The 57671-nt window shown below is 53.0% G+C and carries 51 protein-coding genes and 1 pseudogene (2 of these 52 only partly in view); 31 read left to right on the top strand and 21 right to left on the bottom strand.

Annotation, left to right across the window (positions count from 1 at the left end):
- Together nhaA and nhaR are read left to right on the top strand one after the other, a co-directional pair.
- Positions 1-666, top strand: partial view of a Na+/H+ antiporter NhaA gene (gene nhaA / locus K8W53_RS19015; RefSeq protein WP_000681340.1) — the 3' portion only. It extends 501 nt beyond the left edge of the window; 666 of the gene's 1167 nt are visible here — the last part of the coding sequence; its start codon lies off the left edge, out of view; it ends in the stop codon at positions 664-666.
- 61 nt (positions 667-727) lie between these two features.
- The gene (gene nhaR / locus K8W53_RS19010) at positions 728-1627 is read left to right on the top strand and encodes a transcriptional activator NhaR (protein WP_000062872.1); all 900 of its coding nucleotides are present in this window, start codon (positions 728-730) and stop codon (positions 1625-1627) included.
- Between the two features lie 54 nt (positions 1628-1681).
- Here nhaR and K8W53_RS19005 read toward each other — a convergent pair whose 3' ends face one another.
- The 3 genes from K8W53_RS19005 to rpsT all read right to left on the bottom strand — a co-directional run bounded on the left by K8W53_RS19005 (position 1682) and on the right by rpsT (position 5844).
- The gene (locus K8W53_RS19005) at positions 1682-3721 is read right to left on the bottom strand and encodes a TIM-barrel domain-containing protein (protein WP_023224145.1); all 2040 of its coding nucleotides are present in this window, start codon (positions 3719-3721) and stop codon (positions 1682-1684) included.
- 39 nt (positions 3722-3760) lie between these two features.
- A complete protein-coding gene (locus tag K8W53_RS19000; protein ID WP_161399809.1) occupies positions 3761-5125 on the bottom strand; it encodes an MFS transporter in 1365 nt (454 codons plus the stop codon).
- Positions 5126-5580: 455 nt separating this feature from the next.
- The gene (rpsT, locus tag K8W53_RS18995; RefSeq protein ID WP_001518655.1) at positions 5581-5844 is read right to left on the bottom strand and encodes a 30S ribosomal protein S20; all 264 of its coding nucleotides are present in this window, start codon (positions 5842-5844) and stop codon (positions 5581-5583) included.
- Positions 5845-5949: 105 nt separating this feature from the next.
- Here rpsT and K8W53_RS18990 point away from each other — a divergent pair, with 105 nt between their 5' ends.
- From K8W53_RS18990 to rihC, 8 genes are all read left to right on the top strand, one after another.
- A complete protein-coding gene (locus K8W53_RS18990; protein WP_001726890.1) occupies positions 5950-6165 on the top strand; it encodes a DUF2575 family protein in 216 nt (71 codons plus the stop codon).
- A gap of 7 nt (positions 6166-6172) precedes the next feature.
- Positions 6173-7111, top strand: a complete 939-nt coding sequence (gene ribF, locus K8W53_RS18985) for a bifunctional riboflavin kinase/FAD synthetase (RefSeq protein ID WP_000767311.1) — start codon at positions 6173-6175, stop codon at positions 7109-7111.
- Between the two features lie 44 nt (positions 7112-7155).
- Positions 7156-10011, top strand: a complete 2856-nt coding sequence (ileS, locus tag K8W53_RS18980) for an isoleucine--tRNA ligase (RefSeq protein ID WP_023224146.1) — start codon at positions 7156-7158, stop codon at positions 10009-10011.
- Positions 10011-10511 (top strand): signal peptidase II, encoded by a 501-nt coding sequence (gene lspA, locus K8W53_RS18975; RefSeq protein WP_000042736.1) that lies wholly within the window; start codon positions 10011-10013, stop codon positions 10509-10511. The genes ileS and lspA overlap by 1 nt, the downstream gene beginning before the upstream one ends.
- 154 nt (positions 10512-10665) lie before the next feature.
- Positions 10666-11115 carry an FKBP-type peptidyl-prolyl cis-trans isomerase gene (gene fkpB / locus K8W53_RS18970; RefSeq protein ID WP_000047269.1) on the top strand — a complete coding sequence of 150 codons (450 nt, stop codon included), beginning with the start codon at positions 10666-10668 and terminating at the stop codon, positions 11113-11115.
- A gap of 2 nt (positions 11116-11117) precedes the next feature.
- On the top strand, positions 11118-12068 hold the full coding sequence (gene ispH, locus K8W53_RS18965) for a 4-hydroxy-3-methylbut-2-enyl diphosphate reductase (protein WP_001166428.1): 951 nt from the start codon (positions 11118-11120) through the stop codon (positions 12066-12068).
- Positions 12069-12267: 199 nt separating this feature from the next.
- Positions 12268-13470, top strand: coding sequence for an XAC2610-related protein (locus K8W53_RS18960; RefSeq protein ID WP_023224147.1), 1203 nt, complete (start codon positions 12268-12270; stop codon positions 13468-13470).
- A 15-nt stretch (positions 13471-13485) separates the two neighbouring features.
- The gene (gene rihC / locus K8W53_RS18955) at positions 13486-14406 is read left to right on the top strand and encodes a ribonucleoside hydrolase RihC (RefSeq protein WP_023224148.1); all 921 of its coding nucleotides are present in this window, start codon (positions 13486-13488) and stop codon (positions 14404-14406) included.
- A gap of 21 nt (positions 14407-14427) precedes the next feature.
- Here rihC and K8W53_RS18950 read toward each other — a convergent pair whose 3' ends face one another.
- The 6 genes from K8W53_RS18950 to citS all read right to left on the bottom strand — a co-directional run bounded on the left by K8W53_RS18950 (position 14428) and on the right by citS (position 21713).
- Positions 14428-15114, bottom strand: coding sequence for a response regulator (locus tag K8W53_RS18950; protein ID WP_000377411.1), 687 nt, complete (start codon positions 15112-15114; stop codon positions 14428-14430).
- Between the two features lies 1 nt (position 15115).
- Positions 15116-16735, bottom strand: coding sequence for a sensor histidine kinase (locus tag K8W53_RS18945; protein ID WP_023166950.1), 1620 nt, complete (start codon positions 16733-16735; stop codon positions 15116-15118).
- 134 nt (positions 16736-16869) lie between these two features.
- Positions 16870-18171 carry an oxalacetate decarboxylase subunit beta gene (locus tag K8W53_RS18940; RefSeq protein WP_023202944.1) on the bottom strand — a complete coding sequence of 434 codons (1302 nt, stop codon included), beginning with the start codon at positions 18169-18171 and terminating at the stop codon, positions 16870-16872.
- 12 nt (positions 18172-18183) lie between these two features.
- Complete coding sequence (gene oadA, locus K8W53_RS18935; protein ID WP_080220493.1) at positions 18184-19956, bottom strand: sodium-extruding oxaloacetate decarboxylase subunit alpha; 1773 nt, start codon at positions 19954-19956, stop codon at positions 18184-18186.
- 15 nt (positions 19957-19971) lie between these two features.
- Positions 19972-20214 carry an oxaloacetate decarboxylase subunit gamma gene (locus K8W53_RS18930; protein WP_001538909.1) on the bottom strand — a complete coding sequence of 81 codons (243 nt, stop codon included), beginning with the start codon at positions 20212-20214 and terminating at the stop codon, positions 19972-19974.
- 158 nt (positions 20215-20372) lie between these two features.
- Positions 20373-21713, bottom strand: a complete 1341-nt coding sequence (gene citS / locus K8W53_RS18925) for a citrate/sodium symporter CitS (protein WP_000183602.1) — start codon at positions 21711-21713, stop codon at positions 20373-20375.
- A gap of 244 nt (positions 21714-21957) precedes the next feature.
- Here citS and citC point away from each other — a divergent pair, with 244 nt between their 5' ends.
- The 10 genes from citC (at position 21958) to caiF (ending at position 34077) form a co-directional block, all read left to right on the top strand.
- Entirely contained in the window at positions 21958-23001 is a 1044-nt protein-coding gene (gene citC / locus K8W53_RS18920) for a [citrate (pro-3S)-lyase] ligase (protein ID WP_001181444.1), read from the top strand.
- Positions 23002-23030: 29 nt separating this feature from the next.
- Positions 23031-23324 (top strand): citrate lyase acyl carrier protein, encoded by a 294-nt coding sequence (citD, locus tag K8W53_RS18915; RefSeq protein ID WP_000691461.1) that lies wholly within the window; start codon positions 23031-23033, stop codon positions 23322-23324.
- Positions 23321-24190 carry a citrate (pro-3S)-lyase subunit beta gene (gene citE, locus K8W53_RS18910; RefSeq protein ID WP_001247809.1) on the top strand — a complete coding sequence of 290 codons (870 nt, stop codon included), beginning with the start codon at positions 23321-23323 and terminating at the stop codon, positions 24188-24190. The genes citD and citE overlap by 4 nt, the downstream gene beginning before the upstream one ends.
- Positions 24191-24200: 10 nt before the next feature.
- A complete protein-coding gene (gene citF / locus K8W53_RS18905) occupies positions 24201-25721 on the top strand; it encodes a citrate lyase subunit alpha (RefSeq protein WP_023224449.1) in 1521 nt (506 codons plus the stop codon).
- On the top strand, positions 25721-26272 hold the full coding sequence (citX, locus tag K8W53_RS18900) for a citrate lyase holo-[acyl-carrier protein] synthase (protein WP_000679050.1): 552 nt from the start codon (positions 25721-25723) through the stop codon (positions 26270-26272). Before citF ends, citX begins: the two co-directional genes overlap by 1 nt.
- A complete protein-coding gene (citG, locus tag K8W53_RS18895; RefSeq protein WP_001647583.1) occupies positions 26250-27158 on the top strand; it encodes a triphosphoribosyl-dephospho-CoA synthase CitG in 909 nt (302 codons plus the stop codon). Before citX ends, citG begins: the two co-directional genes overlap by 23 nt.
- 179 nt (positions 27159-27337) lie before the next feature.
- On the top strand, positions 27338-28159 hold the full coding sequence (dapB, locus tag K8W53_RS18890; protein WP_017441576.1) for a 4-hydroxy-tetrahydrodipicolinate reductase: 822 nt from the start codon (positions 27338-27340) through the stop codon (positions 28157-28159).
- Positions 28160-29013: 854 nt separating this feature from the next.
- Positions 29014-30162: a glutamine-hydrolyzing carbamoyl-phosphate synthase small subunit gene (gene carA / locus K8W53_RS18885; RefSeq protein WP_023224448.1), complete on the top strand. Its 1149-nt coding sequence runs from the start codon at positions 29014-29016 to the stop codon at positions 30160-30162.
- An 18-nt stretch (positions 30163-30180) separates the two neighbouring features.
- On the top strand, positions 30181-33408 hold the full coding sequence (carB, locus tag K8W53_RS18880; protein ID WP_001126310.1) for a carbamoyl-phosphate synthase large subunit: 3228 nt from the start codon (positions 30181-30183) through the stop codon (positions 33406-33408).
- Positions 33409-33681: 273 nt separating this feature from the next.
- Positions 33682-34077 carry a carnitine metabolism transcriptional regulator CaiF gene (caiF, locus tag K8W53_RS18875; RefSeq protein ID WP_000333324.1) on the top strand — a complete coding sequence of 132 codons (396 nt, stop codon included), beginning with the start codon at positions 33682-33684 and terminating at the stop codon, positions 34075-34077.
- 77 nt (positions 34078-34154) lie between these two features.
- Here caiF and caiE read toward each other — a convergent pair whose 3' ends face one another.
- From caiE to caiT, 6 genes are all read right to left on the bottom strand, one after another.
- On the bottom strand, positions 34155-34751 hold the full coding sequence (caiE, locus tag K8W53_RS18870; protein WP_058654854.1) for a carnitine operon protein CaiE: 597 nt from the start codon (positions 34749-34751) through the stop codon (positions 34155-34157).
- 109 nt (positions 34752-34860) lie between these two features.
- Positions 34861-35646, bottom strand: a complete 786-nt coding sequence (gene caiD / locus K8W53_RS18865) for a crotonobetainyl-CoA hydratase (protein ID WP_000004378.1) — start codon at positions 35644-35646, stop codon at positions 34861-34863.
- A 53-nt stretch (positions 35647-35699) separates the two neighbouring features.
- Positions 35700-37253 (bottom strand): crotonobetaine/carnitine-CoA ligase, encoded by a 1554-nt coding sequence (gene caiC / locus K8W53_RS18860; RefSeq protein ID WP_023211097.1) that lies wholly within the window; start codon positions 37251-37253, stop codon positions 35700-35702.
- Between the two features lie 62 nt (positions 37254-37315).
- Positions 37316-38533, bottom strand: a complete 1218-nt coding sequence (gene caiB / locus K8W53_RS18855) for an L-carnitine CoA-transferase (protein WP_001016212.1) — start codon at positions 38531-38533, stop codon at positions 37316-37318.
- Between the two features lie 111 nt (positions 38534-38644).
- On the bottom strand, positions 38645-39787 hold the full coding sequence (caiA, locus tag K8W53_RS18850; protein ID WP_000347134.1) for a crotonobetainyl-CoA dehydrogenase: 1143 nt from the start codon (positions 39785-39787) through the stop codon (positions 38645-38647).
- 34 nt (positions 39788-39821) lie between these two features.
- A complete protein-coding gene (gene caiT, locus K8W53_RS18845; RefSeq protein WP_000787073.1) occupies positions 39822-41339 on the bottom strand; it encodes an L-carnitine/gamma-butyrobetaine antiporter in 1518 nt (505 codons plus the stop codon).
- 480 nt (positions 41340-41819) lie between these two features.
- Between caiT and K8W53_RS18840 the strand changes: the two genes are divergently transcribed.
- The 7 genes from K8W53_RS18840 (at position 41820) to K8W53_RS18810 (ending at position 47690) form a co-directional block, all read left to right on the top strand.
- A complete protein-coding gene (locus tag K8W53_RS18840) occupies positions 41820-42590 on the top strand; it encodes an electron transfer flavoprotein FixA (protein ID WP_000692197.1) in 771 nt (256 codons plus the stop codon).
- A gap of 15 nt (positions 42591-42605) precedes the next feature.
- Positions 42606-43547 (top strand): electron transfer flavoprotein subunit alpha/FixB family protein, encoded by a 942-nt coding sequence (locus tag K8W53_RS18835; RefSeq protein WP_023224444.1) that lies wholly within the window; start codon positions 42606-42608, stop codon positions 43545-43547.
- A 49-nt stretch (positions 43548-43596) separates the two neighbouring features.
- Positions 43597-44883: an FAD-dependent oxidoreductase gene (locus tag K8W53_RS18830; protein WP_001287773.1), complete on the top strand. Its 1287-nt coding sequence runs from the start codon at positions 43597-43599 to the stop codon at positions 44881-44883.
- Positions 44880-45167: a ferredoxin-like protein FixX gene (fixX, locus tag K8W53_RS18825; protein WP_023224443.1), complete on the top strand. Its 288-nt coding sequence runs from the start codon at positions 44880-44882 to the stop codon at positions 45165-45167. The genes K8W53_RS18830 and fixX overlap by 4 nt, the downstream gene beginning before the upstream one ends.
- A 147-nt stretch (positions 45168-45314) precedes the next feature.
- A complete protein-coding gene (locus tag K8W53_RS18820) occupies positions 45315-46655 on the top strand; it encodes an MFS transporter (RefSeq protein WP_001136169.1) in 1341 nt (446 codons plus the stop codon).
- 88 nt (positions 46656-46743) lie between these two features.
- Positions 46744-46974, top strand: coding sequence for a YgdI/YgdR family lipoprotein (locus tag K8W53_RS18815; RefSeq protein ID WP_001172089.1), 231 nt, complete (start codon positions 46744-46746; stop codon positions 46972-46974).
- Positions 46975-47273: 299 nt separating this feature from the next.
- Positions 47274-47690 carry a hypothetical protein gene (locus K8W53_RS18810; protein ID WP_161397165.1) on the top strand — a complete coding sequence of 139 codons (417 nt, stop codon included), beginning with the start codon at positions 47274-47276 and terminating at the stop codon, positions 47688-47690.
- Positions 47691-47913: 223 nt separating this feature from the next.
- Here the strand turns inward: K8W53_RS18810 and srfN are convergent, their stop codons facing one another.
- A complete protein-coding gene (gene srfN / locus K8W53_RS18805) occupies positions 47914-48204 on the bottom strand; it encodes a DUF1471 family virulence protein SrfN (protein ID WP_000745957.1) in 291 nt (96 codons plus the stop codon).
- An 898-nt stretch (positions 48205-49102) separates the two neighbouring features.
- On the opposite strand from srfN, the gene K8W53_RS18800 reads away from it, so the two are divergent.
- The gene (locus K8W53_RS18800) at positions 49103-50992 is read left to right on the top strand and encodes a sulfatase-like hydrolase/transferase (RefSeq protein WP_000066316.1); all 1890 of its coding nucleotides are present in this window, start codon (positions 49103-49105) and stop codon (positions 50990-50992) included.
- Between the two features lie 351 nt (positions 50993-51343).
- Here the strand turns inward: K8W53_RS18800 and K8W53_RS24050 are convergent.
- Positions 51344-51424 (bottom strand): annotated as a pseudogene (locus tag K8W53_RS24050) (hypothetical protein); the annotation flags it as partial.
- A gap of 121 nt (positions 51425-51545) precedes the next feature.
- Here K8W53_RS24050 and kefF point away from each other — a divergent pair.
- The 3 genes from kefF to folA all read left to right on the top strand — a co-directional run bounded on the left by kefF (position 51546) and on the right by folA (position 54609).
- Complete coding sequence (gene kefF, locus K8W53_RS18795) at positions 51546-52076, top strand: glutathione-regulated potassium-efflux system oxidoreductase KefF (protein ID WP_000600706.1); 531 nt, start codon at positions 51546-51548, stop codon at positions 52074-52076.
- A complete protein-coding gene (kefC, locus tag K8W53_RS18790; RefSeq protein WP_023203001.1) occupies positions 52069-53931 on the top strand; it encodes a glutathione-regulated potassium-efflux system protein KefC in 1863 nt (620 codons plus the stop codon). Before kefF ends, kefC begins: the two co-directional genes overlap by 8 nt.
- A 198-nt stretch (positions 53932-54129) precedes the next feature.
- A complete protein-coding gene (gene folA, locus K8W53_RS18785) occupies positions 54130-54609 on the top strand; it encodes a type 3 dihydrofolate reductase (protein ID WP_000624379.1) in 480 nt (159 codons plus the stop codon).
- Positions 54610-54704: 95 nt separating this feature from the next.
- Here folA and apaH read toward each other — a convergent pair whose 3' ends face one another.
- The 4 genes in view from apaH to pdxA are tightly spaced (at most 10 nt apart) and all read right to left on the bottom strand, a layout consistent with a single transcriptional unit that may run on beyond the window.
- The gene (gene apaH / locus K8W53_RS18780) at positions 54705-55553 is read right to left on the bottom strand and encodes a bis(5'-nucleosyl)-tetraphosphatase (symmetrical) ApaH (protein ID WP_000257211.1); all 849 of its coding nucleotides are present in this window, start codon (positions 55551-55553) and stop codon (positions 54705-54707) included.
- 10 nt (positions 55554-55563) lie between these two features.
- The gene (gene apaG / locus K8W53_RS18775; RefSeq protein WP_023224441.1) at positions 55564-55941 is read right to left on the bottom strand and encodes a Co2+/Mg2+ efflux protein ApaG; all 378 of its coding nucleotides are present in this window, start codon (positions 55939-55941) and stop codon (positions 55564-55566) included.
- A gap of 2 nt (positions 55942-55943) precedes the next feature.
- Positions 55944-56765: a 16S rRNA (adenine(1518)-N(6)/adenine(1519)-N(6))-dimethyltransferase RsmA gene (rsmA, locus tag K8W53_RS18770; protein WP_001065397.1), complete on the bottom strand. Its 822-nt coding sequence runs from the start codon at positions 56763-56765 to the stop codon at positions 55944-55946.
- Positions 56762-57671, bottom strand: the 3' portion of a protein-coding gene (pdxA, locus tag K8W53_RS18765; protein ID WP_000093001.1) for a 4-hydroxythreonine-4-phosphate dehydrogenase PdxA. The gene runs 80 nt beyond the window's last position; only the last 910 of its 990 coding nucleotides appear in the window; the start codon falls outside the window, past its right edge — the gene reads right to left on this strand; it ends in the stop codon at positions 56762-56764. The genes rsmA and pdxA overlap by 4 nt, the downstream gene beginning before the upstream one ends.

Raw genomic sequence — 57671 nt, 5'->3', positions numbered from 1 at the left:
ATCGTTATTATCGCACTGTTTTATACCAGCGATCTTTCTATCGTCTCGCTGGGCGTGGCGGCGTTCGCGATTGCCGTGCTGGCGCTGCTGAACCTGTGCGGCGTCAGACGGACAGGGGTATATATTCTGGTCGGGGCAGTGCTGTGGACGGCGGTACTGAAGTCCGGCGTTCACGCGACGCTGGCAGGCGTCATTGTCGGTTTCTTTATTCCGCTGAAAGAAAAACACGGTCGCTCGCCGGCCAAGCGTCTGGAGCATGTTCTGCACCCGTGGGTCGCGTACCTGATCCTGCCGCTCTTCGCTTTTGCGAATGCCGGCGTTTCTCTTCAGGGCGTCACGATTGACGGTCTGACCTCCATGCTGCCGTTGGGAATTATTGCCGGTCTGCTGATTGGTAAGCCGCTGGGGATTAGCCTGTTTTGCTGGCTGGCGCTGCGTTTCAAGCTGGCGCATCTGCCGCAGGGGACCACTTATCAGCAAATCATGGCGGTCGGCATTTTGTGTGGCATTGGCTTTACGATGTCCATCTTTATCGCCAGCCTGGCATTTGGCAATGTCGATCCGGAACTTATTAACTGGGCGAAATTGGGCATTTTGATTGGTTCATTGCTCTCCGCAGTGGTGGGGTATAGCTGGTTGCGCGCGCGTTTGAACGCGCCGGCATAACCAGTACGAAGGAAAGGGGGAGCGATGTATCGCTCCCTTGCGACATTGAACAGGGAGAGGAATGAGCATGTCTCATATTAACTACAACCATCTTTATTACTTCTGGCATGTCTATAAAGAAGGTTCTGTCGTGGGTGCCGCAGAGGCGCTTTTTCTGACGCCGCAAACCATTACTGGTCAAATTAAAGCCCTGGAAGAGCGTTTACAGGGGAAGCTATTTAAACGTAAGGGACGCGGTCTTGAGCCCAGCGAACTGGGCGAGCTGGTTTTTCGCTATGCGGACAAAATGTTTACGCTAAGCCAGGAGATGCTGGATATCGTCAATTACCGCAAAGAATCAAACCTGTTGTTTGATGTCGGCGTCGCCGATGCTTTATCCAAGCGTCTGGTCAGCAGCGTTCTGGATGCGGCGGTGGTGGTAGACGAACCCATACATCTGCGTTGCTTCGAGTCGACGCACGAAATGTTGCTCGAACAGCTCAGCCAGCACAAGCTGGATATGATTATCTCCGACTGCCCGATAGATTCCACGCAGCAGGAGGGGCTATTCTCAGTCAAAATCGGCGAATGCAGCGTCAGTTTCTGGTGTACGAATCCGCTTCCTGAAAAAGCGTTCCCTGCCTGCCTGGAAGAGCGACGGTTGCTGGTGCCGGGACGGCGCTCAATGCTGGGGCGTAAGTTGTTGAACTGGTTTAATTCGCAGGGGTTGCAGGTTGAGATCCTCGGTGAATTTGATGACGCGGCCTTAATGAAGGCGTTTGGCGCGACGCACGATGCGATTTTTGTGGCGCCGAGCCTTTATTCGCTGGATTTTTATGCCGATGAGTCGGTAATAGAGATTGGACGCGTGGAGAATGTCATGGAAGAATATCATGCGATTTTTGCCGAGAGAATGATCCAGCATCCGGCGGTGCAGCGTATTTGCAATGCGGACTACTCGGCATTGTTTAAACTACAGTAGACGTACCTACCGTAATACTTCCGGCTGCGGTATTAACCCGCAGCCGGAATCATTCTACAAGTTCAGAAGGCTACGGTACTGCCCACCTTCGCGGATAAACACCGGAATTCTGTTCAGTGGCGTAGCGTAATGCAGCGTCTGCCCTCCTGAATAGCTTTCACCGGTCGCAAGATCCGTCCATGTTTCCCCTTCTGGTAGCCAGACATCACGCTCGCGCATACCTTCATGCATGACGGGGGCGATCAGCAGGTCAGGACCAAAACAATACTGGTCGGTGATTGCCCAACTTGTTTCCTGTTCGGGGAATTCAAAGAACAGGGGGCGCATCACTGGCGTATTGTGCTTATGGGTTTCCTCCATCAGCGCTTTGATATAGGGCTTGAGTTTTTCTCGCAACGCCAGGCAACCTGTCAGTACCTCGCATACTTCCTCACCGTAGCTCCAGACCTCGTTCGGCGCACCTGTAGGGCACTGGGCGATACCATCCCGATACGGTTGTGCGGGTAAAATCTGCGGATCGCGGTTGCCGTGCAGACGCATCACCGGGCTAAAGACGCCCCACTGGAACCAGCGAATCAGCAATTCATGGAATTTCGGGTCGTGAATATTACCGCCATGAAAACCGCCGATATCCGTCGTCCACCACGGTATCCCCGCGATTCCCATATTGAGTCCGGCGGCAAACTGGTTGCGTAGCGATCTAAACGAGGAGTGAATATCCCCTGACCAGACCAGTGCGCCGAACTTCTGACTGCCGGCCCAGGCGCAGCGTAGCAGGTTGATAACCTGGTCTTCGCCATCGGCTTTCATGCCGTCAAAAAAGGTTTTAGCGTACATACGTGGGTAGATATTGCCCACTTCCAGTACCGGCCCGGCATGGTAGCGATAGTTGTCGTAGTCGTAAACGCTGAACTCAGGTTCGGCTTCATCTAACCAGAATAACTTCACGCCTTTATCGTAATAGTTGCGTTTGGCTTTGCCCCAGACGTAGTCGCGCGCGCCCGGATGAGTCGCATCAAAGTAAGTGGTATTGCCGAGGAAATCCATATTGATCGGCAAGCCACGTTCCGTTTGTACCAGCCAGCCGTTTTCGCGCATCTCCCGATAGCTTTCGGTACGGTTATCCACCGTCGGCCAGACGGAGACCATCAGCTCAATTCCCAGCGATTTCAGCTCGGCAATCATGGCGTCAGGATCGGGCCAGTCGCGCGCATCGAACATCCAGTCACCCTGATTCGGCCAGTGAAAGAAGTCGATTACGATCACTGAGATAGGCAGATTGCGGCGCTTATATTCGCGGGCGACCTCCAGCAGCTCTTCCTGCGTACGATAACGGAGTTTGCACTGCCAGAAGCCCATGGCGTAGTCCGGCATCATCGGCGGTGTGCCGGTAGCCAGCGCGTAAGCCCGACTAATTTCTGCCGGGGTATCGCCAGCCGTGATCCAGTAGTCCAGCTGTTCGCTGACCTGCGCTTCCCATTCGGTAACGTTTTGGGCAAAGGTTACGCGTCCGACTGCCGGGTTGTTCCATAAAAATCCGTAGCCCAGACTGGAGAGCATAAACGGTACTGAGGCCTGGGAGTTACGTTGCGCCAGCTCAAGCACGCATCCTTTGAGATCCAGGTTGGCCTGTTGATACTGCCCCATGCCATAAATTTTTTCCCCTTCGGTGGCTTCGAAGCGGGCTTTCAGTGAATATTTCCCACCCTGAATAGGGCGGAACTCGCGTCCCTCAAGGTTGAGTGCGCTAACGTACTGGCCGTGAGATGATTCATCCTCGCCAATTTCGCCCCGCAGGCGCCAGAACTCCTGCAACAGGGGTTTGTGTGGATGGCGGTAAAAGGTAACTTGTCCTTTTTGATTGACGATAGCGATAATTTTGCCGTTGGTCAGCGTTGCCTGGTGGTGCTCATAATCAATGTGGCACTGGCTTTCTGCGACTGGCTCAGTCAATGCCCAGTCTTCATTTCTCATTACCGGCAGATGACGGCCGCTGCGTACGCGCAGGCTGTTCTCGCCCCAGGGTTCAATCCATAAATAGCGATCGTTTTGCTGCCAGACCAGACGACGCGGGTCTTGTTGCATAAATGGCATGGTGGTGCCTCCCATATTCGAGGGTGAAGGTAAAGAACGTTATGAGTTGATGGTTTCCAGATCGTGGCGAATCTTCTCTTCCATCGCTTCGTATTTGCGAAAGAAAAGTAGTGGGATCGCTGCGAGTGCGAAGAGTAGGGCGGGTGCCCAGATAAAGGCCCAGATAATTCCCTCCAGACCCGCAGCACTCTGGGCATGGTTGGGGACATAGCCAAAACTGTTCATGATCCAGGCGGCGAAAGCGGTGCCGAGGCCACTACCCATCTTGATGCAGAAGGTGCTGCCGAAGGCGATAAGAATGCCGGTAGCCTTAATACCGGTCTTCCAGGCGCCGAAATCGACGGCGAAGCCCAGCATGGCAAACGGCATTGAGCAGGCGATACCGCTGCCGATATTGCCGAGTATCCAGGCGGCGATGAGGAAAGTAATGTTGTCCGCTGCCAGCCACATCATGACGCCGCCAAACGTGGCGACCAGCAGACCGCCTACCCATATCCAGGTTTTAGCCAGGTATTTGCTAAAGAAGGGGATAGCGATGATAAACAGGATCTGAATCGTCGCCAGGCTGTTAATCAGCGGTACCAGATCTTTACGGTCGAGGTTGTAGGTCAGATAATAGACAATGGTCGTGTTGCGCTGCTGTAGGGCAATCCAGAAGATCAGATTAGCCAGCACCATCAGGATCCACGGCCAGTTACCTTTCATCGCCGCGAAACTTTTTTTCATCGGCAACTTAGGTTCATGCTGTATTTTATCCGTATCCATTTCACGAATGTTTTTAAACGCAAAGAGCGTTAGCGCGCAGGATATAATGGCAAACGTAATTGCCGTATAAATAAAACCAGCGTGATCATCACCGTTACCTAAAAAAGCGACTAACGGCAAGGCGGTCGCGTTCATTAATAAAACCCCAATTTGCCCACCGGTCATTCGCCAGGAATTTAAAACCAGTCTTTCCTTGGGAGATAAGGTCATCAGGGGTAATATTGCACTGAGTGGTGTATTAAGTCCGGTAAATAGAATGCTGGCAATCATATAAGATATTGCTGCATAGATGGCTTTTCCTGTCATACTGATATCAGGAGACCAAAATGACAGCGCGCTGAATACCGCAAAAGGCAGCGGTAACCATAAAAACCAGGGACGACATTTACCGTAGCGTGAACGCGTTTTATCGATGATGATCCCCCATATGGGGGCGTCTATGCCATCGATAATACGCGCCAGCAGCAGGATAACGCCTGCTACGGCAAGGCTAATGCCCGCAACGTCTGTGTAGAAATATAAAATGTACGTTGAGTACAGCAGATTACCCGCCACATCCAAAGAGCCGTAGCTAATACGCTGTAGTAAAGACAATGATGCTGACCCGGAAGGCTGGGTATCCTCAATGACAGAACTCATAATGATAACTCCGATATTGGTACGATACGCCCAGAAAAACAACCTCTACTTTCTAAGCAAGTTTTGAATATTATTTTTATGTCGTTTCTGAATTTAACCTCAGATTAAAATGAGTAAGTAAGGTGTACATGAAAAGTAGTTAACCCGACGGCATCAATCAATTATTAAATCTTACATCAGGATTGCGTTTATTAGTTTTTGAATGAGCGATGTTTTTATTTGCTAAGGTGGTCACAGTTTTTTCAGTAATGAAATAAGAAAAGGAAAACAGTGAAAGAAAATAACTTTCAAGTATTACGTGACTAAGGGAGGGGGAGCTGAAAAAATAGGCTGGTCAGGAAGAGCGTGAACGAGTGAGGTCAGCGCCAGCGGTTGACGAGCAAAACGGCAGATAGCAGCCATAAAAAAACCCGCTTTACGCGGGTTTTTCTACAAAGCTGATAACAAGCAGGCGATTAAGCCAGTTTGTTGATCTGTGCAGTCAGGTTAGCTTTATGACGTGCAGCTTTGTTTTTGTGGATCAGACCTTTAGCAGCCTGACGGTCCACGATCGGTTGCATTTCGTTAAATGCTTTCAGTGCAGCAGCTTTGTCGCCAGCTTCGATAGCTGCGTATACTTTCTTGATGAAAGTACGCATCATAGAGCGACGGCTTGCGTTGTGCTTACGAGCCTTTTCAGACTGAACGGCGCGCTTCTTAGCTGATTTGATATTAGCCAAGGTCCAACTCCCAAATGTGTTCTATATGGACAATTCAAAGGCCGAGGAATATGCCCTTTTAGCCTTCTTTTGTCAATGGATTTGTGCAAATAAGCGCCGTTTAAATTGCAGCACTCGTTGCGTAGTGATGGCGCAGGATTCTACCAGCTTGCGTGCTGTGAATACAGCCTTTCCATGAGAAAAATTGCATTAAGCGGCGGGTTTTGGGGCGGAGTTTGCCGCATGGCGATGAAAAGCATCTTCTTTATGTTTCATCAGGGCAATAGTCGGTTAACCTTGACCGCTGTACAAGGTATACTCTTGCGATTTTCACTGTTTTGAGTCAGACATGAAGCTGATACGCGGCATACATAATCTCAGTCAGGCCCCGCATGGGTGTGTGCTGACCATTGGTAATTTCGACGGCGTACATCGGGGGCATCGCGCTCTACTGCAGGGTTTGCAGGAAGAAGGACGCAGACGCGGTCTGCCGGTGGTGGTCATGATTTTCGAACCGCAGCCGCTGGAGCTGTTCGCGACGGATAAAGCGCCCGCCCGCCTGACGCGCCTGCGTGAAAAACTGCATTACCTTGCGCAGTGCGGCGTGGACTATGTGCTGTGCGTGAAATTCGATCGCCGCTTTGCCGCTTTGACGGCGCAAACGTTTATCAGCGAACTGCTGGTGGAGCGACTTGGCGTGCAATTTCTTGCCGTCGGCGATGATTTCCGCTTTGGTGCTAGCCGCGCGGGCGATTTCTTGTTATTACAGAAGGCGGGGGCGGAGTATGGTTTTGCGGTTTCCAGCACCCAAACCTTTTGTGAAGGCGGCGTGCGTATCAGTAGTACCGCAGTGAGACAGGCGCTGGCGGAGGATAACCTGGCGCTTGCCGAAAGCCTGCTGGGACATCCCTTTACTATTTCCGGGCGTGTCGTTCATGGCGACGAGCTGGGACGTACCATTGGCTTCCCGACGGCGAACTTACCGCTGCGCCGTCAGGTCTCCCCGGTCAAAGGGGTCTATGCGGTGGAAGTCACCGGGCTTGGCGATAAGCCGTTACCCGGCGTAGCGAACATTGGCACTCGTCCAACGGTGGCTGGCGTGCGTCAACAACTGGAAGTGCATCTGCTGGACGTTGTAATGGACCTCTACGGTCGCCATATAGATGTAATACTGCGTAAAAAGATACGTAATGAGCAGCGATTTGCGTCGCTTGATGAGCTAAAAGCGCAAATCGCACGCGATGAGTTAACGGCCCGCAAGTTTTTTGGGCTAGCCGGGCAGGTGTAACCCTGACGGTGTTTATCAAACCGAAATACGGAACCGAGAATCTGATGAGTGACTATAAATCGACCCTGAATTTGCCGGAAACAGGGTTCCCGATGCGCGGCGACCTCGCCAAGCGTGAACCGGGAATGCTGGCGCGTTGGACCGATGATGATCTGTACGGCATCATTCGTGCGGCCAAAAAAGGCAAAAAAACATTCATTCTGCATGATGGCCCTCCATATGCGAATGGCAGCATTCATATTGGTCACTCAGTTAACAAGATTCTGAAAGACATTATCGTGAAGTCCAAAGGACTGTCGGGATTTGACTCGCCTTACGTGCCGGGCTGGGACTGTCACGGTCTGCCTATCGAGCTGAAAGTCGAGCAGGAGTTCGGTAAGCCGGGCGAGAAATTTACTGCCGCTGAATTCCGCGCCAAGTGCCGCGAATATGCCGCTACGCAGGTTGACGGCCAGCGTAAAGACTTCATTCGTCTGGGCGTGTTGGGCGACTGGTCGCATCCGTACCTGACCATGGACTTCAAAACCGAAGCCAACATCATCCGCGCGCTGGGCAGAATTATCAAAAACGGTCATCTGCACAAAGGCGCTAAGCCGGTGCACTGGTGCGTTGACTGCCGTTCCGCGCTGGCGGAAGCGGAAGTTGAATATTACGACAAAACGTCACCGTCTATCGACGTGGCGTTCCGCGCCGTCGATCAGGATGCGGTGAAAGCGAAGTTTGGTTTGCCGGGCGTGAGCGGCCCGATCTCGTTGGTCATCTGGACCACCACGCCGTGGACTCTGCCGGCTAACCGCGCCATCTCCCTGGCGCCGGACTTTGATTATGCGCTGGTGCAGATTGACGGCCAGGCGGTGATTCTGGCGAAAGATCTGGTTGAAAGCGTCATGCAGCGTATTGGCGCGGCTGAATACACCATTCTCGGCACCGTTAAAGGCGCGGAGCTGGAACTGCTGCGCTTTACCCATCCGTTTATGGGCTTTGACGTGCCGGCGATCCTCGGCGATCACGTCACCCTGGACGCCGGTACCGGCGCGGTACATACCGCCCCTGGTCACGGCCCGGATGACTACGTGATCGGTCAAAAGTATGGCCTGGAAACCGCTAACCCGGTTGGCCCGGACGGCACTTACCTGCCAGGCACATATCCAACGCTTGACGGTGTTAACGTCTTCAAGGCGAACGATATCGTTATTGAACTGCTGAAAGAAAAAGGCGCGCTACTGCATGTCGAAAAAATGCAGCACAGCTATCCGTGCTGTTGGCGTCACAAAACGCCGATCATTTTCCGCGCGACCCCGCAGTGGTTCGTCAGCATGGATAAAGAAGGGCTTCGTCAACAGTCCCTGAAAGAGATCAAAGGCGTTCAGTGGATCCCGGACTGGGGTCAGGCGCGTATTGAATCAATGGTCGCTAACCGTCCTGACTGGTGTATCTCACGTCAGCGTACCTGGGGCGTACCGATGTCGCTGTTCGTGCATAAAGAAACGCAGGAGCTGCTGCCGATTGAGCGTACTCTGGCGGCGATGGAAGAGGTAGCGAAACGCGTCGAAGTTGACGGTATCCAGGCGTGGTGGGATCTCGACCCGAAAGAGATCCTCGGCGAAGATGCTGATCAATACGAGAAAGTTCCGGATACGTTGGACGTTTGGTTTGATTCCGGTTCCACCAGTTACTCCGTGGTTGATGCACGTCCGGAATTCGCCGGTCATGCGGCCGATATGTATCTGGAAGGCTCTGACCAGCATCGCGGCTGGTTTATGTCCTCCCTGATGATTAGCGTGGCGATGAAAGGCAAAGCGCCATACCGCCAGGTACTGACTCACGGCTTCACCGTCGATGGTCAGGGGCGCAAGATGTCCAAATCCATCGGTAACACCGTGTCGCCGCAGGATGTGATGAATAAACTGGGCGCGGATATCCTGCGTCTGTGGGTGGCGTCTACTGACTATACCGGCGAAATGGCGGTCTCTGACGAAATCCTCAAACGCGCTGCCGACAGCTATCGTCGTATCCGTAATACCGCGCGCTTCCTGCTGGCGAACCTCAATGGCTTCAATCCGGCCACCGATATGGTCAAACCGGAAGAGATGGTGGTGCTGGACAGGTGGGCGGTGGGCTGCGCGAAAACGGCGCAGCAAGAGATTCTGAAGGCATACGAAGCTTACGACTTCCATGAAGTGGTACAGCGCCTGATGCGCTTCTGCTCCGTTGAAATGGGTTCGTTCTACCTCGACATCATCAAAGACCGCCAGTACACCGCGAAGGCCGATAGCGTCGCGCGTCGTAGCTGCCAGACTGCGCTGTATCATATCGCAGAGGCGCTGGTTCGCTGGATGGCGCCGATCATGTCCTTCACGGCTGATGAAATCTGGGGCTACCTGCCGGGCGAGCGTGAAAAATATGTCTTCACCGGCGAATGGTACGACGGGTTGTTTGGCCTTAAGGATGAAGAGGTTCTTGATAACAGCTTCTGGGATAAAGTCCTTTTTGTTAAAGGAGCAGTAAATCGAGCGCTTGAAGCAGAAAAAGGTAATGGTATCCGTTCTTCTCTTGAAGCTAAGGTATTACTTGAATACGATGAAGATGCCGCTGACTTTATTGAAAAGCTGAGAACTCTCGAAAATGAGCTTCGTTTTATCTTTATTACGTCTCAATTTGAGATTGCCCCTCAGCCAGGAACCAGCAAACAGCTTGAGGAAGAAGAACTATTATCCGAGTTCAAAAAGGGTATGAATATTGTTCCTGTGAATCCGGTAGTTTCTAAAGCCGAGGGTGATAAGTGTCCGCGCTGCTGGCACTACACTACTGATGTCGGCAAGGTGGCGGAACATGCAGATATCTGCGGACGCTGTGTCAGCAACATCGCCGGTAATGGCGAACAACGTAAATTTGCCTGATGAGTAAACCACTCTGTTCAACAGGACTACGCTGGCTATGGCTGGTAGTAGTCGTGCTGATTATCGATTTGGGCAGCAAATACCTGATCCTCCAGAATTTCGCTCTGGGGGATACGGTAGGGCTGTTTCCGTCGCTTAATCTGCATTATGCGCGTAACTACGGCGCGGCTTTTAGCTTCCTGGCGGATAGCGGCGGCTGGCAGCGCTGGTTCTTTGCCGGGATTGCGATAGGGATCTGCGTAATTCTTTTGGTGATGATGTATCGCTCGAAAGCGACGCAGAAGCTGAATAACATCGCTTATGCGTTAATCATCGGCGGCGCGCTGGGTAACCTGTTCGACCGCCTGTGGCACGGCTTCGTTGTCGATATGATCGATTTTTACGTCGGCGACTGGCATTTCGCGACGTTCAACCTTGCCGATAGCGCGATCTGTATCGGCGCGGCGCTGATTGTACTGGAAGGCTTTTTGCCGAAGCCGACAGCGAAAGAACAGGCATAAGCGTAAATACCGGGTGGCGCTTATCCGGTTTTGTAGGCCTGATAAGCGCAGCGCCATCAGGCAAACGTGGTGCCGGATGGCGGTGAAAACGCCTTATCCGGCCTACGGTTTTATCGTTCTTTGTGCCTCCGGGCAAAACACGTGAGCAATTTGCATGTCTAAATCCGTACAGAGCAACAGCGCGATCCTCGTTCACTTCACCCTGAAACTGGATGATGGCTCAACGGCGGAATCTACCCGCAATAACGGCAAGCCAGCCCTGTTCCGTCTTGGCGATACCTCGCTTTCCGAAGGTCTGGAGCAGCAGCTTCTGGGGTTGAAAGAAGGGGAAAAGAAAGCGTTTTCGCTGGAGCCTGACGCCGCGTTTGGCGTCCCCAGTCCGGACTTGATCCAGTATTTCTCGCGCCGTGAGTTTATGGCGGCGGGCGAACCGGAAGTCGGGGCGATTATGCTTTTTACCGCAATGGATGGCAGCGAAATGCCAGGCGTGATTCGCGAAATCAACGGCGACTCGATTACCGTTGATTTTAACCATCCGCTGGCCGGGCATACCGTTCACTTTGATATTGAAGTGCTGGAAATCGATCCGGCGCTGGAGGCATAAACATGCAGATCCTGTTGGCCAACCCACGCGGTTTTTGCGCCGGGGTAGACCGCGCTATCAGCATTGTTGAAAATGCGCTCGCCATTTACGGCGCGCCAATTTACGTTCGGCACGAAGTCGTGCATAACCGCTATGTAGTGGACAGCCTGCGCCAGCGCGGGGCGATCTTTATAGAGCAAATTAGCGAAGTGCCGGATGGCGCCATTCTGATTTTCTCCGCTCATGGGGTTTCCCAGGCGGTGCGTAACGAGGCGAAAAGCCGCGATCTTACCGTTTTTGACGCCACCTGCCCGCTGGTGACGAAAGTCCATATGGAAGTGGCGCGCGCCAGCCGTCGCGGTGAAGAATCTATTCTCATCGGCCACGCCGGGCACCCGGAAGTGGAAGGCACCATGGGTCAGTACAGCAACCCGGAAGGGGGGATGTACCTGGTTGAGTCGCCAGAGGACGTCTGGACGCTGAATGTCAAAAATGAAGGCAAGCTCTCCTTCATGACGCAAACCACGCTTTCCGTGGACGATACGTCCGATGTGATTGATGCGCTGCGTAAACGCTTTCCGAAAATCGTCGGCCCGCGCAAAGACGATATTTGCTATGCCACTACTAATCGTCAGGAAGCGGTGCGGGCGCTGGCGGAGCAGGCTGACGTGGTGCTGGTGGTCGGCTCGAAAAACTCTTCTAACTCTAACCGATTGGCGGAACTGGCCCAACGGATGGGAAGAACCGCGTTTCTTATCGACGATGCGGCGGATATCCAGGAGGCGTGGGTGAAAGAAGCCGCCTGCGTCGGCGTCACCGCTGGCGCTTCCGCGCCGGATATTCTGGTGCAGAATGTTATTGCGCGTCTGCGCGAGTTTGGCGGCGGCGAAGCCGTCACGCTTGAGGGGCGCGAAGAAAATATTGTTTTCGAAGTGCCGAAAGAGCTGCGTGTGGATGTTCGTGAAGTCGAATAAGATTTCACAATTCAGAAATCTGCCCGATGACGCTACGCTGACCAGATCTTAAGGATTTCTTTTGATATTCAATGTGCGACAGGAAAAATAAGGCGTAGTCGTCATCCGGTGCTAATGCCCCACCTTTTTGCTATTCATCTGAAAAACCAGCACAATCGTTGCTGGTTTTTGGGTTGTAATGCCTACAGGGATAAGGGAAATGGGCAAAATAAAATATGGATTGGCAACGTTACTCGCCATCGGCTTTTGGATGGACGCAACAAGCGCCACGGTGCTGGAGCTACCCGCCTGGGAGCGAAACTATACCGGAACTATCGCGGGGAAACCGGTAAACGTTAATATCACGCGATTTGGTAACACGCTTTATGGGTATTACTGTTATGAACCTTGCAATCAGCACAAGGCAGCGATTGTTCTACGCGGCTCACTCCAGGATAAAGAGGTGCATCTTGAAGAACGCGTAAAGGCGCTTTCGGGTTACTGGAATGCGGAAATCTCCAGCAGTGAGATTAAAGGCGAATGGACGTCCGCAGATAAAAAACGACATTTTCCTGTTGCCCTTATCTACCTCAAACCTAAAAACTCCCCTGATATTGTGCTGGTCACGAACACGAATGATGCAGGGGGTTACGACCCTTCCAAAGAGGTTGATTGCGGCAATACGCCGGCCATTTCGGCGATAAAATTATACCGTGATGGTAAACTCATACAGACCTTAGATACCGCCTCGGTGGGCACTTGTAGCCCGTTTATGCCTCAATGGGGGGATGTCAATTTTGATGGCTACCCGGATCTGTCGATTGTCACAGAGCTACTTGCAGGGCCGGATGCTCCAGTACAAACATGGCTCTATGACCCCGCCAAACAGCGTTATGTTGATGCGCCAGCGTCTTATCAGGAAATCACTTCACCAGAGATCGATGCTGAACATAAACAGATTGTCAGCTATTGGCGCGGCGGTTGCTGCAGTCATGGCGTCAATGTGTATCGCTGGAAAGGAAAAACGATTGAACTGATCGATCGCGGTGAAAGCTACTTTCAGCCTGTGATCAGTAAAGGCAAAATGTATAACTGCTACATGATACCTTCCTACGCTGATGGGCGTATTATTTATCCGCTAGTACGTAAAAATGGTCATTTGACGCCGCCTCTTAGCCTTGATGGGACGTGTCAACCTTTTTGGCTAATCGGTAATGTTCGTACCGTGATTCAGGCAGAAAAACCCGGCGCTGAGCCCGAATCGCTTGAGATTCAGTGGCAGGAAAACAAAGCATCGCCAGGGCGTTTTTGCCCATTAGTTCCGTTTGTCGAAGGTAATAAGCTAAGTCCGCGTCTGGTGACGGATGACGATGTGCCTGATACCTGTATCAGTCGCGCTGAGTATGAAGATATAAAACAATAGGTCAGGAGAGCGTTAATGACAGCATCCCTACACATTATTCTTGATACCGATCCGGGCATTGATGACGCGGCTGCGATTGCCGCTGCGCTGTTCGCCCCCGAGCTGGATCTTCAACTGATGACCACCGTTGCCGGCAACGTTTCGGTCGAAAAAACCACCCGTAATGCGTTGCAGCTTCTGCATTTCTGGGACGCCGATGTGCCACTTGCACAAGGGGCCGCGACGCCGCTGCTGCGTCCGTTACGCGATGCGGCATACGTCCACGGCGAATCCGGTATGGAAGGCTATGATTTTGTCGACCATCAGCGCCAACCGTTGGCGAAGCCTGCGTTTATCGCTATCCGGGATGTGCTGATGAACGCCCCGGAGCCCATGACATTAGTGGCGATTGGGCCATTGACCAATATTGCGTTGCTACTGATGCACTATCCGGAGTGTGCGTGTAACATTCGCCGTCTGGTGTTGATGGGCGGTTCCGCAGGGCGCGGCAATTTTACGCCTAATGCTGAATTTAACATTGCTGTCGATCCGGAAGCCGCCGCCCACGTATTTCGTAGCGGCATTGAGATTGTGATGTGTGGGCTGGACGTCACGAATCAGGCAATGCTCTCGCCAGATTTTCTGAATAAACTGCCTGCGCTGAATCGCACCGGTAAGATGTTGCACAGCCTGTTCAACCATTATCGCAGTGGTAGTATGCGCACTGGCGTCCGGATGCACGATCTCTGCGCGATCGCCTGGCTGGTGCGTCCGGAGCTTTTTACCCTGCAATCCTGTTTTGTGGCCGTAGAAACGCAGGGGCAATATACCGCCGGTACCACGGTGGTAGATATTGAAGGGCGTCTTGGGCAGCCCGCCAACGCGCAGGTGGCGCTGGCGCTGGATGTGGACGGTTTTCGTCAGTGGGTGGCAGAGGTGTTTGCCTGTGCGCCGTAATTACATGTTGGCGCCATAATCTCATACTTTGCCGCGATAGAGTCTCTCCGGCCTGCCCACTTTCCCGTAGCTGATCTCCGCTTCGAGAAAGTTATTTTTCACGCCTTGTTCCAGATAGCGTCGGGCAGTGGTTTTACTGCTGCCCAGAATTTGCGCCAGAGTGTCTGCTGTATGTACTGCCTGCGGGTCGGCGAATATTTGTCGTACCCGGTTGAAGGTGTTTTCATCAATTCCCCGCAGTCCGCTATTCGGTTCTGCGGTTTGTTCTTTGGCCTGGATATTAAATAAGGCATCAACGTGCGTCTGGTTTGCCTGCTCACTGGAACGTAACGAACTGCGGTAACGGGTGAACCGCTCCAGGGTATGCTGCAGGCGCTGATAATGTACCGGCTTAATCAGATAATCGAATACGCCCATGCGTAAGGCATCGCTGATGGTATCCATATGATTGTCGGCGGTAATGAAAATAATTCGCCCCGTGTAGTTGGCGCTGATGGTATGACGAATTAAATCGATCCCTTTGCCATCGGGTAAAAAATTATCCAATAGAATTAACTGTGGTTGATAGAGGCGTATTTGCTTCTTTGCACTTTCCAGTTTGTCTGCGATGCCGATGATTGAAAACTGGGGAAAAAGCTTGATGGTGTCCACCAGGATTTCCGCTAGCATCGGTTCGTCTTCAACGATGAGTGTCGTAATGCTATCCATGTTATTCTTCTCTGGTAAAAGGGATATAGAGGGTAAAAATGGTGCCAAAAGGATTATTGTTATCGACGATAATGTCACCATTGGCCTGCTTGACGTAGCTGTGCACCAACCATAATCCAATTCCGTGATCGCCGTTGTTGTGGGTGGTCACTCCACGCTCGAAAATATGCTGGCGGATATTTTCGTCAATACCACATCCCTGATCGGCAACTTCAATAATGACTTCATTACCTTCGCTATTGATCAGGCACTCAATCTGTCGCGAGCCTTCACTATTGAGCAGGGTAGCGTTATAGGCGTTGTCCAATAAATTGCCAACAATCGAAATCCATTCATTATGCGAGAGCGATGACGGCAGGTGTTCAACAAAGCTTGAAGGATCGAAAATCAGCTCCAGCCCCAGCTCTTTTGCCCGATAATATTTACCGATTAATAGCCCCGCAAGGTGGTGGTCGCGGAAATTATGGGAAATAAAATCGAGTACTTTCTGGTGGCTTTCCGACTGCTGCTGAATCAGCGCCAGCGCATTATCGTAGCGCTTCAGGAACAGCAGTCCGGCAATGGTGGAAATAAGGTTGCGATGCTCATGCTGCACGGCGCGCAGGTTATCGGCGTATTGCCGCACCTGACTTAACTGCAGGCTGAGTGTATTGATATCGTCTTTGTTGCGAAAGCTAATAACCCAGCCCTGAGGCTGGTTGTCAATAATGACCGCCATGCGACTGGCGATGACTTTCATTTGGTTAAAGGTGACGATCTCATCTTTTTTGTTTTTTTGCGGCGCATCGTAAAAGAAGGCCTCCGGCAACACGATATGGTGGATTGCATAGCCAATGAGTTCAGACTCCGGTTGGCTCAGATTCAGTAAGCGGCGAGCCGTTTGGTTAATGGCGGTAATACGGTGATGGGAGTCAATGGCGATCAACCCTTCAAATACCGACTCAAACAACACGCTTTGCTGAATTAATAGTTGTGAAAGCTGCTGCGGCTCCATGTTAAGCATCTGCTTTTTAATATGCAGCGAGAAGCGGCGGGCGCAGTACAACAGCACCAGCAGCAGTAACGCCATCGGGAACAGCAACGAGCTGATTTGTAAGTTAAGCCAGCTATCCAACTGTTCCAGAGTATAGCCGACGGAAACAATACCAATGACTTTACCGGTACTGTCCTGAATCGGGGATTTACCACGTAGGGAAGAGCCTAATGAACCTTTGCGCACCGATACGTAGCTTTTAGCGTTATACAGCGCGTCGTCGCTATCGCCGCCCTCCATATATTTGCCGATCTCATCCGGGTTGACGTGATACAGTCGCTGACCTTTTTCGTTGCCAACGGTAATGTAAGTCGCATCCGAAAACGAGCGCATTGGGTCAATCAGCGCTTTGATGCGTGACAAATCATGCGCCTCTACGGCTTCAACTAATTCTGGCATAGCGGATATTTGCATTGCCTGAATAAGCGCACGTTGGCCCACCTGATAATGCAGGCGCTCTTTCGTGATATCGGTCAGATACCAGGTGATTGCCAGCATCACGATGGTGGATGTAAACAGGATCAGTAGAAATATCCGGTTTTGAAACGAGCGTCTGGCAAACCAGTGTGTAATTTCCCGTATAAACATATTGGTAGTTAGATATTTAATTACGGTATTTTCTTGCATTCGGCATCACCGGAACCTGAACCAGTTCATACTTACTTTTCTTTCAGAAAAAATTTGGATGAAAATGGGATACGACATGCGTATCCCATCCACTATTACATCGCCAGCACGTACTTCAGCATCACGCCCGCCGCAATGGCCGAACCGATAACCCCCGCCACGTTCGGCCCCATCGCGTGCATCAGCAGGAAGTTCTGCGGGTCCGATTCCAGCCCCACTTTGTTCGATACGCGTGCCGCCATCGGCACTGCCGACACCCCCGCCGAACCGATAAGCGGGTTGATTTTGTTCTTACTGCACAGGTTCATCAGCTTCGCCATCAGCACCCCGGCGGCAGTCCCGATACCAAAGGCAATCACCCCCAGCAGCAGAATGCCCAGCGTCTGCGGCTGCAGGAACTTGTCCGCGACCAGCTTCGCGCCCACCGACAGCCCGAGGAAGATGGTGACGATATTAATCAGCCCGTTCTGTACCGTGTCGCTCAGACGCTCCACCACGCCGCTTTCACGCATCAGATTGCCAAAGCAGAACATCCCCAGCAGCGGCGCGGCGTCCGGCAGCAGCAGCGCCACCAGTAGTAACAGCACCACCGGAAAGAGGATTTTTTCCCGCTTGCTGACGGTGCGCAGCTGCACCATGCGGATTTTCCGCTCCGTCTCCGTGGTCAGCGCCTTCATAATCGGCGGCTGGATTAACGGCACCAGCGCCATATACGAGTACGCCGCCACCGCGATGGCCCCCAGCAGCTCCGGCGCCAGCTTGCCCGACAGATAAATCGCCGTCGGGCCGTCCGCGCCGCCGATGATGCCTATCGCCGCCGCCTGCGGCAGGGTGAAGGCAATCAGGCCGAAGTAATTCAGCGTCAGCGCCCCCAGCACCGTGGCGAAGATACCGAACTGCGCCGCCGCGCCGAGCAGCAGGGTGCGCGGATTCGCCAGCAGCGGGCCAAAGTCGGTCATCGCGCCGACGCCCATGAAGATGACCAGCGGCGCGACGCCGGAGCCAATCGCCACTTTATAGAACAGCGCCAGCACCCCCGGCGTGTAGCCCATGTCCACCGCCAGGTTCTCCATCTGGCCCTGCACCGACGGCAGCGCCAGCGCTAATGCCTCTTTAATGGCGTGCACGTCCGGCGCGCAGTTAAGCTTCGCGGCAATCACCGCCAGCTGCCCGGCGTCGTGATGCGCCAGCAGGCTTTCCAGCGCGGTCAGCGCCATGCCCGCTTCCGGGATGTTGGAGAGCAGCCCGCCGAAGCCAATCGGCAGCAACAGTAACGGTTCGAACTTTTTCGCAATCGCCAGCCACAGCAGCAGCAGGCTCACCAGCAGCATGATGGCCTGGCCTGCGCCAAGGTGCATCAGCCCCATGCCCTGAAGCAGGGCGTTCAGACTTTCCATTCGTCCTCTCCGTTACGCCAGCGTCATCAGGGTGTCGCCCACGGAAACCGCGTCCCCGGACTTCACCGCGATACCGCGTACCGTACCGGCCTGTGCGGCGCGGATTTCGGTTTCCATCTTCATGGCTTCCAGAATCAGCAGCACATCGCCTTCGGCCACGCTCTGGCCCTCGGTGGCAATCACCTTCCAGATGTTGCCCGCCAGCGGCGCGGTGACCGGGGTGCCGGCGCCTGCCGGAGCAGCCGGGGATGCCGCCTGAACCGGCGCAGGCGAAGCCGCCGTCAGCTGGCTGATATCGCCGCCGTCGCTGACCTTCACCACAAAGGCTTTGCCTTCCACTTCGACGGTGTAGATACCGGAGGCGGCAGGCTTCTCTGCTTTTGCCACCGGCTGCGCGGCTTCCGCCTGCGGCAGTGGCTCAAACGCCGCCGGGTTGTGGCGGTTCTCAAGGAATTTGAGACCAATCTGCGGGAACAGCGCCACGGTGAGGACGTCGTCAATGGCGTTTCCCGCAAGCTGGATGCCCTTCTCCTGCGCCTGGCGCCTGACGTCCGCTTCCAGTTCAGCCAGTTCCGGTTTCAGCAGGTCCGCCGGGCGGCAGGTGATGGCTTCCGCGCCGTCCAGCACGCGGGCCTGTAACGCCGCGTTAACCGGTACCGGCGTGTGGCCGTATTCGCCCTTCAGAATGCCCGCCGTTTCTTTGGCAATGGTCTTGTAGCGTTCGCCCGTCAGCACGTTGAGCACCGCCTGAGTGCCGACAATCTGCGAGGTGGGGGTGACCAGCGGGATAAAGCCGAGGTCCTCGCGCACGCGGGGGATTTCCGCCAGCACCTGGTCGAGTTTGTCCGCCGCGTTCTGCTGCTTCAGCTGGCTTTCGAGGTTAGTGAGCATTCCGCCCGGTACCTGGGCCACCAGAATACGGCTGTCGTAGCCTCTCAGCTGGCCTTCAAAGGCGTGGTATTTTTTGCGCACCTCGCGGAAGTACGCCGCGATGCTCTCCAGCTTCAGGATATCCAGCCCGGTGTCGTGCTCAGTACCTGCCAACGTCGCCACCAGCGCTTCGGTGGCCGGGTGGCCGTAGGTGGCGCTCATGGACGAAATCGCCGTGTCCACGCCGTCGACGCCCGCCTCGATAGCCTTCAGCAGGGCCATCTCCGCCATCCCGGTGGTGGCGTGACAGTGCAGGTGCAGGCGCACCTCAAAACGTTTTTTGATTTCGCTGACCAGCTCATACGCCGCCATCGGCGTGAGAATGCCGGACATATCCTTGATGGCAATCGAGTCGACGCCGGTTTCCAGCAGTTGCTCCGTTAAATCCAGCCAGGTCTGCAGCGTGTGCGCCGGGCTGGTGGTGTAACTCAGGGTCCCCTGGGCGTGCGCGCCGTGGCTGCGCACCGCCTGTAATGCGGCTTTCATATTGCGCGGGTCGTTCATGGCATCGAAGACGCGGAACACGTCCATGCCGTTTTTCACCGCCCGCTCAACGAAGCGCTCCACCACGTCATCGGCATAGTGGCGATAACCGAGCAGGTTCTGGCCGCGCAGCAGCATCTGCAGCGGGGTTTTCGGCATGGCTTTTTTGAGTTCGCGCAGGCGTAGCCACGGGTCTTCGCCGAGAAAACGGATACAGGCGTCAAAGGTGGCGCCGCCCCAGCATTCGAGGGAGCCGTAGCCCACGTCATCGAGCGCGGCGGCAATGGGCAGCATATCATCAAGACGCAGACGGGTGGCGAACAGGGACTGGTGAGCGTCGCGCAGGACGACATCGGTAATGGCAATAGTCATGGATCCCTCCGGGAATTAAGGGTTAAGGCGGCGATGGTGGTGGATAGCGGCGGCAATCACCGGCTTTAAGCGGGTGAAGTCGTCCACGACGGGAACGGCGCGCGGTGCGGGCGCGGCGACGGGTTCCGGGAAGAAGCGAGTAATCACGGCAGACATGCCGCGAATAGCAAAGATGAGCAGGAACAGAAAGCTCAGTACGAACCCCATCCCTAAAAACATCAGGGTGAAACCTTCACCCAGTAGTACAGCTTCATTCATGAATCATTTTCCATAATGAGAGGCACGACGGTGGCCTTGACGACAACCTTCCTGGTGAATCCGGCTAAGGAGTAGAGTGGATTTCCCTTGGCCACCTCTGGCTTTGGCCTCTACTTTTCTCCAGGTCGTTTGCGGCAAAGACACCGCCGTGCGTTTTTTTACACCATCATGCTGAACACGATGCTAGCGATAACCAGCACAATACCGCCGCCCAGACGAGAGGAAATTTGTGCATATGAAATGAGGTTCATACGGTTACAGGCGGAGAGCACTTCCAGATCGCCGGAGCCGCCGCGGTTGGCCATACAAAGACCCGCAGTAATGGATGATTCAATCGGGTAGAAGCCAATCAACCAGCCCCCGATAGCTGCGCCAACGACAGCGCCGACCACAATGATTGCGGCGATAACGACGTTCGCGAACGTCAGGGCATCGATGATCTCTTGCAGATCGGTGTAGCAAACACCCACACCTACCATCAACACCCACAGCAGTTGTTTGGAGAAGAAGTCAGAAAGACGTTTCGCCCCGGCTTTAATCTCCGGTGAGCAAAGACCTGATGCGTTCAGCGCAGCAACAATCAGGACCATCCAGGCGAAGTAGTGAATAGAGACGCCGCCGATGCTTGGCAGAATTTTTTTGGCAACGACATAGGCCAGCAGGAAGCAGGTGGTGGATAGCACCATGCCAACCGCCGTTTCACGATGGGTAATCTGACCGGCCTTTTCATCATCTTCGGTTTTGAAGGAAGCCTTACGAACCAACTCACCTTCACCGCTAAGCCAGGTGTATTTTTTGCCAATCATATCGAGGAGGGCGGCGAAAATAATGGCGAAGATATTCGCAATGGTCAGAATAGCAATAGCCGTTGAGTAGTACTCTTCGCGAGAACGTCCGGTAACCGAGTGATAAATTTCAGACAGAGGCACGGCGCCCGCGCCGTTACCACCGCCCATAATCGGCAGAACGTACAGCATCATGATACGGTCGACCGGGATACCGAAGCACAGACCAATGACGATACCGAAAAGGGACGCGCCGACAATCCCGGCGAGGATGGTTGGGATATAGCCCAGCAGTGATTTTAATAGCAGCTTACGGTTTACCGACAGGATCGCGCCTGTGATCAACACTGCGATAAACAGGTTAAGGAAGTTGCTTTTATCCATTACGTTGCTGATCGCATCAATTTCTTTCTGCGTAAATATGCCAGCATAGACAAAATAAGCTGCAACCAGAAATATCATAACCGGTGCGCCGCCAATATATTTATTGAAGATCGGTAAACGTTTGCCGATTTCACCAAAAATGGCCCCCATCACAAACATAAGGGCAAAACCACCGACTAAGTCAGTCGGTATAGCATTATAAAAATGAGAAAGTAATAAAGTAATTAATGCAAAGGCATAAAGCGGTAGCGGCATACCAAAGATTTTGAATCTGAGTAAATCGCTAGCCCCCTTTTTCTCCGTCGCCGAAGCCTGGGTCATGTTGGTCATAAACATTTTCCTGTGTATTGATGGGTAACAAGACCCGCGCATACTAATAAATTCAATGAACCGTGAGATGTGACTATCTTCACTGAATGGTTGTGTTTTTAATTAATTTAATTATTTTTATTAACTCTGGTTAATTAAGGAAATAAAAACCATAAAGCTTATAAAAGCAAGGGGGAAAGTGTGATGTCTATTCCAGACGAGTAATACAAACGCTGGCGAAATATGCGACGTTATTTGCTGACGGATGCAGAATAGAGTGAATCTAATATTTAAACGCATTTATTTGCAAAAGGATGTATTGCGTCGCGAGTCGGTCGCCATGTTTCTGGAGGGCGTGGGACTCGCCCTGGAAGATGATTGTGAAATCGCGGTATGCGCATATTGGCAGGGTGAGATAGTTGGATGCGGCTCGCTGGCCGGAAACGTACTGAAATGCATCGCCGTTTCCCCGGTTTTACAAGGGGAAGGGCTCAGCCTCAAACTGCTGACTGAGCTGCTTACATTGGCCTACGAGTTAAACCGCAGCGAGCTTTTCCTGTTCACTAAGCCGCAAAATCGGTTGCTGTTTTCTGGCGCGGGGTTTTGGCCCATTGCGCAGGCAGGTGAGCTGGCGGTGTTAATGGAGAACAGCAGTGAACGGTTAGCGCGCTTTTGTCGCCAACTGGCGCTTTATCGTCAACCGGGAAAAACGATCGGCGCCATCGTCATGAACGCCAATCCGTTTACATTGGGCCACCGTTATCTGGTGGAGCAAGCGGCTGCGGCCTGTGACTGGTTGCATCTGTTTGTAGTCAAAGAAGATGCTTCATTTTTTTCCTATACCGACCGTTGGGCGCTGATCGAACAAGGAATCGCGGGCATTGACAACGTCACGTTGCATTCCGGCTCCGCTTATATGATCTCGCGTGCGACGTTTCCCGGCTATTTCCTCAAAGAAAAAGGGGTTGTGGACGACTGCCATTGCCAGATCGATCTGCAACTCTTCCGTGAACATCTGGCTCCAGCGCTGGGAATTACCCATCGTTTTGTCGGCAGTGAGCCGTTTTGTCCGCTGACCTGTGCCTATAACCAGCGAATGCACGACATTTTGCACGATCCGAAGCGTAGCGGCCCGGTTATTGAGGTCGTCGAGCTGGCGCGGGTGGAGAAAAACGGCACGGCTATTTCCGCCTCTCGCGTCAGAAAACTGTATAGCGAACGTAATTGGCCGGCAATAAGCGCGCTGGTGCCTGCTGGCACCCTGGCATATCTGCAGCGGCATGCCGCCAGACACACTGAAACCATATGACGTAACACCGTTAACAAGGAACATAACTAATGAAAATCATTAAAGATGCCCTGGCAGGCACGCTGGAATCCAGCGATGTGATGATCAGGATTGGTCCATCCAGCGAGCCAGGAATTCGGCTGGAGCTAGAGAGTCTGGTGAAGCAGCAGTTTGGCGCGGCGATTGAGCAGGTGGTTCGGGAAACGCTGGCGAAGCTGGGCGTTGAACGCGCGCTGGTTAGCGTCGATGACAAAGGCGCGCTGGAGTGTATTTTACGCGCCCGAGTGCAGGCGGCGGCGCTGCGCGCTGCAGAACAAACGGAAATTCAATGGAGTGCGCTATGAGACCTCGTCGCAGTATGTTGTTTATCCCCGGCGCAAATGCGGCCATGTTGAGCACCTCGTTTGTCTATGGTGCGGACGCGGTGATGTTCGACTTAGAAGACGCCGTAGCATTACGTGAGAAAGATACCGCTCGTCTTTTGGTTCATCACGCGCTTCAGCATCCGTTCTATCAGGATGTTGAAAAAGTGGTGCGCATTAATCCACTGAACACGCCGTTTGGTCTGGCCGATCTTGAGGCCGTCGTGCGTGGTGGCGCGGATATCGTGCGTCTGCCGAAAACCGACAGCAAAAACGATGTGCTGGAGCTGGAAGCGCAGGTTGAACGGATCGAACGTGAATGTGGACGTGAAGTCGGCAGTACCAGGCTGATGGCGGCGATCGAATCAGCGAAAGGCGTGGTCAATGCCGTCGACATCGCCACCTCCAGCCCGCGCATGGTGGCAATTGCGCTGGCGGCATTTGATTACGTGATGGATATGGGCACCTGCCGGGGCGATGGCACCGAGCTGTTCTACGCCCGCTGCGCAGTGCTGCATGCGGCGCGCGTTGCGGGTATTGCCGCCTATGATGTCGTTTGGTCGGATATCAATAATGAAGAAGGCTTCCTGAAGGAAGTGCAGTTGGCGAAAGGGCTTGGTTTTAACGGTAAGTCCTTAGTGAACCCACGTCAGATTGAGCTGTTACATCAGGCTTATTCTCCGACACGTAAAGAAGTTGAGCATGCGTATGAGGTGATTGCCGCCGCTGAAGAGGCTGAGTCTCGCGGTCTGGGCGTCGTTTCACTCAACGGCAAAATGATTGACGGCCCGATTATCGACCACGCGCGCAAAGTGGTGGCGCTGTCGGCTTCCGGTATTCGTGATTAAGGAAGGAACCATGAAAGAGACTGTAACCATGCTCAACCAGCAATATGTCGTACCGGAAGGATTACAGCCCTACCAGGGGGTAACAGCGAACAGCCCGTGGCTTGCCAGTGAAACGGAAAAGCGTCGGCGTAAAATTTGTGACTCGCTTGAAGAGGCTATCCGTCGTTCCGGGCTTAAAAATGGCATGACGATATCCTTCCACCATGCGTTTCGTGGTGGCGACAAAGTTGTCAATATGGTGATGGCGAAGCTGGCGGAAATGGGATTCCGCGATCTGACGCTTGCCTCCAGCTCATTAATCGATGCCCACTGGCCGCTTATCGAACACATTAAAAATGGCGTGGTGCGGCAGATTTACACCTCCGGGCTGCGCGGCAAGTTAGGGGAAGAGATCTCCGCTGGCCTGATGGAAAACCCGGTACAGATCCACTCTCACGGCGGCCGCGTAAAACTGATTCAGAGCGGTGAGCTGAATATTGATGTCGCCTTCCTCGGTGTGCCGTGCTGCGACGAATTTGGTAATGCGAACGGTTTTAGCGGTAAGTCACGCTGCGGCTCTTTGGGGTATGCGCAGGTTGATGCGCAGTACGCTAAATGTGTGGTGCTCCTGACTGAAGAGTGGGTCAAATTCCCCAATTATCCGGCCAGTATCGCGCAGGATCAGGTTGATTTGATCGTGCAGGTGGATGAGGTAGGGGATCCGGAAAAAATCACCGCGGGCGCGATTCGTCTGTCCAGCAACCCGCGTGAACTGTTGATCGCCCGGCAGGCGGCCAATGTGATCGAACACTCAGGTTATTTTTGTGATGGTTTCTCGCTGCAAACCGGCACCGGTGGCGCTTCTCTGGCGGTCACCCGTTTCCTGGAAGACAAAATGCGTCGCCACAACATTACGGCGAGTTTTGGCCTGGGCGGGATCACCGGCACCATGGTGGATCTGCATGAGAAAGGGTTGATCAAAGCGCTGCTGGATACGCAATCATTCGATGGCGATGCAGCCCGTTCGCTGGCGCAGAATCCACATCATATTGAAATCTCAACCAATCAATACGCGAACCCCGCCTCTAAAGGCGCGGCATGCGAACGCCTGAATGTGGTGATGCTGAGCGCACTGGAAATTGACGTGAATTTCAACGTTAACGTGATGACCGGTTCAAACGGCGTACTGCGTGGCGCATCGGGCGGCCATAGCGATACGGCAGCAGGGGCCGATCTCACCATTATTACCGCACCGCTGGTCCGTGGCCGAATCCCATGCGTGGTGGAAAAAGTGCTGACTACCGTCACGCCTGGGGCAAGTGTTGATGTGCTGGTTACCGACCATGGTATTGCGGTGAACCCTGCGCGTCAGGATCTGCTTGATAACCTGCGTGCTGCGGGTGTGGCGCTGACGACCATCGAACAACTGCAACAGCGCGCTGAGCAACTGACGGGCAAACCGCAGCCGATTGAGTTTACCGATCGGGTGGTGGCTGTGGTGCGTTATCGCGACGGTTCAGTGATTGACGTGATTCGCCAGGTTAAAGGCTGATGAAGGGCACAGACCTGCTGTACCAGGGCCAGGCAGTTACGCTGGAGGAGATGCTACAAGCGCGCGATAAACGTGCCGCCAGGCAGCGTCAGGCGTTGAACTGCTATCGGCTACCGTTGATTTCCCTCACGCTGGTTGCACCGGGCGCCGTTAAAAACTCAGCGGTCTGGCGGCGTGTCGCCGATTACGCAATTGCCGAAATACTGGCGCTTTGCGAACAGAAGGAGTGGGTCAACGTCTGGGAAATGCAGGTAAATGAACGCAGCGGCCCGGAATGGATGGCAGCGGTCTGTGCGCCGGCAATGGCGTTGAAACAGCACATGTCGACACTAGAGATGAGCCATCCGTTAGGGCGGCTTTGGGACATCGACATTATTGATAGCGACGGTAAGTCGCTATCACGCCGTGAACTCGGGCATCCTGCCCGGCCATGTTTGATATGCCAGCAGGATGCTCATCTCTGTGCCCGGGGCAAGCATCACACCCTTGACCTTTTGTTGGATGAAATTGCACGAAGGATTGAATGCTATGAACGTGAGCGTTGTGACTGAACGGCGTACGCCAGCGTACTCATCGCTGGCGGCTGGCGAACTTAATGGGTTGGTTGCAAGAGCGCTGCTGACGGAAGCCAGGCTGACACCAAAACCCGGTCTGGTCGATATTCGTAATTCGGGAGCGCATAGGGATATGGATCTGGCGGCATTTGAACGTAGCACTACCGCCATTGCTCCATGGATGGAAAAGTTTTTTATCATGGGCAACAACACGGCGGCGCTGGCGGCAGAAAATGTCCTGGTGATGCTGCGTCCGCTGGGGATGGCCTGTGAGAACGATATGCTACAGGCGACCAATGGTGTGAATACCCATCGCGGGGCGATTTTCGCTTTTGGCCTGCTGAGCGCAGCGATTGGCCGACTTCTCGCGCGGGGAGAACCGTTGGAGCAAAATCGTATCTGCGACCAGGTTGCCCGCCTGAGTCGGAATATTGTTGCCCACGAGCTCTCAGCAAAAAAAGCGGGAAAACTGACAAAGAGTGAAGCCCATTTCCAGTGCTATGGCCTGTCGGGCGCGCGGGGAGAAGCGGAAAGCGGTTTTCGAACCGTCAGAACGCAGGCTTTGCCGGTGTTTAACCGGGTCGTGCAGGAGCATGACGATACCCATCTTGCCCTGCTGCAAACATTGTTGCATCTGATGGCGTGGAATGATGATACCAATCTGGTGTCACGGGGAGGCCTGGAAGGGCTTTACTACGTGCAGCAGCAGGCACAAAAATTGTTGTGGCAAGGGGGCGTATTGGTTGAGGGGGGCATTGAAGCGATGCAGTCCCTCGATGATGAACTCATCCTGCGTAACTTAAGCCCTGGCGGTAGCGCGGATTTACTGGCAGTGACCTGGTTTTTAAGTCATTTTCCTGCCGGTTCCCTCTATCCTGAGTAAGTTTCTCTTCTTTCATTCTCTCCAGCAATGATTCATCCTGCGGGATGAATCATGTCTTTTACTGATATCGCTCCCTGTTTATCATTAAATTCTAATTATCGGCGATTTTAGATGGCGGCCTCCGGGCGCGCTGGTTACTCTGAAAACGGTTTACGCAATTTTTACAAAAGAGAATAGCTATGCATGAAGCACAAATCCGCGTCGCCATTGCCGGCGCCGGTGGCCGCATGGGACGGCAGTTAATCCAGGCCGCCATGGCGATGGAAGGTGTTCAGCTGGGTGCCGCGCTGGAGCGCGAAGGCTCTTCCTTGCTGGGCAGCGATGCTGGCGAACTGGCGGGGGCGGGAAAGTCCGGCGTGATCGTTCAAAGCAGCCTTGAGGCGGTAAAAGATGATTTTGACGTTCTCATCGATTTTACCCGTCCGGAAGGCACGTTGACGCATCTGGCGTTTTGCCGCCAGCATGGTAAAGGGATGGTGATTGGTACTACCGGCTTTGACGACGCCGGTAAACAGGCCATTCGCGAGGCGTCGCAAGAGATTGCGATCGTTTTCGCCGCAAACTTTAGCGTCGGCGTTAACGTCATGCTCAAGCTGCTGGAGAAAGCCGCGAAGGTAATGGGCGACTATAGCGATATTGAAATTATTGAAGCGCACCACCGCCATAAAGTGGATGCACCGTCGGGTACGGCGCTGGCAATGGGCGAGGCAATCGCCGGGGCGCTGGATAAAAATCTGAAGGACTGCGCGGTCTACTCGCGTGAAGGTTATACCGGCGAGCGCGTACCGGGCACGATTGGCTTTGCGACCGTTCGGGCGGGCGACATCGTCGGCGAACATACCGCGATGTTTGCCGATATTGGCGAGCGCGTAGAGATTACGCATAAAGCTTCCAGCCGCATGACGTTTGCAAATGGCGCGTTGCGATCGGCGTTATGGCTAAAAACGAAGAAAAATGGGCTATTTGACATGCGGGATGTGCTGGGGCTGGATGTATTATAGCGACTAAATACCTTCGTGATGTGGTTGTGGTAATCAAGATTAATTGATTACAAAGGGCAATATATTATTGCCCTTTTGTTTTTTTGCCCCCCGGTTATTCGGCCAGATAAATAACGCCTTTCACCATTCATGTTTCGACAGTTTCTTCGCCCACGACATGTTCTGCCGCAGTGGCTTACCGTATGCAAAAGGCACCTCGACCAGACTGATATCCATCGGAGGGGGAGTGCTGTTCCTCGGGGGCGTTTTATCTCTTTTGCTTCAATAGGTTGGCTTTTTTATGCTGTAGTGAGGCTGGTTGTGGTCCAATCGTATGCGCTAGTCTTAAAGAAAAAGAAGCTGTATCTTTATATCGCGATTGTAATTCTTATTACATTGTCTTAATTTGCTGTTTTTTATTGATTTTATAATGCATTTGATTTGTTTTTTATCTTTTTAAGCTATTGATTTTTAAAATATTTTTGTCGTTAATTTGATTTGTTTTGAATTTTTATGTATTTAATGACATTAATGACTATTAAATGAATTTTTATCGTTGTTTTTTGTTGTTTTAATGTGAAATTTGACCATTTGGTCCACTTTTTATCATGCCAGCCAGTTTTTTGCGAACTCAAGGAAGCGCAAGCGTTTTCTATCGTCACTTAGTTGATCTTTTTGCCTATTAAACAGAATAACTTCCTTATAATGTGCAAAATAACATAAAAAATACCCGCTTTAAGTTGACTTTTATCCGGCTTAACTTCAGAATGCCGCCGTTTGCCAGAAATCCACGGGTAAGCAAATTTGCATTGCTTCATACTGACTGAATGAATTAATATGCAAATAAAGTGAGTGAATATTCTCTGGAGGGTGTTTTGATTAAGTCAGCGCTATTGGTTCTGGAAGACGGAACCCAGTTTCACGGTCGGGCCATTGGGGCAACGGGTTCGGCGGTTGGGGAAGTCGTTTTCAATACTTCAATGACCGGTTATCAAGAAATCCTCACTGATCCTTCCTATTCCCGCCAAATCGTCACTCTTACTTATCCCCATATTGGTAATGTCGGCACCAATGAAGCCGATGAAGAGTCTTCTCAGGTTCATGCGCAAGGTTTAGTGATTCGCGATCTGCCGTTGATTGCCAGCAACTTCCGTAACACCGAAGACCTCTCTTCTTACCTGAAACGCCATAACATCGTGGCGATTGCTGATATCGATACCCGCAAGCTGACCCGACTGCTGCGTGAGAAAGGCGCACAGAACGGCTGCATCATTGCAGGCGATAGCCCTGATGCGAAGCTGGCGCTGGAAAAAGCGAAAGCATTTCCTGGACTGAACGGTATGGATCTGGCGAAAGAAGTGACCACGGCGGAAACTTACCGCTGGACGCAGGGTAGCTGGACGCTGAAAGACGGTTTACCGGAAGCGAAATCTGAGGATGACCTGCCGTTCCACGTGGTGGCCTACGATTTTGGCGCCAAGCGCAACATTCTACGTATGCTGGTGGACCGCGGCTGCCGCCTGACGGTGGTGCCAGCGCAGACCTCTGCTGAAGAAGTGCTGAAAATGAATCCGGACGGCATCTTCCTGTCGAACGGCCCTGGCGACCCGGCTCCGTGCGACTACGCGATTACTGCTATCCAGAAATTCCTCGAAACCGACATTCCGCTATTTGGCATCTGCCTCGGCCATCAACTGCTGGCGCTGGCGAGCGGTGCGAAGACCATCAAGATGAAGTTCGGCCATCACGGCGGCAACCATCCGGTAAAAGATATGGACAGAAACGTGGTAATGATCACCGCGCAGAACCACGGCTTTGCGGTGGATGAAGACTCGCTGCCAGCCAACCTGCGCGTGACCCACAAGTCGCTGTTCGACGGCACCCTGCAAGGGATTCATCGTACCGACAAACCGGCGTTCAGCTTCCAGGGACACCCGGAGGCGAGCCCGGGCCCGCACGATGCGGCGCCGCTGTTCGACCACTTTATCGAGCTTATTGAGCAATACCGTCAGTCCGCGAAATAATCAGGAGTAATAAGAGCCATGCCAAAACGTACAGATATAAAAAGTATCCTGATTCTGGGCGCGGGCCCGATTGTTATCGGTCAGGCGTGTGAGTTTGACTACTCCGGCGCTCAGGCGTGTAAAGCGCTGCGCGAAGAGGGCTATCGCGTTATTCTGGTGAACTCTAACCCGGCCACCATCATGACCGACCCGGAAATGGCTGATGCCACCTACATCGAGCCGATTCACTGGGAAGTGGTACGCAAAATCATCGAAAAAGAGCGTCCGGATGCGGTGCTGCCGACCATGGGCGGCCAGACGGCGCTGAACTGCGCGCTGGAGCTGGAGCGGCAGGGCGTGCTGGAAGAGTTCGGCGTCACCATGATTGGCGCCACCGCCGACGCCATTGATAAAGCCGAAGACCGTCGTCGCTTCGATATCGCGATGAAGAAAATTGGTCTCGACACCGCGCGTTCCGGTATCGCGCACACTATGGAAGAAGCGCTGGCGGTTGCCGCTGATGTGGGCTTCCCGTGCATCATCCGTCCGTCCTTTACCATGGGCGGCACCGGCGGCGGTATCGCTTACAACCGTGAAGAGTTCGAAGAAATCTGCGAACGCGGTCTGGACCTCTCGCCAACCAACGAGCTGCTGATTGATGAATCGCTGATCGGCTGGAAAGAGTACGAGATGGAAGTGGTGCGTGATAAAAACGACAACTGCATCATCGTCTGCTCTATCGAAAACTTCGATGCGATGGGTATCCACACCGGTGACTCCATCACCGTGGCCCCGGCACAGACGCTGACCGACAAAGAATACCAAATCATGCGTAACGCCTCGATGGCGGTGCTGCGTGAAATCGGCGTCGAAACCGGCGGTTCTAACGTCCAGTTCGCAGTAAACCCGAAAAACGGTCGTCTGATCGTTATCGAAATGAACCCGCGCGTCTCCCGCTCCTCGGCGCTGGCGTCGAAAGCCACCGGTTTCCCGATTGCCAAGGTAGCCGCCAAACTGGCGGTGGGCTACACCCTCGACGAACTGATGAACGACATCACCGGTGGACGTACTCCGGCCTCCTTCGAACCGTCCATCGACTACGTTGTGACCAAAATTCCACGCTTCAACTTCGAAAAGTTCGCGGGCGCGAACGACCGTCTGACGACGCAGATGAAGTCCGTTGGTGAAGTGATGGCGATTGGCCGCACCCAGCAGGAATCCCTGCAAAAAGCGCTGCGCGGCCTGGAAGTCGGCGCCACCGGCTTCGACCCGAAAGTCAGCCTCGACGACCCGGAAGCGCTGACCAAAATCCGCCGCGAGCTGAAAGATGCGGGCGCAGATCGTATCTGGTACATCGCCGATGCTTTCCGCGCAGGCTTGTCTGTGGATGGCGTGTTCAACCTGACCAACATCGACCGCTGGTTCCTGGTACAGATTGAAGAACTGGTGCGTCTGGAAGAGAAAGTGGCTGAAGTCGGGATTACCGGCCTCAACGCCGACTTCCTGCGTCAGCTGAAACGCAAAGGTTTTGCCGATGCGCGTCTGGCGAAACTGGCGGGCGTGCGCGAGGCGGAAATCCGCAAGCTGCGTGACCAGTATGACCTGCACCCGGTCTACAAGCGTGTGGATACCTGCGCGGCGGAATTCGCCACCGATACCGCCTACATGTACTCCACTTATGAAGATGAGTGCGAAGCGAACCCGTCCGTTGATCGCGATAAAATCATGGTCCTCGGCGGCGGCCCGAACCGTATCGGCCAGGGCATCGAGTTTGACTACTGCTGCGTCCATGCCTCGCTGGCGCTGCGCGAAGACGGTTACGAGACCATTATGGTCAACTGTAACCCGGAAACCGTCTCTACCGACTACGACACTTCCGACCGTCTGTACTTCGAGCCGGTGACGCTGGAAGACGTGCTGGAAATCGTGCGCATCGAGAAGCCGAAAGGCGTTATCGTGCAGTACGGCGGCCAGACTCCACTGAAGCTGGCGCGCGCGCTGGAAGCGGCAGGCGTGCCGGTAATCGGCACCAGCCCGGACGCCATCGACCGCGCGGAAGACCGTGAACGCTTCCAGCATGCGGTTGACCGTCTGAAGCTGAAGCAACCGGCCAACGCCACCGTCACCGCCATTGAACAGGCTGTCGAAAAAGCGAAAGAGATCGGCTACCCGCTGGTGGTACGTCCTTCTTACGTGCTGGGCGGTCGGGCGATGGAAATTGTCTATGACGAAGCCGACCTGCGTCGCTACTTCCAGACGGCGGTCAGCGTCTCTAACGATGCGCCGGTGCTGCTGGACCGCTTCCTTGATGACGCGGTTGAAGTGGACGTGGACGCTATCTGCGACGGCGAAATGGTGCTGATTGGCGGCATCATGGAACACATAGAGCAGGCGGGCGTACACTCCGGCGACTCCGCCTGTTCCCTGCCGGCCTACACGCTGAGCCAGGAGATTCAGGATGTGATGCGCCAACAGGTGCAGAAGCTGGCCTTCGAGTTGCAGGTGCGCGGCCTGATGAACGTGCAGTTTGCGGTGAAAGACAACGAAGTCTATCTGATTGAAGTCAACCCGCGTGCGGCGCGTACCGTACCGTTCGTCTCCAAAGCCACCGGCGTTCCGCTGGCGAAAGTGGCGGCGCGCGTGATGGCCGGCAAATCGCTGACCGAGCAGGGCGTGACCCAAGAAATTATCCCGCCGTACTACTCGGTGAAAGAAGTGGTGCTGCCGTTCAATAAATTCCCCGGCGTTGACCCGCTGTTAGGGCCGGAAATGCGCTCCACCGGGGAAGTGATGGGCGTGGGCCGTACCTTTGCGGAAGCGTTCGCCAAGGCACAGTTGGGCAGTAACTCCACCATGAAGAAACAGGGCCGTGCGCTGCTCTCCGTTCGCGAAGGCGACAAAGAGCGCGTGGTGGACCTGGCCGCCAAGCTGCTGAAACAGGGCTTTGAGCTGGATGCCACCCACGGTACGGCGATTGTGCTGGGCGAAGCCGGTATCAACCCGCGTCTGGTGAACAAGGTGCATGAAGGCCGTCCGCACATTCAGGACCGTATCAAGAATGGCGAATATACCTACATCATCAACACCACCGCAGGCCGCCGCGCGATTGAAGACTCCAGGGTGATTCGCCGCAGCGCGCTGCAGTATAAAGTGCATTATGACACCACGCTGAACGGCGGTTTTGCCACGACGATGGCGCTCAATGCTGATGCCACCGAGAAGGTAACCTCGGTGCAGGAAATGCACGCGCAGATCAAAAAGTCGTAAACAAAGGGTTCGGCGGATATTGCTCTAACCGGACCTGTAATATAATGTTGAAAGGGTTTCTGTAAAGAAACCCTTTTTTTATCTTGCGTAAGGTCATTCCTGGAGAAGTCCGTTTCCGTAACCACATTTTCAATGTAATAAGCACGATATTGCTCACACTAATCAATATTTAAGTCGCATACTATCTTGCATATCCACAATTTTAATATGGCTTAGTTTTTATTAGTTTGGACAGGCCGTAGCCAGATTTTTAATTTGTGAAATGGTGTGCTTATGTGTGAAAAATATGTTGAAAGACCGCTTTATTTGTTAATTGCTGACTGGATGATGGCAGAGAACCGATGGATCACTGCCAGGGAGATTTCCCGTCAATTTGATATTGAACATTGCAAAGCAATTAATACGCTCTCCTATATTCTGTCAGAAGTGGGGGAAATTGTTTGTGAAGTGAAGATGATCCCTAACCAAATTGCAGGACGAGGCTGCCAGTGCCAGCGTCTGGTGAAAGTCGTGAGTATCGACTCTCAACTCTATCGCCGATTGAATCATAATTTGCAGGAAAGAAAAGTGAGCGTGGCGAAAGCGCCGCGGCTGTCTGCCGTTCCCCCCACAGAGCTAAACCGTGAGCAGAAATGGCAGATGATGCTGTCAAAAAGTATGCGTCGCTAATTGTCTGTTTAACCTGATGGCGGGGTAAACGGTAATTGACGCGTAGGCCGGATAAGCGTGAGCGCATCCGGCATCAATTACTGTGCTGATTTTGGCTTCACGTCCGTCGTGCCTTTCAGGCGCGGCCGGTTTTCTTCGACCTGCGTTAACGGCTTCGTTTCAGATAACCCCGTTCGACAACGGATCGCAAGATCCTGATATTCTTTGGTATTGAGGCGTTTCCAGTGCAGCTCCTGGTCCGTAACCTGGCGTAGTACGCGCGCAGGTGACCCCACCAGCAGTTGCCTTGCCTTACCCTGAAATCCGGCTTTGACAAAACTCATGGCGGCGACAATGCTCTCTTCGCCAATCACTGCGCCGTCCATAATGACGCTATTCATGCCGACCAGGGCGTCCCGCCCCACCACGCAGCCATGTAGAATAGCGCCGTGGCCGATATGGCCGTTTTCATGCACGATGGTATCGGTATCGCAGTAGCCATGCATAATGCAGCCATCCTGCAGATTAGAGCCGGCCTCCAGGATCAGGCGACCATAATCCCCACGCAATGACGCGAGTGGGCCAATATAAACACCGGCGCCCACGATGACATCGCCAATCAGCACGGCGCTGGGATGGACAAACGCGTCCGGATGCACCACCGGGATCAGTCCTTCAAAGGCGTAATAGCTCATAGTTGTACCTCGGTTTTTTTGCCGGATGGCGGTGTAAACACCTTATCCGGCCTACGGTTGCGCATGTGCTGTAGGCCGGATAAGCGAAGCGCCATCCGGCATAGTCACATTAACGACCTTTCCACACCGGATCGCGTTTTTCGGCAAATGCCTGCGGTCCTTCGAGCGCATCTTCTGAATGCAGTACCGACGGATAATGCTTCAGCACGCCGCTGCGGATGTAGCGGTAGCCTTCTTCTACCGGCATTTCGCTGGTCGCGCGATAAATCTCTTTCAGCGCCGCGATAGCCAGCGGGGCGCTATTGACCAGTTGTTGCGCCAGTTCGCGCGCGCTCTCCATCAGTTCGCTCTGGCTGACAACGCGGTTCACGATCCCCCAACGCAGCGCTTCTTCGGCGCTCATTCGTCTGCCGGTCATTACCATTTCGTTGACGATAGCCGGTGGCAGCAGCTTAGGCAGACGCAATACGCCGCCGCTGTCAGGCACGATGCCGAGCTTTGCTTCCGGCAGCGCGAAGCTGGCGTTTTCGGCGCAGACAATAAAGTCCGCCGCCAGCGCCAGCTCAAAACCGCCGCCAAACGCGTAGCCGTTCACCGCGGCGATAACCGGCTTATCGAGGTCAAATATTTCGGTTAAACCGGCAAAGCCGCCGGGACCAAAATCAGCATCCGGCGCTTCACCTTCCGCTGCCGCTTTTAAGTCCCAGCCAGCAGAAAAGAATTTCTCCCCGCCGCCGGTAATGATTGCTACGCGTAATTCCGGATCGTCACGGAAATTAAGAAAAGCTTCACCCATTGCAAAGCTGGTTTTGGCGTCAATGGCATTCGCTTTAGGTCGGTCAAGGGTAATTTCCAGGATCGGGCCGTTACGGGTCAGATGTAATGACTCACTCATAGTTCATCTCCAGATAAATAGTTTCCCGGCGGGAAGGATTCCTGCCGGAAGGTTTATTTCAGATTTTTTTTGATTATTTTTCCTGAACAGTTGCGCGGCAGGTCGGTTCTGATCTCCATAAAAGAGGGAACCTTGAATTTCGCCATATTGTTTTCGCAAAAGCTGAAAAACTCGGCTTCGCTTAATGTTTCACCTTCATTAAGGACGATAAACGCTTTAATGGCCTCATCACGGATCGCGTCTTTAATACCAACCACCACAATGTCCTGAATTTTCGGATGCGCAGAAATAATATTTTCCAGCTCGACGCAGGAGACATTTTCTCCGCCGCGTTTAATCATGTTGCAGCGTCTGTCGACAAAATAGAAATAGCCATCCTCATCCTGGTAACCCGAATCACCGGTATGTAACCAGCCCTCTGGTTCCAGCGCCCTGGCGGTTGCCTCCGGCTGCATGTAATACTCTTTGAAGATAGTCTTGCCGGGAATGCCTTTAATACAGATTTCGCCAATTTCTCCGGCGGGCAGCGGGCGATTTTGATCGTCGCGAATTTCAGCTTCATAGCTAAAACCCACGCGACCAATGGAAGGCCAGCGCCGTTTGTCTCCGGGACGGTCGCCAATAATTCCGACAATGGTTTCAGTCATACCATAAGAGGTCAGCAGCCTGACGCCAAAGCGTTCGGTAAAGGCGTCTTTTTCCTGTGCGGATAGATTGAGATAGAACATCACTTCACGCAGATGATGCTGCCTGTCCGTTGGCGCGGCGGGCTGGACCATCAGCGTGCGGATCATCATCGGGATGCACTCGGTCACCGTCGCCTGATATTTACGTACCTGATCCCAGAAGGCCCGGGCGCTGTACTTCTCCAGGAGCACAAAGGTGCTGCCAGCGGAGAATGCAGGCATTGCGGCGGTACACTGGCAGTCGATATGAAAAGCGGGCATCACCGTCATGTACACGTCATCATCGCGCAGGGCGATTTGCCAGGCAGAGTAGTAGCCTGCAAAACGCAGGTTGTAGTGGGTAATTACCACCCCTTTTGGACGCGAGGTGGTACCGGAGGTAAACAGAATTTCCGCCGTATCGTCAGTGGATAACGCGGGCGTATAGCACAGCGTGGTGGACTGGCGGGATTGCAGTTGGGTAAAGTGACTCACGCCGTCGTCAGCCGGAAGCTGCTCGCCAATCAGACAGATATGATTAAGCGGAGTGCTATTGTCCTGGCGTATTTCACGGTACATAGGATAAAACTGGGCGCTGGTAACCAGCAGACTCACCTGGCTGTTTTGCAGGATCCAGGCGCTTTCTTCGCCCAGTAAGCGGGCATTAATCGGCACCATAATGGCGCCGATTTTTGCCAGTCCAAACCAGCAAAAGATGAATTCCGGGCAGTTATCCAGATGCAGCGCGACCCTATCACCCTTGCGGATCCCTAAGGAATAAAAAAGGTTCGCCGTGCGGTTAATCTCTTCATTGAGCGAAGCATAGCTAAACTGCCGAACGATTCCCTCACAGGATTCGAAAATTAACGCCGTTTTATCTCCGTACACCCCGGCCAGGTCGTCCCACATCTGACGTAAGTTTTGTCCGCCAACGATATCCATATTGCTTTATCCACTGAAATCAGGCGTGAGCGCTAACCGGAAAACCGATTAGCGCATCGCGTTTAATCCTCAACTTTGGCCAGGCCTTTGCCGACCAGTTCCTTAATATCTGCTTCGCTATAACCAATGTTTTTCAGAATGGCGGCGGTATCCATGCCGTGTGATGGCATGCCACGCCAGATTTTCCCCGGGTTGTTTTTAAATTTCGGCATGATGTTCGGCCCTTTACAGGTGCGACCGTCCATTGTTTGCCACTGAGTAATCGATTCGCGGGCAACGTACTGCGGGTTACCTTCCAGTTCCGGAATGGTGAGCACCTTCGCACAGGCGATATTCAGCTCAGCAAAACGCGCCTGAACGTCGGCGATGGTGTGTGTTGCCAGCCAGGCGTCCAGTTTCTCTTCGACGAGCGGGCCGTAAGGGCATTCCACGCGATGGATGAGCTGCGTGCCTTCCGGAACTTCCGGCGTACCGAGAATGTGGGCCAGGCCAATATCTTTAAAACACTCGTTGATTTGCGTGATGCCGACCAACTCCATGACGATGTAACCATCGGCGCATTTATACAGGCCGCAACCAGCGTAGTAGGGGTCTTTCCCTTTCGTCATACGTGGACAGATTTCGCCGCCGTTGAAGTAGTCCATCATGAAGTACTGACCCATGCGCAGCATCACTTCGTACATGGCGATATCGATGCTTTCACCTTTACCCGTTTCGCGTACTTTGTGCAGGGCTGCCAGCGCGGCTGTCGTCGCGGTCATCCCGGAGAAGTAATCGGCGGTATACGGGAAGGCTGGCATCGGCTGATCAACGTCGCCGTTTTGGATCAGATAACCACTGAATGCCTGCGCGATGGTGTTATACGCCGGAAGATTGGTGTACTCCTCGGTACCATACTGGCCGAAGCCGGAAAGGTGGGCAATGACCAGTTTCGGGTTATGTTCCCACAGCACTTCATCAGTAATACCACGGCGGGCAAAGGCCGGGCCTTTACTGGCTTCAATGAAAATATCGGTGGTTTCCATCAGTTTCAGAAATGCTTCCCGACCTTCATCTTTGAAAATATTCAGCGACAGGGCGTGCAGGTTGCGGCGTGAGAGCTGCGGGTAGTTAGGCTGTACGCGAATGGTATCGGCCCATGCGACGTTTTCAATCCAGATAACCTCGGCGCCCCATTCGGCGAACATCTGTCCGGCGAATGGACCGGCGATTTCGATTCCTGAAAAAACAACGCGTACCCCAGCAAGCGGGCCAAAGGTTGGCATTGGTAAATGATTCATCATTTTTCTCCTGGCATTTTTTGCGGTATGTAGGCCGGATAAGCACAGCGCCATCCGGCATGATTGCCTGATGGCGACGCCCCGCGTCTTATCAGGCCTACAAGGGATCGATTAGCGGTATTGCTTGAGTACCGCACGACCCAACGTCAGGATCTGCATTTCGTCAGAACCACCAGAAACACGGTCAACGCGCAGGTCACGCCAGAAACGCGTGATGCGGTGGTTGCCCGCGATACCAACACCTCCCAGTACCTGCATGGCGGTGTCTACCACTTCAAACGCGGCGTTGGCGCAGAAGTATTTGCACATTGCCGCGTCGCCGGAGGTAATGGTGCCGTTATCCGCTTTCCACGCGGCTTCCAGCAGCATATTTTTCATGGAGTTCAGTTTGATCGCCATATGCGCAAACTTCTCCTGAATCAGCTGGAAACGGCCAATAGCTTCACCAAACTGCACGCGCTGATTCGCGTAACGCGCAGCGTCTTCAAAAGCGCACATTGCGGTACCGTAGTTGGTCAGCGCGACGAGGAAGCGTTCATGGTCAAACTCTTCTTTCACGCGGTTGAAGCCGTTACCTTCCCGACCGAACATGTCTTTCTCGTCCAGTTCAACGTCGTCAAAGGTGATTTCACAGCAGCTATCCATGCGCAGACCGAGTTTCTCCAGTTTGTTGACCTTGATACCCGCTTTGCTCATGTCCACAAACCACTCGGTGTAAACCGGTTTATCCGGCGATGCACCGTCTCTCGCCATGACCACGATGTACGGGGTATAGGCGCTACTGGTGATAAAGCACTTACTGCCATTGAGATAAACCTTACCATTTTTGCGTGTATAAGTGGTTTTCAGACTACCAACATCCGATCCCGCTCCCGGTTCAGTGATAGCAGAGTTCCACATCTGCTTACCGGTGCCCCGGAACGCCATGATTTTATCAATTTGCTCCTGAGTTCCTTCACGCAGGAAAGTGTTAAAACCTCCCGGCAATTGGTACAACACGTAAGTTGGCGCGCCAAGACGTCCCAGCTCCATCCAGACGGCGGCGACGGTAACAAAACCCGCTTCCAGACCGCCGTGTTCCTCCGGGATCAGCAGGCTATCAATACCCATATCCGCCAGCGCTTTTACAAAACGCTCAGGGTAGACGCTGTCACGATCGCACTCGGCAAAATAAGCTTCCCAGTTCTCACTGGCCATCAGTTCGCGAATACCGGCGACAAACAGCTCCTGTTCGTCATTTAAGTTGAAATCCATCTTTCAGCCTCTTGATCAATTGGGTTAATAAGAATTACTTGTCTTTCCAGTGCACTTTGGCGTCTTTAATAAAGGACAGCGTCACCATAATGTTGACGAAGAACAGCGGACATCCTCCGGCGATAATCGCGGTCTGAATCGGCTTCAACCCACCCAGCGCCAGCAGAACGATACCGATGATGCCGACCAGCACCGACCAGCCGATACGCACTAACAGAGGCGGCTCTTCACCATCGCGAACTTCGCGACAGGTCGACATCGCCAGGGTGTAAGAGCAGGCGTTAATCAGCGTGACGGTGGCAATAAAGCAGAGGATGAAGAAGCCCCACATGGTGGCGGTGCTGAGCGGCAAGGCGGCCCAGGTTTCGATAATGGCGCGCGCCACGCCGTGTTGCTCAATGAGTTGCGGGATGTTGAGGATGTTTTTATCCATCAGCAGCAGCGTGTTACTGCCCAGCACTGTCCACAGGATCCAGGTAGACGCGGTCAGACCCATCACCATCCCGAAGCACAGTTCACGTACGGTACGACCACGGGAAATACGGGCCAGGAAGATACTCATCTGGATGGCGTAAATAACCCACCACGCCCAGTAGAAAACGGTCCAGCCCTGTGGGAAGCCGCCTTTACCGATGGCGTCGGTATAGAACAGCATCCGTGGCAGGTGCATTAACAGCATCCCGACGGAGTCGGTGAAGTAGTTCATGATGAAGCTGGCGCCGCTGACGATAAACACCCAGCCGAGCATCAGGAAGCTCAGGTAACTACGCACATCGCTGGCGATTCTGACCCCTTTTTGCAGGCCGCAGGCCACGCAAATCGCGTTCAGAATGATCCAGCAGGTAATGATGATGGCGTCGAGTTGCAGCGTATGCGGAATACCGAACAGCCATTGCATACACTCGGTGACCAGCGGGGTAGCCAGACCGAGGCTGGTACCCATCGCGAAGATCAGCGCCACCAGGTAGAAGTTATCGACGATGGTACCGAACAACCCTTTCGCATGCTTTTCACCGACGAGCGGTACCAGCGTGGAGCTGGGGCGGATGACATCCATCTTGCGTACAAAGAAGAAGTAGGCGAAGGCCACGGAAAGGAAGCTATAGGTTGCCCACGGTAGCGGCCCCCAGTGGAACAGGCTGTACGCCAGGCCTATCTCTTTCGCGCCCGTGGAATTTGGTTCCAGGCCGAACGGCGGGGTGGAGATATAGTAGTAGATCTCAATAGAGCCCCAGAACAGAACCGCAGCGGATGTACAGGAGGCGAACATCATGAAAATCCAGCTGGCGGTGCTAAACTCCGGTTTTTCGTCACCTAATCTCTTTTTGGCATAGGGGCCAAAAACCAGCCAGAACCAGCCGAAGAGCATGACGACCATATACCATTCAAATGCCCAACCCCAGACGTTGGTGACATAACTGAATACCGCATTAATAACGACGTTAGCGGCATCAAGATCTCTGACTGTTAGCCAGCAAAGTATCCCGACAATTATTAATGGCGGAAAAAAAACCTTCGGTTCAATTCCCGATTTTTTCTTTTCATTTTTCATAAGTGAATTCCAGTGTGAAAACGAAATTTATTTAGCGTGCCAGTCCATGAACGTTTGTTTATTTATTATTAATGATTTGTTGATAAGTTTTTAACCTCTGGGACGCCTCAATGAGTAACTCATGATGGGTATTCACTTCGGGTGATTCTGTTATCTTCGTCACACTTTTTTGCGTTGATTATTTTGTGTCTAAATTTTGATTTTTGCTTTATTTATCAATAGATTGGTTGTGGTTTTTTAACTTTTTTAAGTATCTGACGTTCAATATTGTTGAGCCAGCAAACAATATTGAAAATTTTCATATTTGGCATATTTCTTTCAATATTGGTGAGGTGCGTAACACTATTGAAAGTTACGAATATCAATGTGTGACATTTTCAATATTGGTGATTAAGGTTTTATTTCCGAATTAAAGAGCGTGATATCTGTATTTAACACCGCCGATATAAATACGTTTCCTTCATGATTTCTGGAGATGCAATGAAGATAATTACTTGCTACAAATGCGTACCTGATGAGCAGGATATTGCGATTAATAATGCTGACGGAACACTCGATTTCAGCAAAGCGGATAGCAAAATCAGCCAATATGATCTGAATGCAATTGAAGCTGCTTGCCAGTTAAAACAGCAGTTGGGAGACGTTCAGGTTGTCGCCATGAGCGTTGGCGGCAAAGCGCTGACTAATGCAAAAGGGCGCAAAGATGTCCTCTCTCGTGGCCCTGATGAACTGATTGTGGTCATTGACGATCAATTTGAGCAGGCGCTGCCGCAACAAACTGCCAGCGCGCTGGCCGCCGCGGCGCAAAAATCAGGTTTCGATCTACTTATCTGCGGCGACGGTTCTTCCGATCTTTATGCTCAGCAGGTTGGTTTGCTGGTGGGCGAAGCGCTGAACATTCCGGCGATTAACGGCGTGAGTAAAATCCTCTCTCTTACCGACAGCACATTGACAGTAGAACGCGAACTGGAAGATGAAGTTGAAACGCTGAGCATCCCGCTCCCGGCGGTGATCGCGGTTTCCACCGACATTAACACCCCACAAATCCCTTCGATGAAAGCCATTCTTGGCGCGGCGAAAAAACCGGTTCAGGTCTGGTCGCCTGCGGATATCGGGCTGAACAGCGTACCCGCGTATTCCGCACAACAGGTTGCCGCACCGAAGCAGCGCGAGCGTCAGCGTGTGGTGATTGAAGGTGACGGTGAAGAACAAATCGCCGCGTTTGTCGAGAATCTGCGCAAAATCATTTAATTATCAGGGGATGTTATGAACAAATTTTCCAGTGTCTGGGTATTCAGCGATACCCCTTCTCGTCTGCCCGAACTGATGAGTGGCGCGCAGGCTGTAGGTGAAAAAGTTAACGCGTTCGTACTGAACGAAGCGGACAGCGCGACAGCATGCCATTTGGGCGCGGATCATGTCTGGCTGCTCAGCGGCAAACCAGAAGACCGCATGATCGAAGACTACGCTGCTGCGATGGCTGAGACTATTCGTCAGCATAGCGAAGGCGGCGCGGTGCTGCTGCCGAATACGCGTCGGGGCAAGCTGTTGGCGGCAAAGCTGGGCTATCGCTTGTCGGCTGCGGTTTCCAACGACGCCAGCGACGTCTCCCTGCAGGATGGAAAAGCGGCGGTTAAACATATGGTCTACGGCGGTCTGGCGATAGGGGCAGAAACCATCGCTTCGCCGTTTGTCGTGATCACACTCAGCAGCGGAACGTTTGACGCACAACAACCGGACACTTCTCGCAGCGGCGAGATGCACACCGTGCAGTGGCAGGCTCCGGCCACTGCCGTGACCCGCACCGCAACCCAGGCGCGTCAGAGCAACAGCGTTGACCTCGACAAAGCGCGTCTGGTGGTCAGCGTGGGACGCGGCATCGGCAGCAAAGAGAATATCTCGCTGGCCGAAGCGCTGTGCCAGACCATCGGCGCCGAGCTGGCCTGTTCCCGCCCGGTGGCGGAAAACGAGAAGTGGATGGAGCACGAGCGCTACGTCGGTATCTCCAACCTGATGCTCAAACCTGAACTGTATCTGGCAGTGGGGATCTCCGGGCAGATCCAACACATGGTTGGTGCCAACGGCGCGCAGACGATTTTCGCCATCAACAAAGATAAAAACGCGCCAATCTTCCAGTATGCGGATTTTGGCATCGTTGGCGATGCGCTGAAGATCCTGCCTGCGCTGACGGCTGCCTTAGCGCGATAAACCATTTCGGGCAGGATGCGAAGGTATCCTGCCGCTGACAGGAGTACGTATGTCCGAAGATATCTTTGATGCCATTATCGTGGGTGCAGGTCTGGCCGGTTCGGTTGCGGCGCTGGTGCTTGCTCGCGAAGGTGCACAGGTGCTGGTTATCGAGCGCGGCAATTCTGCTGGCGCGAAGAATGTCACCGGTGGGCGTTTGTATGCACATAGCCTGGAACGCATCATTCCCGGCTTTGCGGATCAGGCCCCCATTGAACGCATGATCACCCACGAAAAACTCGCCTTTATGACCGACAACGGGGCGATGACTATCGACTACTGCAATGGTGAAGATGCTTCAGCGTCGCAGGTTTCCTATTCCGTCTTACGCAGTAAATTTGACGCCTGGCTGATGGAGCAGGCCGAAGAGGCGGGGGCGCAACTGATCACCGGTATTCGCGTCGATAACGTTGTTCAGCGTGATGGCAAAGTCGTGGGCGTGGAAGCCGATGGCGATATTCTGGAAGCCAAAGTCGTGATCCTCGCTGATGGGGTGAATTCTCTGCTGGCTGAAAAGCTGGGCATGGCCAAGCGTGTTGAGGCATCGCATGTTGCTGTCGGCGTGAAGGAACTGATCGAATTGCCGAAGTCGGTCATTGAAGATCGTTTTCAGCTACAGGGCAACGAAGGTGCCGCCTGTCTGTTTGCCGGAGCGCCGACCGATGGTCTGATGGGCGGTGGCTTCCTGTATACGAATGAAACAACCCTTTCCCTGGGGCTGGTCTGTGGACTTCATCATCTGAAAGACGCGAAAAAATCGGTCCCGCAAATGCTGGAAGATTTCAAACAGCATCCGGCCGTTGCGCCGCTGATCGCCGGTGGCAAGCTGGTGGAATATGCCGCGCACGTTGTACCCGAGGCGGGAATGAATATGCAGCCTGAACTGGTGGGCGATGGCGTACTGATTGCCGGGGATGCTGCCGGCATGTGTATGAACCTCGGCTTTACCATCCGGGGTATGGATCTCGCCATATCCGCAGGCGAAGCGGCGGCGAAGACGGTGCTTTCGGCGATGAAGCGCGACGATTTTAGCAAGCAGTCGCTGGGGGAATACCGTCAGCATCTGGACGAAGGTCCGATGCGCGATATGCGTATGTATCAGAAACTGCCAGCTTTTCTTGATAATCCCCGCATGTTTACCGCCTATCCCGAAATGGCGGTCAATATCGCGCGCGACCTGTTCACCGTGGATGGCTCCGCTCCGGTGCCCATGCGTAAAAAAATCCTGCGCCATGCGAAGAAAGTGGGCTTCATCAACCTGATGAAAGATGGCCTGAAAGGAGTGACCGTATTATGACATCTCCCGTTAATGTGGACGTCAAACTGGGCGTCAATAAGTTCAATGTGGATGAAGATAGCCCGCACATCATTCTCAAAACCGATCCTGATAAACAGGCGCTGGAGGTGCTGATTAAGGCCTGTCCGGCGGGACTGTATAAAAAGCAGGACGACGGTAGCGTTCGTTTTGATTACGCCGGGTGCCTGGAGTGCGGAACGTGCCGGATCCTCGGCCTTGATACGGCGCTGGAGAAATGGGAATACCCACGCGGGACGTTTGGCGTGGAGTTCCGCGACGGCTAATAAGTACGAAGTTGTGCCCCCGTTGGCCGGATAAGATGCGGTAGCGTCGCCATCCGGCAATCATGTGGCGCCAATGCCGGATGGCGGCGGAAACGCCTTATCCGGCCTACAGATGACGCTTTGCCCGTGTTGAAACAGGACATCACCATGCCGCAGCCCAGGAACTTTGACGACCTTAAATTCTCCTCCATCCATCGCAGAATTATGCTGTGGGGAAGCGGCGGCCCGTTCCTTGATGGCTACGTGCTGGTGATCATTGGCGTGGCGCTGGAACAACTGACGCCGCTATTGCACCTTGATGCTGAATGGATTGGCGCGCTCGGTGCGGCTACGCTTGCCGGACTGTTTATCGGCACCTCGTTGTTTGGCTATATTTGCGATAAAGTCGGGCGGCGTAAAATGTTCCTGCTTGATATTATCGCTATCGGCGTTATCTCCGTGGCGACCATGTTTGTTTCCACGCCGCTTGAATTGCTGGTGATGCGCGTTTTAATTGGCATTGTTATCGGCGCGGATTACCCTATCGCCACTTCCATGATTACGGAGTTTTCCAACACCCGCCAGCGCGCGTTCTCCATCGGTTTTATCGCCGCGATGTGGTACGTCGGCGCGACCTGCGCCAACCTGGTGGGTTACTGGCTGTATGACATGGAAGGCGGCTGGCGCTGGATGCTTGGCAGCGCCTTTATCCCGTGCTTAATCATTTTGATTGGCCGCTTTGACCTGCCGGAATCGCCACGCTGGCTATTGCGAAAAGGACGGGTAAAAGAGTGCGAACAAATGATGATCAAACTGTTCGGCGAACCGGTCTGCTTTGACGATGAGCCGCCGCAGGAGACCCGCTTCCTGCAGCTGTTTAATCGCCGTCATTTCCCGTTTGTACTGTTCGTTGCGGCTATCTGGACCTGTCAGGTAATCCCGATGTTCGCTATCTATACCTTTGGGCCGCAGATCGTCGGGTTACTCGGCTGGGAGCAGGGGCGCAACGCGGCGCTCGGCAATGTGGTGATTAGCCTCTTTTTTATGCTGGGCTGTATACCGGCGATGTTCTGGCTAAACAGTATTGGCCGTCGCCCTCTGCTTATTGGCAGCTTCGCCATGATGACTATCGCGCTGGCGCTGCTGGGGCTGGTGTCAAATCTGGGCATCATACTGGTCGTGGTGGCGTTTGCGGTATACGCCTTCTTTTCCGGCGGGCCGGGCATACTGCAATGGCTTTATCCTAATGAACTCTTCCCGACGGATATTCGCGCTTCGGCCGTGGGGGTCATCATGTCATTAAGCCGCATCGGAACCATTGTCTCCACCTGGGCATTACCGATTTTCATTACTCGTTACGGTATTAATAACGTCATGCTGATTGGCGCGTTGATTTCGTTAGTCGGGCTTGGCGTATCGGTGATGTTTGCCCCGGAAACTCGCGGCTTGACGCTAACACAGACCGGAAACATGACTTTGCGCGGAACGCCATCGGATAACCCTCGTTAAGAGTGTTCTGCATTTCTCCCTGCTTTTCGCCAATAACGCTACAGTTAACAGTCACATGCTAAAACAACTGAAAAGCAGGGAGAACACCATGCAAAAACGTCTTATGACCGCACTGTTTACCGCAGCAACACTATTCACCGTCGCAGGATGCTCTTCTAACCAGGCGGTTGAAACCACGGATGGCAAAACTATTGTCACCGACGGGAAACCCGAGGTCGATAACGATACCGGTATGGTGTCTTACAAAAACGCCGCCACCGGGAAAACCGAACAGATTAATCGCGATCAGCTGAAAAATATGAGCGAGCTGGATAATTAATTCAATTTTTTCTGGTTAGCCGCGCAATAATATTCTCTCTTTATGCGCATCCATTTATTCCCATGCGAATAAACGGATGCCTGAACAGGCAGGGACGCCGGAAAACGTCGAAATACGTTAGACCATTCGCCCGTGTTCCCGCTTTCCCCACCGCGCTGTCCGCTTACATGAGGTTACACTCATCGACATTTCTCTGAACAGCGGCTCAACATTTCCCGGAAAAAAACATATCGCAGGGCATTTATCCTTATGATTAGGTATAAATGATGAGGTATAAGGAACAGGAGTCTGTAATGAAACTGAAACTAATACCTTTTTATTTTCTCGCGCTATTTTCTGCCGCCTCCGGGGCTACGGAGATAAACGCCTGCAAAGACCTGATCGGAACATGGAAAACCACGGCAGATAACCCGCCTTATACCATGACAATATTGCCGCCAGTAGAAGGCTGCGGGGAAAAGTGTGTGAAACTGAACGTACGGTATGAACTTGACGTGACTCACCGCAACGCGCTTTATTGCCATGAAGGACAAGAGGGGGTAAAAGGGCAGGGACCCATGGTGATAGCATTTGAAGGGGCGTATGGTGGACACGCTATTGGAACCTATAACCGACAGCTGCAATTACTTTGGGCTGGCGTAATACCGAAAAATAAAAAGGGGAAATGGATAACGAAAATGGAAAATTACTGGTTCAGGCAGGTAAAAGTGCACTAAATATTACCTTAAAACAGCCCGCAAAACCGTCTTATTTACGAAGGGCTTACTGCCTGCGCGCGCACATTCCAACGGCTTGCCTGCCCCGGATGAACTGTTGATAAAAAAGAGGGCCAGCATCTGTTTCCAGACGGCCCTGAGTGGATTGTGACGGAACATGGCACCTTGCTGGCGCTCTCTTATTATTTCATGCCAGTGCCCTCGTTATGGCGCAATCAGAGCTTTATTTCGTCGCATCGTTATAAACTTCGGCAACGGCTTCAAAATTCGGACCATGCTCACGTGCAGCGATAATATGATAATATTTTCCGCCTTTCGCATCGGCTAATGCTGACAGTTTTTCGCGTAGATCAGAGGGTGAGGAAATCTGCCCGCCACTCTGGGATACATTTATGGTGCCGACCTTAACCAGTTTGAAGTGGCTGATTTCTTGCTTAGAGACCTGCTCTGCCGCAAGCGTGCTGAATGAAGCAACCGTTGCCAGTAATGCGGCGGCAATAATGCGTTTTTTCATGGTTCTGTTACTGTTGCATTGATGATAAGGTTTGCGCAATATCAGTAATCCGTAACGAAATTATTTATACCCTTCATACTTCAGGTTGCTTATGGGTTGGCTACGGATTACTCGGCCCACCTATGGGCCTCGCCCTGACGGGCCGTCGCACGCGACGTTCAAATCTGCTCCCGGCAGATTTGTCGCTCACCTCAGTCACATAATTATCTATGCTCCTGGGGACTCACTCCCTTGCCGCCTTTAAGCAACTCGAATTATTTTGGGTATATAACCTCGGTTGATTATCTGAAAATAGACTTATTTGGTGTAACCGTCTTATATCTTGTTATAGTCACCTCTTTATGTTGTTGTCAATGTAAAATAATGCGCTGCCAGTTAAAAAGAAACTTAACCCCCTGTAAATAATAGTTTTTATATTATTTCTTGTAATGACGTAAGTTTTATTGAATCACGCGGTAATACGCTAGTTTTATTCATAAGCAACATAACAGAATTGAGTTATGTTTTAATTTCACAGAGTGATATTACCGGTTGTATGTCTATGGTTGCGCGGCCTGTTACTGATAGTGTTTCTTTCGGGGCGATTTTATTGTAGCGGCATAGGGTAATCACCGTAGCTGAAGGGAAAAGGCACGAACACAGCGCTATAGAGTATGTTTAATAATGTATTTTTTTATGAAGTAATGTCTGCAGTTGTATCTCTAAAATAAAAACAATGAGCTTTTCATCTAAATAATTTTTCAGTGAATTATGCTCATTTATTAATATATTTCTAATTTGAAATACAAATCAATTTATAACACATATTCTTACCCGGAAGGCATTGATATATATCCACGCTTCCTCGTACAGTAATAAATGAATATGTGATAAAGTTACTGACTACAGGTATAATAATATGAGTAATAAAAAAAATCTGTCCGCAGAAGAGACGGATCTTACGCGTAGGAAACTGTTAACCAGCGCCGGTATTCTTGCCGCCGGCGGTATGCTATCCGGCGCGGTAAAGGCTGATGAAAAATGCGCCGTCAAGGCGAAACCGGCGTGGGATAAACCGTTTACCGGCGAAATCCCGGAAAAATTGCCAGAAGGATATAATATTCTGTTAGTCGTGACCGACCAGGAGCGTTTTTTTCCTACGTTTCCTTTCCCGGTACCCGGCAGAGAGCGGCTCATGAAAACGGGGGTGACATTCTGTAATCATCAGAATACCAGTAATGTCTGTACGCCTTCCCGCTCCGTATTGTATACCGGCTTACATATGCCCCAGACAAAAATGTTTGATAATCTGGGCTTACCCTGGATGCCTTATGACCTTGACCCCGCTCTTGGAACCACAGGCCATATGATGCGGGAACTGGGATACTATACGGCCTATAAAGGTAAGTGGCATCTTACAGAAAAACTGGAGAAGCCTTTGCCTGACGAAAAAGATGAGGATATTGATGTCGGGGATATTCCTGAACCAGAATTACATAAAATTATGGAAAAATATGGTTTTGCTGACTATCACGGCATCGGCGATATTATAGGCCATAGTAAAGGCGGCTATTTTTATGATTCAACCACCACGGCTCAGACTATAAATTGGTTAAGATGCAAGGGGCAGCCCTTGAATGACCAACACAAGCCCTGGTTCCTGGCCGTTAACCTCGTTAATCCTCATGACGTCATGTTTATTGATACCGATAAAGAGGGAGAAAAGGTACAGTGGCGTGGCGAGTTGGATCAGGATGATAATACCCTGGCGCCCACGCAGCCGCCGGAAAACGAGCTTTATCAGGCAAGCTGGCCGAACTATCCGCTGCCGGCAAACAGGCATCAATCATTCAATGAGCAGGGAAGACCGCCGGCGCATCTTGAATACCAGACGGCGCGCGCTGCGCTGGAAGGGCAGTTTCCTGATGAAGATCGTCGTTGGCGTAAACTGCTTGACTACTATTTCAACTGTATCCGCGATTGTGATACTCACCTTGACCGGATATTAAATGAACTGGATGCCCTCAAGTTAACTGATAAAACGATTGTTGTATTTACTGCCGATCATGGCGAATTAGGCGGAAGCCATCAGATGCACGGTAAAGGCGCTTCCGTTTATAAAGAACAGATCCATGTACCGATGATTATTTCCCACCCGGCGTACCCCGGTAATAAGAAATGTCAGGCGTTGACCTGTCATCTTGATATCGCGCCGACATTAGTTGGACTGACCGGTTTGCCGGAAGAAAAACAGCACCAGGCGTTAGGCAACCGCAAAGGCGTTAATTTTAGCGGATTGCTAAAAAACCCGGAGGGCGTTGCGGTTAATGCGGTGAGAAATGCCAGCTTATATTGCTATGGCATGATCTTGTATACCGATGCCCATTATCTCCACCGCGTTATCGCGCTACAAAGAGATAAACAAAAAACGGTGGCGCAAATCAAGCAGGAAATATCCCATCTGCATCCTGATTTTAGCCATCGTTCAGGGACGCGGATGATTAACGATGGTCGTTATAAGTTTGCACGCTATTTCTCACTAAGGGAGCATAATACGCCGGAAACCTGGGAGGATCTTATTAAGTACAACGATCTTGAACTTTACGATCTTAAAAATGATCCCGATGAGAACCATAACCTTGCTGCTGATAAACAGAAATATCAGGATCTCATTCTTACGATGAATGAGAAACTGAATAAAATTATCAAGGACGAAATTGGCGTGGATGACGGCAGTTTTATGCCGGATGCGGCCCGTGAGCCGTGGGATCTTACTATTGAGCAGTTTAACCGCATGGCGAAAGATTAAGAGCCTGGCCCATTAGGCTATTTTATTCGCCATTTGGGGGCCGGGCAGTGCTCAAAATCCTCACGTACTACGTGTACGCTCCGGTTTCTGCGCGCTGGTCGGCCCCAAACTGGCTTCAACAATTACGCCTGGTGGGCCAGGCTCTAAGTACCTGACCCATTAGGTTAATTTATGCGTCGGCGATCTGGCATCCAGCGTGTCTGGAGGTTCAGATGCTGTTGGCGCTGCGCTTATTGGGCCTGTGTCATCATGTAATGGATTGATATTACAGTCATTACAGGCAAATTTAGCGCAGCGCCGCCCGACAAGAAGGCCTTAAACCGATTGGTCAGCAATTTAAGGCTGCCATCATCACCAACCTTTCCACACCGGATCGCGCTTTTCCGCAAACGCCTGCGGCCCTTCGAGAGCGTCTTCCGGGGGCAGGATGGCGTCAACTCCTGGCTGGCGTTAATTCAATTTTTTCTGGTTAGCCGCTCAATAATATTCACTATTAGCCTGGCGAATTTGTCACTACACTTTGTAATAAAAAACAGATCATCACAGGCTAATCATGATCCTCATTATTTATGCGCATCCGTATCCGCATCATTCTCATGCGAATAAGCGGATGCTTGAACAGGCAGGGACGCTGGAAAACGTCGAAATACGTTCGCTTTATCACCTCTATCCCGATTTCAATATTGACGTTGCCGCCGAGCAGGAGGCGCTGTCGCGCGCGAGTCTTATCGTCTGGCAGCATCCGATGCAGTGGTACAGCGTCCCTCCTTTACTCAAATTATGGATGGATAAAGTCCTCACCCACGGCTGGGCTTACGGTCATGGCGGTACGGCATTGCATGGTAAACATCTGCTGTGGGCGGTAACGACCGGCGGTGGTGAAAACCACTTTGCTATCGGCTCCCATCCCGGATTTGACGTCCTTTCTCAGCCGCTACAGGCGACGGCGCTCTATTGTGGCCTCAAATGGCTGCCGCCGTTTGCCATGCACTGCACGTTCATTTGCGATGACGACACCTTACAGGCGCAGGCGCGTCAGTATAAACAGCGTTTACTGGCATGGCAGGAGGTGAATCATGGATAGCCATACTCTACTGCAGGCGCTGATCTATCTTGGTTCGGCGGCGCTGATTGTGCCGATTGCGGTACGTTTGGGCTTAGGATCGGTGCTGGGGTATCTGATTGCGGGTTGCATTATCGGCCCCTGGGGGCTACGGCTGGTAACGGACGCCGAATCTATTCTGCATTTTGCGGAAATCGGCGTCGTGCTGATGTTGTTTGTTATTGGGCTTGAGCTGGACCCGCAACGGTTATGGAAGCTGCGCGCCTCGGTATTTGGCGGCGGCGCGTTACAAATGGTGGTCTGCGGCGGACTGATTGGTCTGTTCTGCATGTTTCTTGGCCTGCGTTGGCAGGTGGCGGAACTGATTGGCATGACGCTGGCGCTTTCGTCCACGGCTATCGCCATGCAGGCAATGAATGAGCGTAACCTGACCGTTTCACAAGTAGGACGTAGCGCATTCGCAGTGCTCTTGTTCCAGGATATCGCGGCGATCCCGCTGGTGGCGATGATTCCGCTGCTGGCCGCCAGCGGCGCATCCACCACGCTTGGCGCGTTTGCGCTATCGGCGTTGAAAGTCGCAGGCGCGTTGGCGCTGGTGGTGTTGCTGGGACGCTACGTTACGCGCCCGGCGCTGCGCTTTGTCGCGCGTTCTGGTTTGCGGGAGGTGTTCAGCGCCGTGGCGCTATTTCTGGTGTTTGGTTTCGGCCTGTTGCTGGAAGAGGTTGGGCTGTCAATGGCGATGGGCGCGTTCCTGGCGGGCGTTCTGCTGGCGAGTTCAGAATATCGTCATGCGCTGGAAAGCGATATTGAACCCTTTAAGGGGTTGCTGCTGGGGCTGTTCTTTATTGGCGTCGGCATGTCGATTGATTTCGGCACGCTGGTGGAGAATCCGCTGCGCATTCTGCTGTTGTTGGCCGGTTTTCTGGCAATCAAAATCGTCATGCTGTGGCTGGTCGCGAGGCCCCTGGGCGTACCGGCAAAACAGCGTCGCTGGTTTGCCGTCTTATTAGGCCAGGGAAGTGAGTTTGCGTTTGTGGTTTTTGGCGCGGCGCAAATGGCGGATGTACTTGAGCCGGAATGGGCAAAAGCGCTGACGCTGGCGGTCGCGCTGTCGATGGCGGCAACGCCGATTTTTCTGGTGCTGCTGACGCGCATGGAGAAGACCGCGACGGGGGAAGCGCGCGAGGCGGATGAAATCGACGAAGAGCAACCGCGGGTTATTGTGGCCGGGTTTGGACGATTTGGTCAGATAGCCGGGCGTTTGCTGCTGTCGAGCGGGGTGAAGATGGTGGTGCTCGATCACGACCCCGATCATATCGAAACGCTGCGTAAATTCGGCATGAAGGTTTTTTATGGCGACGCGACGCGTATGGATTTACTGGAATCTGCCGGAGCGGCGAAGGCGGAGGTATTGATTAACGCCATTGACGATCCGCAAACCAATTTGCAACTGAGTGAGTTGGTGAAGACGCATTTCCCGCATCTGCAGATTATCGCCCGCGCCCGTGATGTCGATCATTACATTCGCCTGCGCCAGGCTGGTGTGGCGATGCCAGAACGTGAAACCTTCGAAGGCGCGCTCAAAAGCGGGAGACAGGCGCTGGAAGCGCTGGGGCTGGGGCGTTATGAAGCTCGCGAGCGCGCGGATCTGTTCCGCCATTTTAATACCCGGATGGTGGAAGAGATGGCGAAAGGGGAAAACGATCCGTTATCTCGCGCCGCCGCCTATAAACGTACCAGCGCGATGTTGAGCGAAATTATTACCGAGGACCGGGAGCATCTGTCGTTGATTCAGCGCCACGGCTGGCAGGGAACGGCTGAGGGCAAACATTCCGGGGAGGCCGCTGATGAACCCGAGGTCAAACCGTCAATCTAAAGTAAAAAATGTGATGTTCTGCAAACTTTACTGCTAATTGGCTGTTTTTGAACTACTGTAATGCTGGCGCTCCACATCAAATGAGTGGCGTCGCCAGCAGAACGAAAAATTTTCGTGCTCATCCTCTTTTCGTCAGTCGACGAAAGATTGCGCTTTACGTATAGTGGCGGCAATTTTTTTTGTATCAGGAAATAATTAATGATCAGTCTGATTGCGGCGTTAGCGGTGGATCGCGTCATCGGTATGGAAAACGCCATGCCGTGGAACCTGCCTGCCGATCTCGCCTGGTTTAAACGTAACACGTTAAATAAACCTGTCGTCATGGGACGTCACACCTGGGAGTCCATCGGACGCCCCTTACCGGGACGTAAAAATATTGTTATCAGCAGCCAGCCGGGCACCGACGATCGCGTGCAGTGGGTGAAGTCTGTCGATGAGGCGATTGCCGCTTGCGGCGATGCGCCGGAAATTATGGTCATTGGCGGCGGGCGCGTGTACGAGCAGTTCCTGCCAAAGGCGCAGAAGCTTTATCTGACGCATATTGATGCGGAAGTCGAAGGCGATACCCATTTTCCGGATTATGAACCGGATGACTGGGAATCGGTATTCAGTGAGTTTCACGATGCCGATGCGCAGAATTCTCACAGCTATTGTTTCGAGATTCTGGAGCGTCGTTAACGCTGTAGTGCCGGATGGCGGCGAAACGCCTTATCCGGCCTACTCTTGAGCCAGATGTAGGCCTGATAAGCGTAGCGCCATCAGGCATAAACCTATCAGGCGTTGACCGCTTCGCCTTCGCCCATATCCATCTGGCGGTTTGACGGCTGCACAAAATACTGTTTATCTTCCCAGCGTAAACAGGTCAACTCCCCGCCCCAGCAGCAGCCGGTATCCAGCGCGTAAATACCTTCCGGCGTCCCTTTCCCTTCCAGCGACGCCCAGTGCCCGAACGCAATACTGTAAGCCTCGCTCACCGGCCCCGGAATGGCGAACCACGGCTTCAGCGGCGCAGGGGCATTTTCCGGCGACGCTTTACTGTACATATCCAGTTGACCGTTAGGAAAGCAGTAACGCATACGGGTAAAAGCATTAGTAATAAAGCGTAGCCGCGCCAGACCGCTTAACTCCGGCGACCAGTTATTTGGCATATCGCCATACATCGCGTCGAGGAAAAACGGGTACGAGTCGCTCGACAGCACCGCTTCAACATCGCGGGCGCACTCTTTTGCCGTCTGCAAATCCCACTGCGGGGTAATACCCGCATGCGCCATGACCAGCTTTTTCTCTTCATCTACCTGCAACAGCGGCTGACGGCGTAACCAATTCAACAGCTCATCGGCGTCCGGCGCTTCAAGAAGCGGGGTCAGCCGGTCTTTAGGTTTGTTGCGGCTAATCCCGGCGAATACGGCCAACAGGTGTAAATCGTGATTCCCCAGCACCAAACGCACGCTATTGCCAAGTGATTTGACGTAGCGTAACACGTCCAGCGAACCGGGACCGCGGGCGACCAAATCGCCAGTCAGCCATAGAGTGTCTGTATCTGGCGTAAATTCCACTTGCTGTAATAAGGCGATCAGTTCGTCGTAGCAACCGTGAACGTCGCCGATGAGATAAGTTGCCATTGTTATAATTTTAGTGAATGAGTGTAGGGACGGCGAGTCGAAACACGGGAATGTCGATGGTAAAGGTGTCGCCATTTTCATCGATCATTTCGTAATGACCCTGCATGGTGCCCAGCGGCGTTTCAATTACCGCGCCGCTGGTGTACTGATACTCTTCGCCAGGCGCAATGCGCGGCTGGACGCCAACCACACCTTCGCCCTGGACTTCAGTTTCACGGCCATGACCATTGGTAATCAGCCAGTAGCGGCCCAATAGCTGCACTGGCGCCCGGCCCAGATTGCGGATGGTTACGGTATAGGCAAAAACGTAACGTTCATCGTCAGGTGAGGATTGCGCCTCAATGTAGACGCTTTGCACCTGAATACACACTCTGGGCGAATTGATCATGTTTAACTCTCCTTCAAAGGCGCGTTTTCCGACAGATAGTTGGCCATCTGGCAGTACTGCGCGACAGAGATATTTTCCGCGCGCATTGCCGGGTCAATACCCATTTCCGTCAACGTCTCAACGCTAAAAAGGTTGCCGAGACTGTTACGGATCGTTTTACGGCGCTGGTTAAAGGCCTCGGTGGTAATACGGCTCAACACGCGAATATCTTTAACCGGGTAAGGCATTGTTGCGTGTGGAACCAGACGCACCACGGCGGAGTCCACTTTGGGCGGCGGCGTGAAGGCGGATGGCGGCACTTCAAGCACCGGGATCACCTGACAGTAATATTGCGCCATCACGCTTAAACGACCATACGCTTTGCTGTTCGGCCCTGCAACCAGACGATTTACCACTTCTTTTTGCAACATAAAGTGCATGTCGGCAATGGCATCAGTATAGCTAAAGAGATGGAACATCAGCGGGGTGGAGATATTATAGGGCAGATTGCCGAACACACGCAGCGGTTGGCCCAACTGCGCAGACAGTTCGCCAAAGTTCATGGTCATGGCGTCCTGCTGATAAATAGTCAGCTTCGGCCCTAAAAACGGATGGGTTTGCAAACGCGCCGCCAGATCGCGGTCAAGTTCAATGACCGTGAGCTTATCCAGTCGTTCGCCGACCGGCTCCGTCAGCGCCGCCAGACCGGGGCCGATTTCAACCATCGCCTGGCCTTTTTGCGGATTAATAGCAGAAACAATACTGTCGATCACAAACCGATCGTTGAGAAAGTTTTGCCCGAAGCGTTTACGGGCTAAATGGCCCTGATGGACTCGATTATTCATTGGGTATTAACAATCATTTTGATGGCGAGATTAAGCGCCGTAATAAAACTGCCGACATCCGCTTTTCCACGACCTGCCAGTTCAAGCGCGGTGCCGTGGTCAACGGAGGTTCGAATAAAAGGTAGGCCGAGCGTAATATTCACTCCCCGACCGAATCCCTGGTATTTTAGCACGGGCAGGCCCTGATCGTGGTACATCGCCAGCACCGCGTCGGCATTATCGAGATATTTGGGCTGAAACAGGGTATCAGCAGGTAGCGGCCCGTTGAGTTTCATTCCCTGCGCCCGCAGCTCGTCGAGCACCGGAATGATGGTGTCTATCTCTTCCGTGCCCATATGACCGCCTTCGCCCGCGTGCGGATTCAGGCCACAGACAAGAATGCGCGGTTCGGCAATACCAAATTTGGTCCGCAAATCGTGATGCAAAATAGCAATCACTTCGTGCAAAAGCGCAGGGGTGATGGCGTCTGCAATCGCCCGTAGCGGCAGATGCGTGGTCGCCAGCGCCACGCGAAGTTCTTCGGTTGCCAGCATCATCACGACTTTTTTCGCCTGCGAACGCTCTTCGAAAAACTCGGTATGACCGGTAAACGGAATGCCTGCGTCGTTAATAACGCCTTTGTGCACGGGGCCTGTGATCAGCGCGGCAAATTCACCGTTCAGACAGCCATCACACGCTCGCGCCAGCGTCTCTACCACGTAGGGGCCATTTTCTACCGTCAACTGACCGGGGATGGCAGGCGCGCGCAGCGAGACCGGCAATAGGGTCAGCGTTCCCGCGGGCTGCGGCGCAGCGGGGACATCAGGCGAGTAAGGGAGAAGCGAGAGGGGCAGGCCGAGCATGGCGGCCCGCTCCGTCAGGAGCGCGCCGTCCGCACAGACGACCAGTTCAATCGGCCACGCGCGT

It is taken from the genome of Salmonella sp. A29-2 (assembly GCF_020150755.1).
In the GTDB taxonomy this organism is placed as follows: Bacteria; Pseudomonadota; Gammaproteobacteria; order Enterobacterales; family Enterobacteriaceae; genus Salmonella; species Salmonella enterica.
The sequence above is the reverse complement of the archived record's forward strand: the minus strand, read 5'-3'. Positions and strand labels throughout refer to the sequence as shown.

Excerpts from the sequence above, each read along its gene's own strand:
- citS (WP_000183602.1), bottom strand. The coding sequence starts at position 21,713 with ATGACCAACATGACCCAGGCTTCGGCGACGGAGAAAAAGGGGGCTAGC.
- citX (WP_000679050.1), top strand. The coding sequence starts at position 25,721 with ATGAAGGGCACAGACCTGCTGTACCAGGGCCAGGCAGTTACGCTGGAG.
- ribF (WP_000767311.1), top strand. The coding sequence starts at position 6,173 with ATGAAGCTGATACGCGGCATACATAATCTCAGTCAGGCCCCGCATGGG.
- lspA (WP_000042736.1), top strand. The coding sequence starts at position 10,011 with ATGAGTAAACCACTCTGTTCAACAGGACTACGCTGGCTATGGCTGGTA.
- caiB (WP_001016212.1), bottom strand. The coding sequence starts at position 38,533 with ATGAATCATTTACCAATGCCAACCTTTGGCCCGCTTGCTGGGGTACGC.
- citG (WP_001647583.1), top strand. The coding sequence starts at position 26,250 with ATGAACGTGAGCGTTGTGACTGAACGGCGTACGCCAGCGTACTCATCG.
- fkpB (WP_000047269.1), top strand. The coding sequence starts at position 10,666 with ATGTCTAAATCCGTACAGAGCAACAGCGCGATCCTCGTTCACTTCACC.
- caiA (WP_000347134.1), bottom strand. The coding sequence starts at position 39,787 with ATGGATTTCAACTTAAATGACGAACAGGAGCTGTTTGTCGCCGGTATT.
- K8W53_RS18840 (WP_000692197.1), top strand. The coding sequence starts at position 41,820 with ATGAAGATAATTACTTGCTACAAATGCGTACCTGATGAGCAGGATATT.
- ileS (WP_023224146.1), top strand. The coding sequence starts at position 7,156 with ATGAGTGACTATAAATCGACCCTGAATTTGCCGGAAACAGGGTTCCCG.
- srfN (WP_000745957.1), bottom strand. The coding sequence starts at position 48,204 with ATGAAAAAACGCATTATTGCCGCCGCATTACTGGCAACGGTTGCTTCA.
- caiE (WP_058654854.1), bottom strand. The coding sequence starts at position 34,751 with ATGAGCTATTACGCCTTTGAAGGACTGATCCCGGTGGTGCATCCGGAC.
- folA (WP_000624379.1), top strand. The coding sequence starts at position 54,130 with ATGATCAGTCTGATTGCGGCGTTAGCGGTGGATCGCGTCATCGGTATG.
- nhaR (WP_000062872.1), top strand. The coding sequence starts at position 728 with ATGAGCATGTCTCATATTAACTACAACCATCTTTATTACTTCTGGCAT.
- kefC (WP_023203001.1), top strand. The coding sequence starts at position 52,069 with ATGGATAGCCATACTCTACTGCAGGCGCTGATCTATCTTGGTTCGGCG.
- K8W53_RS18960 (WP_023224147.1), top strand. The coding sequence starts at position 12,268 with ATGGGCAAAATAAAATATGGATTGGCAACGTTACTCGCCATCGGCTTT.
- citF (WP_023224449.1), top strand. The coding sequence starts at position 24,201 with ATGAAAGAGACTGTAACCATGCTCAACCAGCAATATGTCGTACCGGAA.
- caiC (WP_023211097.1), bottom strand. The coding sequence starts at position 37,253 with ATGGATATCGTTGGCGGACAAAACTTACGTCAGATGTGGGACGACCTG.
- kefF (WP_000600706.1), top strand. The coding sequence starts at position 51,546 with ATGATCCTCATTATTTATGCGCATCCGTATCCGCATCATTCTCATGCG.
- fixX (WP_023224443.1), top strand. The coding sequence starts at position 44,880 with ATGACATCTCCCGTTAATGTGGACGTCAAACTGGGCGTCAATAAGTTC.
- carB (WP_001126310.1), top strand. The coding sequence starts at position 30,181 with ATGCCAAAACGTACAGATATAAAAAGTATCCTGATTCTGGGCGCGGGC.
- caiD (WP_000004378.1), bottom strand. The coding sequence starts at position 35,646 with ATGAGTGAGTCATTACATCTGACCCGTAACGGCCCGATCCTGGAAATT.
- K8W53_RS18950 (WP_000377411.1), bottom strand. The coding sequence starts at position 15,114 with ATGGATAGCATTACGACACTCATCGTTGAAGACGAACCGATGCTAGCG.
- citD (WP_000691461.1), top strand. The coding sequence starts at position 23,031 with ATGAAAATCATTAAAGATGCCCTGGCAGGCACGCTGGAATCCAGCGAT.
- K8W53_RS19005 (WP_023224145.1), bottom strand. The coding sequence starts at position 3,721 with ATGCCATTTATGCAACAAGACCCGCGTCGTCTGGTCTGGCAGCAAAAC.
- rihC (WP_023224148.1), top strand. The coding sequence starts at position 13,486 with ATGACAGCATCCCTACACATTATTCTTGATACCGATCCGGGCATTGAT.
- K8W53_RS18830 (WP_001287773.1), top strand. The coding sequence starts at position 43,597 with ATGTCCGAAGATATCTTTGATGCCATTATCGTGGGTGCAGGTCTGGCC.
- K8W53_RS18800 (WP_000066316.1), top strand. The coding sequence starts at position 49,103 with ATGAGTAATAAAAAAAATCTGTCCGCAGAAGAGACGGATCTTACGCGT.
- oadA (WP_080220493.1), bottom strand. The coding sequence starts at position 19,956 with ATGACTATTGCCATTACCGATGTCGTCCTGCGCGACGCTCACCAGTCC.
- citE (WP_001247809.1), top strand. The coding sequence starts at position 23,321 with ATGAGACCTCGTCGCAGTATGTTGTTTATCCCCGGCGCAAATGCGGCC.
- ispH (WP_001166428.1), top strand. The coding sequence starts at position 11,118 with ATGCAGATCCTGTTGGCCAACCCACGCGGTTTTTGCGCCGGGGTAGAC.
- apaG (WP_023224441.1), bottom strand. The coding sequence starts at position 55,941 with ATGATCAATTCGCCCAGAGTGTGTATTCAGGTGCAAAGCGTCTACATT.
- K8W53_RS18940 (WP_023202944.1), bottom strand. The coding sequence starts at position 18,171 with ATGGAAAGTCTGAACGCCCTGCTTCAGGGCATGGGGCTGATGCACCTT.
- caiF (WP_000333324.1), top strand. The coding sequence starts at position 33,682 with ATGTGTGAAAAATATGTTGAAAGACCGCTTTATTTGTTAATTGCTGAC.
- K8W53_RS18945 (WP_023166950.1), bottom strand. The coding sequence starts at position 16,735 with ATGTTTATACGGGAAATTACACACTGGTTTGCCAGACGCTCGTTTCAA.
- K8W53_RS18815 (WP_001172089.1), top strand. The coding sequence starts at position 46,744 with ATGCAAAAACGTCTTATGACCGCACTGTTTACCGCAGCAACACTATTC.
- K8W53_RS18820 (WP_001136169.1), top strand. The coding sequence starts at position 45,315 with ATGCCGCAGCCCAGGAACTTTGACGACCTTAAATTCTCCTCCATCCAT.
- citC (WP_001181444.1), top strand. The coding sequence starts at position 21,958 with ATGCAGAATAGAGTGAATCTAATATTTAAACGCATTTATTTGCAAAAG.
- K8W53_RS19000 (WP_161399809.1), bottom strand. The coding sequence starts at position 5,125 with ATGAGTTCTGTCATTGAGGATACCCAGCCTTCCGGGTCAGCATCATTG.
- K8W53_RS18930 (WP_001538909.1), bottom strand. The coding sequence starts at position 20,214 with ATGAATGAAGCTGTACTACTGGGTGAAGGTTTCACCCTGATGTTTTTA.
- apaH (WP_000257211.1), bottom strand. The coding sequence starts at position 55,553 with ATGGCAACTTATCTCATCGGCGACGTTCACGGTTGCTACGACGAACTG.
- dapB (WP_017441576.1), top strand. The coding sequence starts at position 27,338 with ATGCATGAAGCACAAATCCGCGTCGCCATTGCCGGCGCCGGTGGCCGC.
- K8W53_RS18835 (WP_023224444.1), top strand. The coding sequence starts at position 42,606 with ATGAACAAATTTTCCAGTGTCTGGGTATTCAGCGATACCCCTTCTCGT.
- rsmA (WP_001065397.1), bottom strand. The coding sequence starts at position 56,765 with ATGAATAATCGAGTCCATCAGGGCCATTTAGCCCGTAAACGCTTCGGG.
- caiT (WP_000787073.1), bottom strand. The coding sequence starts at position 41,339 with ATGAAAAATGAAAAGAAAAAATCGGGAATTGAACCGAAGGTTTTTTTT.